Below are 56707 nucleotides of genomic sequence, written 5' to 3'. Positions count from 1 at the left end.
GCGAGAATGAGGCCGCTTTTTGGCGAGGCGGGAATTCTTCGAACGTCGCAAGAAACTGAGCTACATAAGCCTGTGCAGGTACCAGCAGATAAACGCGATCAATCACCCAATCCCAATATGTATTGGATGTGCGATAGGCGCGCTCATATGGGTCGCGACGCAGGTTAAAGATCAGCGGAACACGCAATTCGGTCCAGGGTTCAACCCAGGCACGCAAGGTGGTGTAGGCTTTTTGCTCCAGGAAAATCATTTTCCAATCTTCGTAGCGCAGTGCTGTCAGGTCTCCGTCATCCGAGAAGTAGAAAATCTCTTTGCGCGGTCCTTCTTCTTGCTCTCCGGTCAAAACTGGCAAGAAATTGTAGCCGTCCAAATGAACGTTGTACTCACGACCAATGGCCTGAACCCCGCCTTCTTTCAGCTGAGCCTTGATGTCTGGGTTGCCCGCAGCTGCCATAAAGGTCGGCAACCAGTCCATGTGGTGCATGATTTCATTGCTAACCGAACCAGCTTCGATTTTGCCAGGCCAGCGCACCATCGACGGCACCCGCCAGCCACCTTCCCAGTTGGTGTTTTTCTCACCAAAGAACGGGGTCATGCCCGCATCGGGCCAGGTGTTCATATGCACGCCATTGTCGGTCGAGTAATGTACGATGGTATTGTCGGCGATACCCAGTTCGTCAACCTTATCCAGCAATTGGCCGACGTGCCTGTCGTGCTCGACCATACCATCAGAATATTCATCCTGACCGGAAATACCCCGCAGTTCGTCTTTGACATGGGTGCGGAAGTGCATCCGGGTGCCGTTCCACCAGACATAGAACGGTTTTTCCTGATCCACCGCCCGCTGCATGAAATCCAGTGCAGCGGCGATAGTTTCATCATCAACCGTTTCCATACGTTTCTTAGTCAGCGGACCGGTGTCTTCGACCGTTCCATCCGCCGAGGACCGTATAACGCCACGTGGCCCAAACGCCTCGCGGAACGTGCGTCCGTCCGCCAGAACCACGTCAGTTGGATAGTCCTCGTTTTCGGGCTCTTCTTCAGCATTCAAGTGGTACAGATTGCCAAAAAACTCATCGAAGCCGTGATTGGTTGGCAGCATTTCATCCAGATCGCCAAGGTGGTTCTTACCAAACTGACCCGTCACATACCCTTCGGCCTTTAGCAGGCCCGCAATGGTCGGGTCTTCAACCCGCATGCCCTCTTTCGCGCCAGGAAGGCCGACTTTGGACAGGCCTGTGCGAAACACGCTTTGGCCCATGATATACGACGAACGGCCAGCGGTGCAGGACTGCTCACCATAATAGTCGGTAAAGATCATGCCTTCGGCAGCAATGCTGTCGATATTGGGCGTGCGGTAGCCCATCAGCCCCATAGTATAGGCTGAGATGTTGGACTGGCCGATATCATCGCCCCAGATTACCAGAATGTTTGGCTTATCTTGCGCCATTGCCGGGGCTGCTGCCAAAGCTGCCACAGCCGTCAACGCGCCTATGCCCAGTAAAAGGCCGGTCCCTTTGTCACGAATGTCTTTGATCATTTTCAACTCCCTAAAATTGGGTTTTTGCGCATTTGCCAACACGCCGCGTGCGGACAGCGATTAATCGTAAGAATTAGGTCAGCTATGTTTAATCAAACCGGATACACTTCATCCAAAATCACCAACACACTGCAATTGCTGGATGAATATTAAAGCTCACCTTCTACCAAACCCAACATAAGCATTCCATGGTACTCGGGTCTAGGAGTTTGTTTGGTGACGTAGATGCCAGCAGGTTATCCGCCGATATCGGCCCGCATCAGGTTGAGTTGCACATCGTCTGGGTTCTTTTCCAAAGCGTTTTGAACCGTTTCAAGCGCGGCCTGCCGATCACCCAACGCATCATGAATGCGGATCATCATCACCCAGGCCTGGGTCAATTGCGGATCCATTTCCACAGCCTCGCCAAAGGCATTCAACGCAACATCCATCCGCCGTGTGGTCAGCCCAATGCCAGCCAGAACCAATTGCGCCTCGGGGAAATCCGCCTTGGCTGCCAAGGACGCCTGCCACTCACCCATTGCAATATTCAAATCTTGGTTCATCTTGTCGGGCATATAGGCAATCCGCATCCCCAAAAAACCACGCGCTGCAGCAATACGCACGGCCTTTACTGGATCCCCCAACAGGCCAACAAGGCGGGCTGATCGTTCCGTCTCGGGGGCGCCACGCTGAATGGAAATAGCCGCAACACGGATCAGCGGCTCAGGGCTGGACAATAGCGGCTCTAGCCGGGCCGCCAACGCAGGAGTGGTCAGCGGCACAAGCATATCCAACGCAGTGGCACGCACGATGGCGGGTAATGCGTCATATTCTGCCAAACCAACCAATGCCTCGCCCTGACCTCGCAGATCATTGCGACCCTTAGCCAGAATTTGCGAAAAATGTGGCCCGCGTTTGGTGCTATTTGGATACCAACTAGCAACCGCATCCGCTACCCAACCGTAGGTCTTATCGTCGTGGCAGTCATTACAGGCATTGGGAGCCTGTGTTTGCAGGCTCAGATCCGGGCGCGGTATGCGGAATGAATGATCGCGGCGGCCATCAACCCCCATATAGGTACGCTCGATCATGTGACAGCTTTTGCACTCCGCCCCCTTGCTGCCCTCAACATGAAAGGTGTGTGAAGGATCGTCATAATCCTTGAGCGCAAGCGTAGGGAAATCCGGGTTTCCGGCCGGTGAATGACACTGCCCACATAGTGCATTCCCTTCCAGCTTCACCTCAGCGGTATGGGGGTTGTGGCAATTGCTACAGGTGACGCCATTGGCATACATCTTGGATTGTAGGAACGACCCATAAACATAGACCTCATCTTCAATCTGCCCGTCCGGTTGATACAGGCCTTCCCGGAGGTTGCTTAGTCGATAGGCATCGTGAAACGGCGTGCCGGGGAGCGGGTTACCACCTTCAAACGGTTCACGGCGCGAGTGGCACCCGGCACATTGCTGGATCTGTGTTTCTGTGTGGCTTAACCGGCTAAGCCGTTGCTGCGTCCCGGCCAAATATCCACGTAATTCAGCCTCAGCAGAGTCATCCGAAGGCAAATTGATCAGCAACCCAATATCATTGGCTCCTGCCCATTTGGTCACATCCACAGGCACCCCTGTTTCCGCCCACTCAACATGCGCCTGGGCTGGGCCATGGCAAGCTTCACACCCAACGCCGATCTCCACTTGTCGACTTTGATACATCTCGGTTTTGGGGTCGTAATTCTTTTCAAACCCGGTGGCGTGGCATTCTGCACAGCGGGCATTCCAATTCTTATATGGACCACTCCAATGCAGCCCATCATCAGCTGTAAGTTCCTGATCAGGATAGAGATGAAACCAGCGGTTCTGCTCCACATCCCAAACCACATCAAAGGATTGCAGGCGACCAGGTTCAGTTTCAACGATGTACTGCTGAAGCGGTTCGATCCCAGCCACACCAACAACTTCGTATTGCCGTTGCCCGCCTTTGACATCGCTTGTGTCGATTAAAAACCGCCCATCTTCTTTGGAAAACCAAGAGGTGGTGCCCTGATGAGAAAAAGACCTGCCATCGAAGAGACCAACAACTGTTTCGTCACTAGGGGTGGTCCAAGCAAGGGCATGATGCGAGCCCTTCCAATCTTCAGCCGCCTCTGCATGACAGGACGTACAGGTTTCAGAGCCTACGTACTCTGGGGGCTTGGGAAGGATGTCTTTAGCTTGCGCAAATGGGCTGAGCCAAAGGAAAACAATAATAAAGAGAAATAGGTGATGGGGCTTCAATGCTGCACGGTTCAAAACGGTCCTCGTCTGCTTGGCCATTGAACAATGAATATGCAGACTAACTCGTTGCAGCAACAGTATTGTCGTCTGTTGTGCACTGGAAACTGTCTTATTGATAGGGGTTTACTGTAAAACCATCGACAACGCGTAGCGGATTGCCAGACAAAATTCAGGACCGGGAGCCCAAAGTGGTCTCCCGGTCCTGAGTTGTATTTAGATATCAAACACGATTCCTTGAGCTAAAGGCAGCTCGCGGGAATAGTTCACGGTGCTGGTCTGGCGACGCATGTAGGATTTCCACGCGTCGGAGCCGCTTTCACGACCGCCGCCGGTTTCCTTTTCACCACCGAAGGCACCACCGATTTCAGCACCCGAAGGGCCGATGTTGACGTTGGCGATGCCACAATCAGACCCGACCGCCGACAGGAATTCTTCTGTTTCGCGCACGTCAGTAGAGAAGATGCACGACGACAGACCCTGGGGTACGGCGTTTTGCAGTGCAATGGCCTCGTCCAGATCGGAATATTTCACCGCGTACAGGATTGGCGCAAAGGTTTCGGTATGCATGATTGCCGATTGCTCGGGCATCTCAACGATCGCAGGTGAAACATAGGCCGCATCTGGATAGTCTGCTGCCAAAGTCTGGCCGCCACCGTGAACTTTGCCGCCTTCAACCTTGGCCTGCTCAAGCGCTTTGTTCATCTGGTTCATGGAACCTTGGTCGATCAACGGGCCAACCAGTGTTGTTGGGGCCAATGGGCTGCCAACCTTCAGACCGGCATAGACCTTAATCAGACGAGGCATCAGGGTGTCATAAATGTCTTCGTGCACGATCAGGCGGCGCAGCGAAGTACAGCGCTGACCGGCGGTTCCCACAGCCGAGAACACGATGGCGCGCAGGGCCATGTCGAGATCGGCAGACGGGGCAACGATCATTGCGTTGTTGCCGCCCAGTTCCAGAATGGTTTTGCCTAGGCGTTTGGACATGTCAGCGGCAACTGCCTTGCCCATTGGCACCGAACCTGTGGCCGAGATGATGGCGACATCTTTAGAGGCGGTTAGGGCCTGGCCAACTTCACGCTCACCGATCAGAGACTGGATCAAGCCTTCGGGCGCATCTGAGCCGAACTTAGCCATTGCACGGTCGCAGATTTTCTGGACGGCCAATTGGGTCAAAGGTGTTTTCTCGGATGGCTTGGCGATAACTGGATCACCGCAAACCAGCGCTAGGGCTGCGTTCCAGCACCATGGCGCGACCGGGAAGTTGAAGGCAGTGATGATGCCGCAGATGCCGTTGGGGTGCCATGTTTCACGCATTGTGTGGCCGGGGCGCTCGGACGCGATGGTCAGACCATAGAGTTGACGTGACAGGCCCACGGCGAAGTCACAGATGTCGATCATTTCCTGAACTTCGCCCAGACCTTCTTGGTAGATCTTGCCGCATTCCAGGGTCACCAGACGACCAAGATTTTCTTTCTCGGCGCGTAGCTCTTCGCCCAACAGGCGGACCAGCTCGCCGCGACGCGGGGCAGGGACCTTGCGCCAGGCTTTAAACGCTTCAACGCCTTTGGCGATCATTGCGTCTGCATCTTCAACAGAATGGACGTGAACGTTTGCGATGACGCTGCCGTCAACAGGTGTGGTTACGGCAAGCGCGCCGCCAGTTGTTTCATCGGTGCTGAGCTGGCAGGCCGAGATGATGTCCTGATGGTTTGAGGTGATTGTGTCTTGTACGGTCATTTTTCTACCCTTTTTGTTACTTTGAGGTGGCGTGCCGCATGGTTAGGCCGCGGTTGCCAAAAGAAGCGGTTTGATTTTGCGAAGACCGTTTAGGACGGTATCCGCCAATTGGTCGATTTCAGCTTGGGTCATTGCGGTCGACAAAAGACCCGAGCAGGTCTCGATCATGATCAGCCCATTGTCGAACATGTGATCCAGCAACGCGCTGATGCAGGCCTGTTCTTGCGGCCCAACAAAGGCGTTGCGATAGGATGTCGGGGCCTGTTTTTTCATGTGGATGCGGAACATTGAGCCGCGCCCAGTGACACAGGCAGGGACATCTGCGATGCGAATGGCCTCTGCCAAGGCGGACCGTGCCTTGTCGGCCAAAGCATTCAGCTCTGCCACGGCTGGCTGATCAAACATCTGCATTGCCATCGACCCGGCGGTCATAGTGATCGGGTTGGCGTTAAAGGTGCCGTAGTGAGGAAAGGCTGCCGGGCCTTGAGTGGGATCCATTACATCCATGACTTCAGCGCGGCCAGCGATGGCACCGACCGGGAAGCCGCCACCGATCATCTTACCCATGGCGGTAAGATCGGATTTGATGTTGTAGCCTTCCTGCGCACCGCCAAAATTGGTGCGAAAGGTGATCACTTCGTCGATGATCATCAGCGCGCCGTTGGCCGTTGCCCAATTGCGCAGGGCCTCGACAAAGTCGGGCAGGGCAGGGATGACGCCAATCCGGTGGGGCAGCAGATCAATCAGGATGCCAGCGATGTCTGCCTTATGGGCGTCCAGAATGGCAATCGCACGTTCCGGATCGTTGAACGGAATGACAACCACATCATTCAGCGCGGATTGCGGCGTGCCTTTGGCAACCGGCACACTGTTGGGCGCGTCTGCGTCGCCCCAGCTGGCGGGCTTGGCCGTCTGGCTGACCTCAGCATAATCATACAGCCCGTGATAGGAGCCTTCGACCTTGGCTATTTTGGCGCGCCCAGTTTGGGCGCGGGCCGCCTTGATGCAGCTCATTACAGCCTCAGTGCCGGAATTCACAAAGCGAATTTTTTCAAAATTGGGGCTGCGGGCCACCATCTGTTCAGCATAGGCAACTTCGATCTCGGTCCCCAATGTAAAGGCAGAACCATTCGCCAGTTGCGCGTTGACCGCCTGCACGATGGCAGGGTGGGCATGGCCGTGGATCAGTGAGGCGACGTTGTTGGCGAAATCGATGCGCTTGACGCCCTCGATATCGGTGACAAAGCAGCCTTCGCCTTTCGCAGCGTAGATCGGGTGCGGCTTGCGCAGGATCGTGTTGCGGCTACAGCCGCCGGGCATGACCTGCTTGGCGCGGTCATACAAAGCGGCACTTTTTGTGTGTTCAGACATGACTAAGCCTCAGGCACCGATTTATCCAAGTGTTCCAACTTGCCCTCAACGCCGTCCCATTTGTCGGCATCGGGCAGGGGATCTTTCTGGTCGCAGATTTGAGGCCAGATCTGCGCCAGCTCTTCGTTCAAGGCGAGGAAGTGTGTCTTGTCCTCTGGCAGGTCGTCTTCATTAAAGATCGCATTTGCCGGGCAGGCCTCGACGCATTCATCGCAGTCGATGCACTCATCCGGGTGGATCACCAGGAAGTTGGGCCCCTCATAGAAGCACTCTACGGGGCAGACTTCGACACAGTCGGTGTATTTGCATTTGATGCAATTGTCGGTGACAACATAAGTCATTGGGCAAACCTTGAATGGGTTTGCGCCTACCCGAGGGCAGGCGCGACAGGGTTACTCGGCAGCCAGCGCCGAGATGGGCTGGATGTCGTACATGGAGTAGAGCTCTGCTTCATCCATGATCACACGATCATCATAGCCGCTGAACCAAATGGCTTCGTCGTTGCGACCCACTATGGTGACTTTGCAGCGATCAGGCGCATCCGCGGCCGAGCGCAGGAGTTTGAAAATCACCACACCGTTTTCACCACCTTTGACACCAGGGAACGGAGTGTTGGTAACAGCAGCAACTTCGGTCTTGCCCTTGTAGTGAGTGATCGACAGGCGTGCGTGGGCCTCGACCCCGGACAGGCCTTTTTGCGACTCGTTCAGGATGTGCCAAGCCTTTTCGATCGGCACGTTAAATGCCTTGTGGCCAACAATATCGCGACCGCAGAAGAAATAGTGGTTCTCAACACCGTTGCGCTTCAGCTCACGCTGCATGATGCGCAAGGCGTCGCTGTCGTCGTTGATGCCTGCAATGATCGGCGACTGGTTGTCGATGTTAATCCAAGAGCGGCGAGCAAATTGCTGGACAGATGCCCGGGTTGCCGGGATCCACTCGAGGCCACCCTGTGGGTTTTCGACGTAGTTGCCATTGGGGTCTTTTGCCAGGAACTCATCCGGGTGGTTAAAGTGCACCATCATCCGCAGGTTGGTCTGTGGATAGGCCTCGTGGAAGGCGTCCAGCATGGCAAAGAATGTTTCGTCAAAGCGCTCTGGATAGAAAGCCAGTTCCTTGGTGCCGATGCGGATGCTTTCAATGCCGGCTTCGGACAGGGCGCCGAGCCATTGGGCAATGTTCTTGTTGCCCAGAACCATCGGATCCCCACCAGACATCAGTATCTCGCGTAGGCGTTCGCGGTTGGTTTCCGGGTGGCGACCACCGTTTTCATCGACCAGTCGGTTATGCTCTACCACATAGTCAACAATGTCTTTGATCTTGGCCAGACCTTTGGCGGCCACTGTGCCGTCTTCGCGCGTGATCTCTTTCTTTGCGATCAGCTCTTCACGGTAGCAGAACCGGCAGTGCGCAGAACAGGTTGAAGCCACATAGATCAGACCCAGTTCATACTTGTGGATCAGACCTTCAACCGGACTGTAGGACATTTGCTTGCCGGGGTCTTCGGCGCCATCAAGGTCATAGGTCTCTTTTGGACTGGCCTTGACCAGAGTTTGAATCGGCTTTGATTTCAGCGCCTGTTCGAAATAATGGCGTGTGATCTTAACCGGCATGCGGGCCTGAAGGTCACGCTCGGTACCGTCTAGCTCCATAATCGCGTCGAGTTCTTCCTTGGAATAGAAACCCTGCATATCCTGAGCGACGGTTCCTTCGACGAATTTCTTCAGGCCGGTAATGATATCACGGTCATATTTGCCGTTTGTGACCTTCGCCAAGAAAGCCTTTTCGGTTTCGGAGGGAAGATATTTTTCCTTAGGTGCCATTTTCGGTTCCTCGTGGAGCAGCAAGACTGGTGTTCAGGTTTGCGATATTGATCGTTGATGTTGACCGTGGCGACAAACCATGGTTAGTCATCAACGCATTCCAAAAACTCATGTAGAAGCTGTGTTTGTCGGCAATTTTCTCACGTAAATCACATCTACAAACTTGAAGAGGCTCCGTTGCACAGTACTCCCCGCCGCATCCTTCCGTCACATTCAGTGCTACGCAGTTTCGAAGCGGCAGCTCGCCACTGTAGCTTCACTTTAGCCGCAGAGGAGCTTCACCTGACGCAAAGCGCGATCAGTCGACAGGTTAAGGAGTTGGAGCAGACAATCGGCACACCGCTTTTTCGTCGGGTAGGGCGTCGCGTTGTGTTGACACAAGCCGGAGAAAGCCTGGCCAAGGAACTGACAATTGATTTGGAGAACATTAGGCGCACAATGATGCGCGCCATTGCCGGCGGGGCAAAAGGAACCGCATTGCGGGTTGCCTGCCTGCCAGCCTTTGCGAGCCGATGGTTGATCCCACGCTTGCCGTTGTTCAGCGAACAACACCCGGACATCGAAATTAACCTGTCAACGCGATTGAAGCCTTTCGATCTGGATGTTGAACATTTCGACCTCGCAATTCACTTTGGCCGAGATGACTGGCCAAATACCGACATGGCGCCGTTTTGCTCGGAAACAATGGTTGCAGTTTCTTCCCCTGATCTCATGAAGCGACATCAAATGGATACCGTTGAGAAACTTGCAGCGGCCCCTTTGTTGCACATGACCACCCGCCCCACAGCCTGGGAAGCCTATTTTGATCTTGCGGGCTTGCCGCAAACATCGGTGCTGGTCGGAAAGTACTTTGATCAGTTCTCGATGATCATTGCTGGGGCAGTGGCCTCGCTTGGTGTTGGGCTGTTGCCAACATATTTAATCGAAGAGGAGCTTGCCAACGGCAAGTTGGTGCTGCTGAACGCACAAACGCTGGTGACGAAAAACCAATACTTTCTGGTCAGGCCAAGTAACCAAGTGAATCCAAATGTGTCGGTTTTTTGTGACTGGATGCATCAGTGTATTGCTTCAAGATAAAACGTTCACCTTGTCTTGCTTGCTGAATTTCTTTCTTTTTCCATATACCTAAGGTGATCGCAGAAAAAATGGTCTCGGCGATCACCTGTAGAGACTAAAGGTCAAGTACCAAAGTGCTGCTTCCTTGGGCCGGAACTGCGCAACAGATAAGGACATCATCAGTTCCGATGTTGGCGGTTGGCGATGTTCGATAGGCGACTTCACCTGACAGTTTTTTGACAGCGCAACTTCCACAAGATCCTGCCCGACACGAAAAATCTGGGGTCAAACCATGGGCCTCAGCTGTTTCAAGCAGGGTTCCATCGCCCGTTTCCCATTGTTGCTCAAAGCCAGATTTTTCAAATTTAACAACCGCCATCTCAGCTTCTGGTGTTTGTGTTGGCAGTTGCTCCTGAGCGTCTATCCTTCGGTTCAGCACTGCTGGGCCAAATGACTCTGCGAAAATTCGAGCATCGGCAACACCAAGGTCGTGCAAAAGGTCGTACATCGCCTGCATGAAAGACGAAGGACCACAAAGGAAAAAATCATAGTCATCAAGCACCAGATATGCGCGTAATGTATCTGCATCAATGCGCCCTGACGCAGCAAAATCCTCGCCCGCAACCTCAGCTTCGGTGGGGTGTCCGATCACCGAAACATAGCGGATTTTTCCATTGGCTTCAGCCTCAGCTGCGCGAAACTCTTGTGCGAATGCGCGCTGCTCTGTGGTCTGCGCAGCATGGAAGACAGTTAGTGGGCGTAGGTATCGTTTACGAACGCCCTCGTTTAGGACATGGCGGGTCATTGCCATCATAGGCGTGATCCCGACACCGCCAGCAAGCAACACAGCGGGGCGTTTCTCTAGTGGGTCGATGTAGAAGGCGCCTTTGGGGGCCTTGATTTCGATAGTGTCCCCTACGCTGAGATTGTCGTGCAAGTGCTTAGACACGATGCCGCCGGGTTCGCGCTTTACGGAAATTCTATAGGCCGGATCTGCCGGGGCTGAAGACAGGGTATATGTCCGGACTTGCGGTCCAGTCCCATCAGGGTGGACCCGAATGGTTAGAAATTGCCCAGCCTCATAAGAAAGCAACGGCTGGTCGTCGGTGGCTTCAAGATAGAACGAGCGGATGACGCTGCTTTCATCCTCAATTTTGGCCACGCGCAGAGTTCGCCATGTATTACGCTGCTCTTCGGCCTTAGCGCGCGCATCAGACGTGGCCCAGTCATCGGCCATTAGAGAATTGGGTGACCATTCCCCAAACTGTGCGCGAAACGGCAACGCATCAGAGAGACGCATCCCGTGGTCCAGCGTAAATCGCCAACCCCGCTCAGCTCCTTTGAATGCAATGACCTCTGGATGATCCTCCCACAGTAATTCGACCGTGCCAGTCAACATCAGCAGGTCACCGGTTTCGAAGTCCGGAAAGATGAGACCGGCCTTGGGGTTGACCAAGAAATTACCAATGGTGTTGAAAAAGTTATTGCCGGAGTAATCCGGGATGGTCAGCGTATTGCCGTCAACTTTGACAAATCCTGCTCTGCCACCACGGTGTGATACGTCAACGCCTTCGGCCGTCAGCCCATTGGCAGGGCTGATATAACTGGACACAAAAAAGGTGTCTGAGCCTTCAATGAAATCAATGGCAGCTTGGTCTAATTCGGTGAACCTGACGGGGGCAGCCTGTTCTGCGGGAGCAGACGGGTCGCGAATGAATTCAATGTCTCGGGTCTGGATGTATTGCGGGCAATTGCCAAAAGATTGCATCACGCCAAGCGAAAAGCCGCCGTCGGTTTTCTCCATTACCTGCGCGTTCATCCGGTTGCGACGGCGGGTGGGGATCTCGATCCCCAGCAGGCCAATGGGCGCACCGGTTTTTAGGGAGGTCTGCAATGGATCACCGGGTGCCGGCCTGGCAGCAAGGTCAAGTCGCTTGCTGTTGGGCGACCTAATAAACCCGTTGCCCCCGGTCAGAATGGAGGCCCAAGGCCACCCCTTTTCATCAACGCTGCCTAGAACAACAAACGGGAGATGTTCAAAAAATACCCGGTGCTGATCCGGCATAAAAGGGCGGATCGCTACTTTACCAAAGGCCTCCATAGAGGCGCGTTTGCCGACACGATCCTGTGCCTCTTGTTCACCAGCATGGAAGGGCGATTGCGGGAATGGAGCCTGATCGGTCATGGCTGGCCTCTTGGAAAAAACTGGAAGGGGTGCCCGGCCAAAATAAGATCGGCCGGGCAGGTGGGTCAGGCCGCAGAGGAGGCTCGCAATCCTACTGGTGTGGTCGGCATTGGGATAAACCCGTCAAGGGCCTCGATATTGGCCAGCAGACGACGAACATTTGGATAGGGCTCCAAAGTGATCCCACCTTCTGGGGCGTGAGCGGTGTAGCTATAGATTGCTACGTCAGCAATTGTTGGCGTGTCGCTAACCAAGAAGTCACGGCCCTGCAAATGGGTTTCGAGCTTTCCGAGAACTTTGGCTGCGGTCGCATGGGTGAAATCGACATCTAAGGGAGCCTTGAAGACGTTAATCAACCGTGCTGCAGCTGGACCGAAGGCGAGTTCACCCGCTGCTAGGGTCAGGAATTTTTGAACGGCAGCTTCTTCCGCTGGATCATTCGGAATGTAAGAGGGGGCATATCTACGAGCCAAGTAAACCAAGATGGCGTTGCTGTCGCTGATTATGGTTTCACCATCTTCAATAACGGGCACCTGACCTGCAGGGTTTTTGGCCAGAAAGTCGTCCTTCTTGTGGGCTCCATTGGCGAGGTCAACAGTCAGGACCTCGTGGTTGATCCCCGCAAGGCTGGCAAACAGCACAACACGGTGAGAGTGGCCGGAAAGAGGGAAGCCGTGAATACGTATAGCGTTAGACATGTGGTTCGTCCTTTGTCGGTGCCAGAGCCTGTCCCCGGCGATGACATAGGTCTAGCTTGAACTCTCAGTGGCGATAATATACTTACTTGTTCAATATTTGTGAACGTGGTGGCGACAATGGATACCGTGCAAGGCATGCGGACGTTTGCGGCGGTTGCGGCAAACCAGTCCTTTACTGAAGGGGCCAGACGGGTGGGGATCAGTACCAAGCTGGCCAGCAAATACGTGGGACAACTCGAAGAACGGCTTGGTGCGCAGCTATTCAATCGAACAACACGCAGTGTTACTCTGACTGAAACAGGGCGCGCATATTACGACCGATGTGTGCCGTTGCTGGAGCAGTTCGATGAACTAGAAGGGTTGGTGCAGGTAAAACAATCTGAACTGGCTGGGCGTATCAGGATTACAGCGCCAACCGGCTTTGGATCTTCGCAATTGGTGCGGATGTTGAAACCATTTCAGGCTGCGCATCCAAAAGTCTTTATAGAACTGCATTTGTCAGACCATCATGTTTCTATCATCGAAGAAGGATATGACCTCGCTGTACGCTTTGGCGATTTGAAAGATTCGAGCCTTGTTGCACGTCGACTGTTGGATATGCGGATTGTTTGCTGCGCATCCCCAGATTACTTAGACCAGCATGGTGAGCCCAAAAGCCCCGCCGCATTGGCAACACACAACTGCCTGCTACGGACATTCGCCAGCACCAGTGATAGTTGGGAGTTTAAGACTGGGAGTGGCATTCAAGCGATCCCGGTATCGGGCAGTTTTCGTGCAAACTCTCCGCTGGCAGTTGCCAATATGGCGGCAGATGGGCTCGGAATTGGGCGCATCCCATACTACACCGTCTTGCCGTTCTTGGAGACCGGTAAATTGAAGCTTCTATTTGAAAAGGAAGAGGCCAGAGTTGTGGGCTTATATGCCGTTTATCCGCCAAGCAGACATCTGACGGCTCGCATCCGGGCCTTGATTGATCATTTGGCAGCACATGTTTGAGCACGCAATTTGTGGCCTGGGAATGCCCCCGATGGACAAGGCAGGTCAGTCGTAGGACCAAATTTTCTGCCCCAGCGCCTCAATTGCTGCCGAAATACGTTCAAAGCTGTTTCTTGCCCGACCGACAGTGTGGCGGGCGCGCAAGAAGCCATGGATCAGTCCCGGCTCATTGATCCAATGGGCGCGGCCCCCGGCTGCCAGCAATTTTTCACAATACTGGCGTGAATCGTCACGCACCGGATCACAATCGGCACTGATCAACACAGTTGGTGGGAGGCCTGAAAAATCACTGTCCCGCAACGGTGCGCAGGTCGGGTCGTTTTCGGGGACAGGTCCGTCAAATCGTAACTGTTGGTAATACAGGTATTCGTCACGGGTCAGCATTGGGGCCTGCGCATGCTGGTGGTACGAACCAGACTCAAGATCACCGCCAAGCCCGGGGTAAATGAGCACCTGACCCAACACCTCGCTAAGACGCCCGCGTGCATGGTGGGCCACAGCTGCGGCTAGATTGCCGCCAGCGCTGTCGCCCACCAAGACCAAACCATCGTTAAACTGATTGGCTGCCCACTGCGTGCTCGTCCAGGCGTCGTCAAAACTGGCAGGGTGTTTGTGTTCCGGAAGCAACCGGTAATCAGTTGAAATCACCCGATAACCGGTCTGCGCACAGATCTCGGCGCAGATGTCGTCATGGCTCTCCAACCCGCCAACGACAAGGCCACCACCGTGAAAATACATGACGGTGCGGGTCGGGTCGCCAGCCCAGTAGTGCCGGACCGGTACGCCGTCTGCTGATAGATCCTCGGTCTGGACTATCGCCGGACGTGCGACGTGAAAGTCGCGGCACATTGCGTCATACACGTCTCGTTGCTCTGCGATGCTTAGCTCAACAGCGTCATCTGCATAGCTCTCACCTGTCTTTCGGATAAATGCCCAGGTCTCGGCATCTATCAATCGCTCATAATCCATCTCAGATCCCCTGCTGAGTTTGTTCGAGCCTAGAACAAGTTGTGCAAAAACGCGAAACAAAGAAAGCGCCCCAGAGCGCTTTTCATTTGTTAGTTGATACAGGACCTTATTCAGCAGGCACCATTTCCCATGGGCGGGTAAACCCCCCCAGAACCTGTGAAATTTTGGCTTGATCAATGCCGTTGGCCTCGACCTGAGCCACCAGACCACGCTTTTTGTCATCAACCACGTTTTCAACGCGCGCAGCCAGACCGGCCTTTAGCAGGGCATCGTTGTAAACGCGGATAATCGCATGACGTCGCAGATCTGGTTTGAAAATTTTGCCAACTGCCGTTTTGGGCAGCTCATCCAAAATCGTCATATGTTTGGGAATAGCGGCGCGCTCATGCACATGGAGCTTGCAGAACTCGAGCAATTCCTCGGGACTGACACTTGCACCATCTACCAGTTCAACAAAGGCACAGGGTAATTCACCGGAATGGGCATCAGGCTGCCCAATGGCGCCAGCAAAGGCCACAGATTCATGCCCCAACAGAGCCTCTTCGATCTCTGCCGGGTCAATGTTGTGACCGCCACGTATAATCAGATCTTTGGCGCGGCCAGTGATCCACAAGTACCCATCCGGGTCAATTCGCCCCAAATCGCCGGTGCGAAGGTATTTGTCGAAGTAATAAAGGTCCACATTTTTTGCGGCTTCGGTATAAGTATTGCCCGGATAGACGCCGGGGTTGGAGACACAAATCTCGCCGATCTCATCCACAGTTGCCTCAATCGGGCCATCAGCTGTTCCCTTGACAATCTTCACATCGGTGTAAGGAAAGGGGATGCCGATTGAACCAACTTTTTTCTCTCCTGCTGGTGGGTTGCAGGACACCAGACAGGTGGCCTCGGTCAGTCCATAGCCTTCAACGATGGAGATGCCCGTCGCGTCTTCAAAGCGGCGGAATAGCTCTAGCGGTAACGGGGCAGAGCCAGAAAATGCGGTTTTAACTGTCGAGACGTCTGCATCAATTGGGCGCTGCATTTTGGCGGAGATTGCAGTGGGGACTGTGATGATAAAGGTGATTTTCCAGCGTTCCACCAGCTTCCACAGATTGTCGAACACACCTTCACCGCGATAGCCTTGCGGTGTTGGAAACACCACATGCGCACCCGAAGCAATGGCCGGCATTAAAATCACCTGGCAGGCAAAAACGTGGAACAGTGGTAGCGGACACATGATGTTGTCTTCGTCGGTGAACAACAAAGTATGGCCCAGCCAGCCATTGTAGATCATGCCTGAATATTTGTGTTGCGCCACTTTGGGCATGCCAGTGGTGCCACCGGTATGGAAATAGGACGCGACCCTGTCTTCGGTACTGTCTGCAAAGGTCAGCGAAGTGGGCTGTTTGTTCAGTTCTTTGTTAAATGACTTGTATTCAGCATGTGCAATCTTGTCCTTGCCCTCTAGTTTGGGGCGGATCAGTGGCACGATCCAGGATTTCGGTGGTGTTAAGTAACGGTTGAGATCAATTTCAAGGACGGTGTTAACGCCTGGTGCATGGCGTACGGCCTCGGCCACCTTTTGGGCGACGTTGGTTTTGGGAAAAGGTTTGAGCGTCACCACAACTTTGGCTTTGGTTTCGCGCAGGATCGAGGCAATCTGTTCCGGCTCCAACAGTGGATTGATCGGATTGACAATCCCAGCCACAGCCCCGCCCAGAAGCGTTAGGATTGTCTCGGTACAGTTGGGGAGAATATAGGCCACCACGTCTTTTTCGCCGACCCCAAGAGCACGGAACAAGTTGGCCGCTTGCGTGGTTTTGTCCTTTACCTGTTTCCAGGTGAGAGTTTCAGCTTTGTCTGTGGGGCCAGAAAGTATCTGATAGCTGACAGCACTGTTATTGGGGAACTTTGAAGCGGTGCGTGATAACAGGCCGTACAGTGTTGCCGGTAGATCCCGCTCGCCAAATGGCATTTCTGCTTCCAACGCATCGCGATCCGCGAACCCGGCAAATGTCATGTTGTGTCTCCCCTGATGCCCATTTGTTGCGGGCTTGCTATGTGCTTTGTTCCAAGATGCGGTCAAAATCGCAAAGGTGCAAGCAAGGGCAAGGATCACCTTAAGTTAGCTAGGGTTGTGACGCTGCGCAATTTTGGTATCAGTAAGCTCGTTTACTGGGCCAACGTGAGGGGGCGTGTCAAAATGGATCGCCGTTTCTTATAGCCAGCGTGTTCGTCGATGTTTGGTGGCTGCTGTGGGCGCAGCCAGACATTCACGTTTCTCTTCGGTCAAAATGCAAAAGCCCCGGCGAACGGGCCAGGGCTTCCATTTCGTAATTTGCAGTGTTGATTTACTCCGCTGCCAGCCCTTCGGTGAACTGCAAACGTGCCAGCCGGGCGTACAACCCGCCCTCAGCCACCAGCTGATCATGGGTGCCAGTCGCAACAATCCGGCCTTCTTCCATCACTACAATTCGGTCGGCCTTTTTTACTGTTGCCAAACGGTGTGCCACAATCAGTGTGGTGCGGCCCTGGCTCAGCTCATCGACAGCAGCCTGCACCAGGCGTTCACTTTCAGCATCCAGTGCCGAAGTTGCCTCGTCCAACAGTAGCACCGGAGCGTCACGCAGGATGGCACGGGCAATTGCGATGCGCTGTTTTTGACCACCAGACAACATAACACCACGCTCACCGACATAACTTTCATAGCCATCGGGAAGGGCTGAAATAAAATCATGGGCCGCTGCGGCTTTCGCCGCCGCTTCGACCTCAGCGTCGGTGGCATCAGGTCGACCAAAGCGGATATTTTCGCTGGCTGAGGCCGCGAAGATCACCGGATCTTGTGGCACCAAAGAAATCGCCCTGCGGAACTCGTCCCGCTGAAGGTCGGTCAGGGCAATCCCGTCAAGTGTCACAGCGCCTTTGCTGGGATCGTAAAACCGTTGGATCATTTGGATGATCGTGGTTTTTCCAGCCCCCGACGGGCCAACAAAAGCCACGGTTTCACCCGGCGCCACCGTCAGCGAAACATCTTGCAAAGCTGGGGTTTCGGGGCGCGCCGGATAGCGGAAAGACACATCGTCAAAAGTGATCTCGCCGCGCACCGGGCTGGCCAGCACCTTTGGAGACGCAGGGTCGGTAACATTGTCCGTGGCGTTCAACAACTCGATCAACCGTTCAGTCGCACCGGCTGCTCGTTGCAATTCGCTGAATATCTCTGACAGTGCTGCCACCGAACCGGCGACGAGAACCGAGTAGATCACAAACTGAATCAGAGTGCCTTCGCTCATCAAGCCTGCGCGGACGTCAATGGCGCCCATCCACAGCACCCCAACGATACCCGAAAACACCAGAAAAATGACAATCACAGTCAAATAGGCGCGGGTTTTGATTCGACGTTGAGACACATCATAAGATGTCTCGGTCATCTCGGCGAACTGGGCTTTGCTGGCTCGTTCATGGGTAAAGGCTTGGACGGTCTGAACTGCAGTTAGGGCTTCACCTGCATTACCAGAGGAGGCGGCAATCCAGTCCTGATTTTCCCGGCTGATAACTCGTAAACGACGACCAAGAACAAGAATGGGTACGATCACGGCCGGTACGATCAGCAAGACCAATCCGGCCAGCTTTGCCGAGGTCAAAAGCATCAGTATGAGACCACCGCTGAACAAAAGCAGATTGCGCAATGCAATAGAGACGGATGACCCCAATACGGATTGGATTAGGGTTGTATCGGTCGTGATCCGGCTCAGCACTTCACCGGTCATGATTTTTTCAAAAAACTCTGGGCTCATGCCGATAACACGATCAAATACAGCCATGCGGATGTCGGCGACCACACGCTCTCCCAACCGGGTCACCAATGCATAGCGCAACCCAGTACCCAAGGCTAACAGTGCCGCAATCCCCAGTGCAGCCAAAAAGTATTGATTTAGTCGTTCCGTATCCGAGACCCGGAAGTTATCAACCACCCGCCGTACAGCCAATGGCAGTGTCAGCGATAGGCTGGCGGTCAGTACCAGCGCACATGTCGCCGCCAGCATCAACAACCGGTAAGGCTTCATAAATGGCCAAAGCGCCCCCAGAACGCTGATTTTTTTAGAGCTTTCACGCTCTTCTTTCGCATTGGGTGCTACTTGTGATCGCGCCATTTCGGATCCTCTGGTCAGTCAAAACGGGCAGGCATTCAAAGCTCTGCATGTGGCCTAGGTTCATGGCCTTGCAATGACAGTTCGTCAAGCCGCCAGTTGTCGCGCAGCTGCACGAGGTAACACTCTACTGCGATGTGAATGAAGCTGATTGAGGAGTTGGAGCGGGCGACGGGAATCGAACCCGTGTCATCAGCTTGGAAGGCTGAGGTCTTACCATTACACAACGCCCGCTCAACTAAACACCACCTATTTCATAGGAAAATGGAGGTCAAGTCACCCTGTGGTTTCTTTTGGAAATACGGGTGAACTTTTTTTGAAAACAGTATTCCATTCGGATGGCGCTATACTTCGGACAGCCAGTCACGCATAAAGCTGGCAAGCGTTGGGCTAATGTCTTGTGTTTCGCTTTCACACTCAACACATCGAGACCCCACAACTTTTCGCAGGTTATAATGCCGGTTCTTGCACATCCGGCCTGAGAAAAAGTAATCAGTTCCGGCTTTCAAAGCTCTGGGTCGCGTGCGTGGATACTCCATCCATTCGGGATGCCCTGCAAGATTGGCTCTTCTTTTACGCTGACCTTCTTTATGATGCTCTGCCATCTTTTTAGTATCGGAAGTCAGGTTGCCAATTTCAATAAGAAGATTGGCTTCTCGCTACCCAAAAAGGGCAAGAGGCCGACCTCAAGAAAAAAGGTCGGCCTCCTGCTGTTAATCCTTGGGCAGAATGGGGGCGGACTTCTCTGTTGCGAGTTCCGCGTCTGAGAAAACCCAAGGGCCTCGCACCCCGGGAACACCTTCAGGTGTGATCACCATTCCGCGTGACTGGATTTGTGGGTCATCAAATGTTTGGGCAATCGTGTTGATTGGCCCTGCGGGCACTGTTGCGGCTTCAAATGCTGCCAGTAGTTCTGCGCTGGTCCAAGCTTGAAGTTGTGTTTCTAGGATGGCGGTCAGAGCATCGCGATGTTCAACCCGCAAGGAATTACTGGAATAGCGCGGGTCACTGGCCAGATCGGGTCGGTCAAGCACTCCGCACATCCGTTGAAACTGCCCATCATTGCCGACGGCGATGATGATGTGTCCATCTGAGGTCGGTAGCACCTGATACGGTGCAATATTGGGGTGAGCATTACCTTTGCGCTCTGGGCTGGTCCCCGTGGCCAGAAAGTTCATCGCTTGATTGGACAGCATGGCGGTAGCGCAGTCCAGCAGAGACATGTCAATATGTTGACCCTTGCCCGTGGTGTGCCGTTGTTCGATTGCCGCAAGAATACCGATCGTACCGTATAGTCCGGTCACGATATCTGTCACAGCAACACCAACTTTTTGCGGGTGCCCTTCAGGCTCCCCTGTGATCGACATCAGGCCCGACATGCCCTGTAATAGGAAGTCGTAGCCAGCTCGTTTTGCATAGGGTCCATCCTGACCAAACCCGGTGATCGAGCAGTAGACCAAACGCGGGTTGAGCTCTGACAGGCTGTCATAGTCCAACCCGTATTTCTTCAGCCCACCAACCTTGAAATTCTCGACCAAGATATCAGCATCTGTAATCAGGTCGCGTACGTTCTGCTGGCCCTCGGGTGTGCGAAAATCAGCAACCACTGATGTTTTGCCCCGGTTTGCTGAATAGAAATAGGCCGCTGTCTTGTCTCCGTCGCGTTCGATGAACGGAGGCCCCCAGGTGCGGGTGTCGTCGCCTTGCGGAGCTTCGACTTTGATTACCTCGGCACCAAGATCAGCCAGGGATTGGCCTATCCAGGGGCCAGCGAGAATTCGGGCAAGTTCGACGACCTTCAGACCTTCAAGCGGTTTCATACTGGGTTCCTTGCGTATCTAAAGATAGGGGGGCGTACAGGCCGAAATCACTTCGGCTGCATGGTCAGAAATGTTTCGGAACCGGTGTGGTTCGCGGCTGTTGAACAGATAGGCGTCCCCGGCCTTTAGGATACTGATTGTGTCGCCAACCGTTATCTCGATTTCCCCGGACACAACAATCCCACCTTCGTTGGCATCATGTTCAATCATGGTCTCGCCGGTATCGGCACCAGCTTCGTAGCGTTCCTGAAGAATTTGCAACCCATGCGCTTTGGCGTCGCCAACCTGTTTGATGGCAATTTTCTGCGGAATATCTTTGCCATCCTGATACAGCAGTGACGTCAGATCACGCAGTTCACCCGGTGTGAAAAAGATCTGCGATGTAGCCACGGAATCTGGCTCAAAAAACTCTGACATTGTAATGCCGAATCCGCCCAATATTTTGCGCAAGGATGCCACTGAGGGGCTGCTTCTGTTGGTTTCGATCATGGAAATCTGCCCGTGAGGCACGCCTGCACTGTCAGCCAGTTGTCGTTGAGAAAAGCCAAATTGTTGCCGGATGGCTTTCAACCGTCCACCTACATCAAATTCATCTGCCATTATTGGGATCTCCAGATCGAGTCCCGTCTACACTAGCAGTGTTAAGGGGTCTTGCGCAATATATTGAGCGGTTGGCGGGGCTAGAGTGCCGTGATCAAGACAATACCTAAGTGCCTCGTTCTCCGTAAGTGGATCACATACAGCACTTGATATAGACACTGGTCAGAGCGGCTAGACCGCTGCTTCACAGCACGAAAAAGCTCCTACTGTTGCTCAATCCTGCCAGTCCACAAAATCGTCCAAATCAGCACGTTCGGTTCTGAATGAATTTGCAGCGTGGTTGGGGTTGCCATATCCAAATGAGATCGCACACAGTATGATCCGGTCTTTTCCAATGCCAAGGTGCTGATGCAGCATTGGCGCAAATGAAGCGACAGCAGCTTGTGGAATACTGGCAACTCCAGCAGCCTGTGCGGCCAGAGTGAATGCAGCAACAAAGCCCCCGCAATCCATAGCACCATAGGCGCCTAGCTCCGCCGGGCTGGAAATGATCGCGCAATGGGGCGCATCAAACAGGCTGAAGTTTTGCCGCATTTGCCGGGCTGACCCCTCGCGGTCGCCTTTTATTACGCCAACAGCTTCGTAGAGGGCCCAACCGCAGGTGCGACGGCGGTCTTGGTATTCATTCGAGTAACCAGTCGGAAAAGCCAAATCGGGAGCATGACCGCCTGCATCGGCGGCCCGCAGCAACTCTTCTCGCAATGTTTCTGTCTGCGCGCCACTGGTAACGGTCAGTTTCCACGGTTGCGCATTACACCAGGACGGCACTTTTTGCGCGGTTTCAATAATCTGTTCAATCACCGCCCGCGGCACCGGGTCGGATAGAAAGGCACGACAGGAGTGACGCGATGCAAACAGCGAATTTAGTTCGGCCAGGGTGGGTGGCATAAGTCTCTCCTTGGGCAAACGCCGTTGGTAAGGTGTCAGAGCTTACTGCTGGGCAGCCAGATATCCGATGCCTGCAGCGATAATTAGACCAACAACCACGGCCCCCGCAATTTTCCAGGCTGAATAAGGGCGTTCCCCTTGCACGCGGCCGGATTGCCCGTTGACGACAAACCGATAGGTTTTGCCACGGTATTTGTAGGCCGCTAACCATACCGGAAGAAGGACGTGTTTGAATGTAACCTCTGAAACACTGGTATTGATGTCATGGATCCGCTGACGATCTCCGCCAATGTCGAACCGCACATCACGTTCGATTACCCGGTCCATTTTGTCCCGCGCCTCGGTATAGCCGTCCTGCAGCTCGACGGCGTAGGCCTCGGCCCGGAACCCGGCCAGATACTGCGGTTGATAGGGTTCCATCGCCGATAGATCCCAGGGCTCCAGTGCTTCTGTATATCGTTTGGGCAGGCTTTTTGAGGCCAGTACCAATACATCGTCAAACCACCTCTGAACGCGGCCCGAGGCGGGGCTCCAGCGCACTTTGGCCACCTGGTGGCTTTCGCTCTTGCCATCCACCATCCGGGTTTCGGTAACGTAATAGACGGTCCCGCGTTGGCCTGAATAGCTGGATTTGGTGTCCGCATCAAAAGTCCAGTAGGGAACATAGATGCCCTGCATCTTGCGGCCTTTGCGCGCGTATTCCTTAAGGCCGTTGGGGGCAAACCACAACTTGCCAAGCCAAGCGCTCATGTCCTTATGAGCGCTACGCTCATCGACCCCAAATGGCAGCACACCTTTCGGCTTAATGTGACGGTTTTCGCCGGTGTCCACCACTACTGGAGACGCACAGAACGGGCATTCCTTGGCGTGAGTGTTGGGATCAAACTCAACCTGAGCCGCACAGTTAGGACAGGCCGAAATCCGGGTTACTTCGATCTCAGCCTCGGGCAACTGCTGTGCGATTGCTGTGTCAAAGTCCAGCTCACGCAGGCCAGTTGCCCGCCACGGCCCATCATTGATTTGATCCGTATGACCACAGTGATCGCAGGTCAGCGTTTGGTTCTTGGGATCATAGCGATAATCACTGCCGCATTGTTCGCAGGGAAAGCGATGTGATTCATCCGGGGTGGCAGGGCTGCCTTGTGAGGCGGGAGGTAGCGGAGGTGTGGTCACAGGGGTATCCCTTGTCTCAAAGGTATTTGTGCAAAACGCGTGGCACCATGATACGCAGAGCATTGTCTTTCAGCCAATAGTGCCGCCAGATATGAAATGCAGCATGGGCCAGGATCACGATGATCAACCCGTCAAAGACAATCTCGTGCAGCTCTTCGGCCAGTTCGTGCAGCCATTTGCTACCAAAAGCCGGATTAATAGGCACAGTTCCAAAAGCGCGGATGGCAAATGGGGCGACAAGCCCGGCCAATGCGCCTGAGGCCACAACCACTGCGACGCCATATTGCAGGGTTTTGTGGCTTAGGTGGTGAAACCCTTTGGCCCAGCTCGGCAGCTTCGGGCCGGGGCGCCCCATCAGGCCTTTGGTCAAATAGAAGGCGAGCCAGAGGGCTACGATTACCGAAAGAATCAGACCAACACCAGCATGAGTGGACAGACCTAATCCGGGATCGGCCTTATTTTCATCGGGTTCCACAAGATAGAAATATGCAATCAGCCCAAGGCAAAGCCAGTGCATCCATTTAACGGCGGAGCGTCGGTTCATAGTAGAGTAATTCCTGTAGTGACTGCGGAAGGTTGGCTAGGAACCTATCTCGCATTTCTTTTTCCATTTGGCGCGGTTGCCAAAAACACCCGTGCAATAAAGTTGGCCTGCGGCATTCTTATACACCTTAACGCACATCCCGCTCCAGTTCCCGGTACTTGCAATACACAGAAGGTCGGGCGCTGGAAGATACGAGCGCGAGGTTTCGGTAAGGTCGGTTAGGGCGCGCATGGGGCGATATACAACGTTCCCATCTGGTAAGAAAGTAAAACGGAATTCATTGCCAGCCTGAAGCGAAAACTCTTGGTTACTTGATCCGGCGTCGTGAACCTGTTTTTGCAGGGCGTCAAAGGTTATGACCTCATAGCCTTTGGGGGCTTTCTTATGACGTAACTCGGCTGGATCAGCAGCAAGGGCCGCGCTAGCTGTCAGGCCAAGCGCGGCAATTATTGTGGCAGTCAGAGACTTCATATCAAGCACCTGGAGGAGGCGGCGGAGGCGGTGGCATGATGGTGAACAGCTGCGCCAGTTCAGCGACATCACCCGCGCGTTTCCAGCCGTCCTGACCTGGGGTCCAAACATGGGTTTCGCGGGTTAATCCACCCTCAACTGCCATGCGCCCAAGGCGAGCCTTGGAAAACGGCCCGGTGGTCTGGCCGTTTTCAGCCAAGTGCCAGACATGCTCTACAGGTGGCGGTGGGGGGGCAATTGGCGCGGCTACCGGTGCCGATTGCGCGGCCGGTGCTGCTGCAGCGGGGGCAGGGCGGGCGCCCCAGGGGCCAGCGGCCTGACCCGCTGCCATCTGTTGCGCCATGCCCATACCCATCCCCATCCCAAGACCTGCGCCCATGCCACCGTTTGGATTTTGTGCTGCTGCCGTCATCGCTTCGGCGGCCGAGAATTGCGTGTACCGGCCCAGATCGCCAACAATGCCCATCTGGGTGCGCTTATCCATCGCCGCCTCTACCGCAGGGGGCAGCGAGATGTTTTCGATGTACAGCTCGGGAATCGACAGCCCGTATTCGCTGATGGTGCTGGAAATCTCCGCGGCGACCAGCTTGCCCAGATCAGCGGTGTTGGCCGCCATGTCCAGCACTGGAAGACCGGACCCGGCCACCACGCGTGAAAATTCCTGTACGATGATATTGCGCACCTGGAACGAGATTTCATCCATGGTGAATTCACCGTCCGTGCCGACAATCTCGGTCAGGAACCGGGCGGCATCCGCCACCTTGACCGAATAAGTGCCAAAGGCGCGCAGACGGATCGGGCCAAACTCGGGGTCGCGGCAGATGATCGGGTTCTTGGTGCCCCATTTCAGGTCATTAAACCGGGTGGTGTTGACGTAATAGATCTCGGATTTGAACGGCGACTGGAACCCGTGATCCCAATGTTGCAGCGTGGTCATCACCGGCATGTTGTTGGTTTCAAGCATATAGAGGCCGGGGGTGAAGACATCGGCCAATTGGCCCTCATGTACAAAAACGGCTGCCTGACCTTCGCGTACGGTCAGCTTAGCGCCGTATTTGATTTCGTGATCTTCGCGTTCAAAGCGCCAGACCATGGTGTCGCGAGTGTCGTCTGTCCAATGAATGACATCAATAAATTCACCGGTCAGAAAATCAAAAATTCCCATTGTACAGGTCCTCTTGTTAATAGGCGCGGGGTGTGGCCTCTGGCGGCACACCCATCAATTCGTTTGATATGATGCGGGCGATGGGGCGGGCCTGTTCGGCACTCATCCCGGGTTGCAGACGCGCATCATACAACATGGTCAGCAGTTTCTCATCGTGGCTGGTGAGCAGGGCAAATTCATCGTCATCATTAAAGATCGATGGTCGCGCCCTTGGACTGTCGTTACGCAATCCCAGCCCCTGCGCGACTTCTTCATGCACACAGCTTTTGCGCACCAAATTTGGGTGTTCGTCACGGATCAATGCGACACCGCGGGTGTAGGACAGAGGGTCATTTTGTGGCCCGCCAGCAAGAACCAGGCAATAAAAGCTACGCGGCGGGTTGGCAAAGATTTCCAGGTTTTCGGCGCTGATGCCGGGCAATATCTGCTGCACCCGAGCACGCACAAAATCGCTATCGTCTTTGCCGGCGTAGATCACGTGAAAATTGCCGCGCGAGGTTGAGGTGCTGACCGGATGTCCGGTGATCCTTGCCAAGCGATTGGCGTAGTCGGCAAGGAAACGACTATCTTCAAGCTGCTGTGTTCTTGAGACCGACGGACCAAACTCTGCTTTCAGGCGCACAGGCCCCCGCCACCGGCTGAGCCCGCCAGCGCTGCCACTGCCGCTGCCTGCGTATTCGTCAAAAAAGGCAATGGCCTCGAAGTTTCTGACCAATTTATCCGCGTCATAAGGTGTGTCCGGTCCCCCTCCATCCCGACGTAGTAAACCACGGGTCAACAGGTCCTGCTGCAAAACCGCGTAATAGTGGACCAGTTGCTCACTTTCGGAGGATCGTGGGGGCGGGGCGAGGTCCTCTGGGCGCGATTGTGGCACCAGCGAATCCCGCGGTGGCGGTGGCGTGCAGGCCAGCAGTGCAGTCAGGCCAATTAGACCTGCTCCAAACCGTGGCACCTGTAGCCATCTATTTCGCCGCCGAGCACTCATTGGCTTAGCTGGGAACCGAAGTTGCGGCTGTGTCCCCAACCCCGTCTTTGCGCGCCTTGGCAGCGGCCAGCGTATCGCGCAACTCACCTTCCATCTTTTTCAGCTCTTCTTCAGCTGCGGCGCGCTGGGCTTTGCCCTGATCCGCAATTGCCAGACTGTCCTGAATAGTGCCAATCAGATCTGCGTTGGCTTGCTTCACTGCTTCGATATCAAATACGCCGCGTTCCATTTCTTCGCGCACCATCTTGTTGCTGGTGCGCAGGTTGGCGGCGTTGGCGGTCAGAAGCTCGTTGGTTAGGTCATTGGCTTCGCGCACTGCAGCGGCAGCCTCGGCACTCCGCTGGATGGTCACAGCCTGCGCCAACTGTGTCTCCCACAACGGCACGGTGTTCACCAAGGTTGAGTTGATCTTGGTGACCAATGACTTGTCGTTTTCCTGAACCAACCGGATTGACGGCAGTGACTGCATGGTGACCTGGCGGGTTAGTTTTAAATCATGCACCCGACGTTCCAGATCATCCCGCGCGGCGCGGATGTCGCGTAGTTCTTGCGCCTGCATCACCTGCTCGCCTTCTGCAGCGGCGTTCACCTCTGCCTCCTTGGCGGGGATGGTGGTGGTGTCCAGCTCAGTCAGCTTTTCCTGTCCGGCAGCGATGTAAAGGCCCAATTCATCGTAAAATTCAAGCGTCTTGGTATACAGGACGTCGAGCGATTTGATGTCTTTCAGCAGCGTGTGCTCATGCCCCAACAGGTTGTCGGTGATCTTGTCGATTTGACCCTGAACACTCTCGTAGCGGGCAGTAAACTGGGCAAAAGGCGCTGCCTTGCCAATGATGCGTTCCCACAGGCTGGGCTTTCGGCGCACATCCAGTTCCGAAACTGAAAACCCGCGAATAGCGGTGACCATGTCGCGCAAGCTATCGCCTGCCGGGCCAACATCTTTGTTGCGGACATCTGCCAACATGGCCTGCGAAATCACTTGTAATTCCGCTTGTGCCGCCGATCCAAATCCAATGATCGAATTGCTGTCCGTCATGTCCAGTTGATCCATACGGGTGCGGATCGCTTCGCTTTTGGGGGCGTCAGCTTGTTCCAGTGTTTGGATCTCGGCCACAGGTTCGGGCAGGACAATGGCCGTGGCTTCAATGACCAACGTCTCGGCCTCAGTCGCTTTTTGTTTCACAATCTCGGACATAAAGGCATTCCTTATTTAATTAGGTCAGGTCCAGATGGACCCCTTCGCGCTGCAAACGGTCACGCAGCACATCAATTTCAATGGTCAGATCGCTGCGGTCTTCTAACAGCATCTTGCGGTTGCGGGCAGCAAAGTTTTTTTCCAGGTCATCCAACAGCGATAGATAGTCGACACGGGCTTGGGTATCACCACTGCGGCCATAGATATCGGCAAACTTGATTGTCGCGTCGCGCGCGCCCTGTAGATAGACCGTCAGATACTTACGCGCGGCTGTTAGATCGCGCGGATCTTCCTCGACGGTACGAAACAGGTCGCGAGCGACGGATTGGAACTGTTCGATGCGGGCTTCGACCTGCCGGTCCTGTGCGCGCAATGCAGCATCGCGCATTTCGGTCAGGTAATCCTCTGCATCATCCACAACCCGGGCGACACGGGACTGCTGAAAGTCATCAATGCCCTCAACGCCTTTGTCTTTCATCGGGTCCAGACCAAAGGCGGCAAGGTGAAGGCCCAGGGCTGCCGAGCCATAGACAGCAGCAATTAACACACCTGGTTCCGCCTTCCAGGCAGCAATGGCAGCGCCAATTCCGGTCAACAGAGAGGCAGCCAATTTGCGAGGTAAAACTGGGCGGCGGGCAACGCGACGGGCGTTAAAGGCGCTTTCGGCGCGCAGCCCTTCACGTAGCATCAAAGCTGCGGCACTCCAGGCTCCAGCCCCAACCAACCCCAGCGCGAGCCCCGATGCCCCATCCGTCAGCGACATCAACAGCAGGACTGCTGGTGGCACAAACATTAGATTTGAGCGCACTCCAATTGGATCCAACTGGGCATTTTTATATGAGTTTTTGTGAGGTGAGGGCGCTTCCGGTGCAGAATCGGGACTAAATTTCCCACCATATTTTTTGGCCATTGGTTCAGATCCCCACTATCCAGCCGGTGCCTAGGCCAAGCATCAAGATCAATAGGGCCACAAAAGCAATTTTCTGCACGCGGGTTCTCCCGAAGACGCTGTTTCCCCTAGAAATCTAGGGGATAGCAGCGCTTCTTTCTAGGGGGAACTGGTGCGCAACGCGATCAGCGGCGGGGATTTTTGCCGATAGGCTTGCCACCAGAGCGTCCATCCGGGCGCCGGGATGGCTTGCCGACGGGTTTCCCGCTTGTACGACCAGAGGGTTTACCCCCTCCGGATCTGTCAGCGCCTTTGTTGGAAAAACTGCGACCAGTGGGACGTCCGTCCTCTTCTGGTGGCTTAGGCCGACCAGGTCTGCCTGCCATCGTGCTAGGCTTTTTGCGCACCACACGTCTTGTGTTCTTGGGCTTTTCTGGCTCCGGCTCAGCCGCGAGCCCCAGTTGGTCGCGCATCACTTTGCGGCGGATTTCTTCAACCGCGCCCAGTTTCAGCTGACCCAGCTGGAAAGGCCCATACGAGACCCGTAGCAGGCGGTTCACGGTGAAGCCGATATCTTCGATTGCCCGGCGAATTTCACGGTTTTTACCTTCGCGGATGCCAATGGTCAGCCAGGCGTTGGCACCCTGCTGACGATCCAGCGCCACTTCCATTGGTTGAAAGCGCTCCCCGTCAATCACCATGCCCTTACGCAGTGGCTCGAAATCTTTCTCTTGCGGGCGTCCGTTGATCCGCACCCGGTATTTGCGCAGCCATCCGGTTGAGGGCAGCTCCAACTGGCGTTTGATGCCACCGTCGTTGGTCAGCAGCAGCAGGCCTTCGGAATTCAGATCCAGTCGGCCCACCGTCATCACCCGTGGTAAATCTTCGGGCAGTGCATCAAAAATAGTTTTACGACCCTTTTCATCACTGTTGGTCGTCACCAGGCCAGAGGGCTTGTGATACAACCACAACCGCGCGGGTTCCGGATCTCCGACGGGGTTGCCGTTGACAGTGATTTTGTCCTGCGGTGTGACATTCAACGCTGGGCTGTCAATCAACTTGCCATTGACGGTGACAAGACCAGCTTGGATCATGCGCTCGGCCTCACGGCGTGAGGCAACACCGGCACGGGCCAGAACTTTGGCGATACGGTCGCCGGATGGGGTGGCGCCGGGAGGAGGGGTCTGAGATTGGGTCATTAGTGGCCCTTAGACCATTCTGAGCGGTTGCGAAAGGACGCATTCCAAGGCAATTTGCTGCATGGTTTTCAAATCTCATATGGAACAGGCGCTTAGCGAAGCGCGCGCTGCTGCAGATCGGGGCGAGGTTCCGGTCGGCGCAGTGCTGATAGATCCACAGGGGCAGGTGGTAGCAATTGCAGGCAACCGCACCCGAGAGCACTGCGATCCCACTGCCCACGCCGAGATTTTGGCCATCCGCGCGGCCTGTGCTGCGAGTGGGTCTGAACGGCTGATGGGGTATGATCTCTATGTCACGCTGGAGCCCTGCGCCATGTGTGCCGCGGCTATTGCTGCAGCGCGGATCAGCCGGGTGTACTATGGTGCGTCTGATCCCAAATCCGGTGGCGTTGCGCACGGCGCAAAGGTGTTCTCGCACACGCAGGCGCATCATACGCCCGAGGTTTACGACGGTATTTCTGAGGATGAGGCTGAGCGGATGCTGAAGGAATTCTTTGCTGCTCGGCGGTAGAATGTTGCTTTGACGTCTGGATACGCTTAGGAGCCAAATTCCTCATCTAGGACGCGCGACCTATTTTTGCTTTTCAAACTAGGTCGCTTGTCCTAACTTGTGATGGAATCACCCGTGAAAGGACATGAGGTGCCTAGACCAAATACGCGCGACAGGATTGTTGAGGCGGCAGATTTTCTGTTTTACCAGACCGGTTTTGAGCACACATCTTTTGCGGAAATCGCGGCCATTGTTGGGGTCTCTCGTGGCAATTTCTATCATCACTTCAAAACCAAGGATGAGATACTGACGGCAGTGATTGATTTGCGTCTGAACAAAACCCGCGCAATGTTGCGGGACTGGCAGGCAGAGGGGCAGGGACCGGCAGAGCGTATCGGCTGTTTCATACAGATCCTGATTACCAACCAATCTAAGATCGTGTTGCACGGTTGCCCGGTGGGGACCTTGGTGTCCGAACTGGCCAAGCTAGACCATGCGGCGCATGACCACGCCAATGCCCTTTTCACACTGTTTCGGGATTGGCTGCATGAGCAGTTTGTGCAGCTGGGACGAAAAGAAGATGCGGATGTATTGGCCATGCGGCTCCTCGCGCAAAGCCAGGGGGTTGCCTCCTTGGCCAGTGCATTTCGCGATGCTGAATTTATCAAAGCCGAAGTTCAACAAATGCGCGCTTGGCTGCAGAGTGTGACACCGGCCGCATGAGGCCTTCCCAAAAAAGACTGCTATGGAGATTACTAAATGTTCATCGTATTACTTAGGTTTTCCAAAAACAAAGATCAGGTTGGGGCATTCCTCGAGGGACACAAGGCCTGGATTCAGCGCGGTTTCGATGACGGCGTATTTCTACTGGCCGGAACGTTAAAGCCTATGGTCGGGGGCGGATTGCTGGCCCATAACATCACTGCGGAGGCGTTGCAGGCACGGGTGAACGAAGATCCCTTTGTTGCAGAGGATGTGGTTACAGCCGAGATCATCGAGATGTCGCCTTCGCGGGCAGACAAGCGTTTGGATTTTTTGGTCGATTGAGTAAGGAAAGCGCAGGAAATGAGTAATATTACCACCGGCCCGGATGGGTTGAACCGTTGTAGCTGGAGCGGGTCAGTGCCGGAATTCCTGCCCTATCACGACAACGAATGGGGTTATCCGGTTGGCGATAACACCCGGCTGTTTGAAAAGGTCTGTCTGGAGAGCTTCCAGTCAGGCCTCAGTTGGCGGACAATTCTGAACAAACGTGAGAATTTTCGCGCGGCCTTTGATGGATTTGATTACGCCAAGGTGGCCAAATACACCGAGGACGATGTGGAGCGGTTGCTGCAGGATGCGGGCATAATCCGCCATCGTGGCAAGATCAACGCGGTGATCAACAACGCCAAACGCGCGCTGGAGTTGGAGGCTGAGGCTGGATCACTGGCGGCGTTTTTCTGGAGCTTTGAGCCGGACGCTGAGAGTTTGCCTGAACCACAGACCCAAACCACCAGCCCCGAATCCGTGGCACTGTCCAGGGCGTTGAAGAAACGTGGGTGGAAGTTTGTTGGCCCCACCACCGCCTTTGCTTTTATGCAGGCGATGGGATTGGTGAATGATCATGCGCGCGGGTGCGTGTGTCGGGAGAGGGCCGAGAAAGCGCGGCAGGAGTTTGTGCGGCCTACTTAATTCTAGGTCCGGGCATCAAGCCCGGACAGCGCCCGACCCTCCCCACGGGAAGGCGCTTTGCAACTCCCCAAGGTCAGGCGCGGTCCTGCTCTTCAGATCTCAATCGCCTGCATCACTTCCGGCTCGATCACATCGACATTTGGCAGGGATTTGATAAGGGTCTCGGCACTTTGCTCTAGGATCGGAAAGCTTTTGTAATGGCAGGGGATCACGGTTTTGAAATCAAAATACTTCTTCGCCGCAAAGGCCGCGCCGCGCATGTCCATGGTGAAATGACCGCCCGCACATAGAATGCCAATATCGGGCTGATAGTATTCGCCCATCCAATCCATGTCGGCCATGATGTCGGTGTCGCCGGATACATAGATCATGTGTCCCTCCGCGGCGATCATATAGCCACATTCGCTGCCACCAGCACGGGGGCCATCTTCGGTAGCAAAGGTCGAGGAATGCGTGGCGTTGACCATCGAAACCTTAACCCCGCCCAGATCAACCGTGCCGCCTTTGTTGAAGCCAATTGTTTTGATCTCTTCGGTTTCAGACCAATAGCCAATCAGATCGTATTGGCCGACCACTGTAAGGTCGAGTTTCTTGGCCAGGGGCAGCACATCCACCACATGATCGAAATGCACATGGGTCAAGAGAATATGGGTGGCACCGGCAATGGCTGCGTCATGGGCGACCTCGGGCAGCACCGGATTACCGGTCAGCCAAGGATCGATCAGCAGCACCTTGTCGCCGGTTTCAATTCGGAAAGAGCCATGGCCTAACCAGATGATCTTCATTGTGAGTTCTCCCAAGATTTTTTGTGCCTTAGTAATCTATGTATAGAAAATCTACGTTCCACAGCATTGTTGCGCAGCGCCAGATCTGCACGTGGAAAAGAGCGTTACCCTCCCCCATGCTATAGCATTGTCCTGGCGCTCAAAACTCCAATGGCTGCATCACTTCCGGTTCAACGACATCCACATCTGGAAGGCCATTGATTAAGACCTCTGCGCTTTGTTCCAGCATTGGGAACGTTTTGTAGTGACAGGGAATAACGGTTTTGAAGTCGAAGAATTTTTTGGACGCGTAAACCGCACGGCGCATATCCATTGTGAAATATCCGCCACATGCCAGAATGCCAATGTCGGGTTGGTGAAGATCGTTAAATATCGCCATATCCGCCATCACATCCGTGTCGCCTGAGACATAGATCGTGTGGCCTTCCCCTGAAATCATAAAGCCAGCTTCGCCACCGACATAACGTCGTGACCCGTCCACTAAAACTGATGAGGAATGTTGGGCGTTAAGCAGTGTGACTTCGACGTCGTTCAATCTGATTGTGCCCCCTTTACCAAATCCAATACCAGACACTCCGGGTGTTTGCTCCATCCATTCTACAAGTTCATAAACTCCAACAACTGGTGCTCCTGTTTCAGTAGCAATCTCAGGGACATCAGCGACATGGTCTGAATGGCCGTGAGTCATGAGAATTGCTGTAGCGCCCGTCAAGGCTTGTGCTCTGCTATTATTTGGGAATGTCGGGTTGTCGCGTAGCCAAGGGTCGATCAGCAGGACCTGATCTTCAATTTCAATGCGAAAGCTTGAATGACCAAGCCATATGATTTTCATTTTGAGGTCTCTCTTTTCGTTGCCGGAATGGTCGCAACCATATTGTTTTGCCCGGCATCGCCGGGTAGTACCTGACCTTCCCCGTGGTCAGGCGCTCTGCATCTCCCCAAGGTCGGGCGGAGTCGTTTGCCCTTAAGTAAACTAATCCTCGTTCACCTGATGCACTTCAATTACATTGCCATCGGGGTCATAGAAAAAGATCTGTCTCCAGCCTTCGACCGCTTGGTGGCCCCAGTTCGAATAGGGAATACCTTGTTCCTCTAGGTGGGCGATAAAGCTGTCGAGATCATCAGTGCGATAGGCGATATGCCCATGCGACACTGGGTTGACGAATTGGCCGCTATTGAAACCTGCGTTCACATCCTTTTGCGCCAGATGCATTTGAATGTCGCCATCGGTTACAAAGGAGACATCCCCACCATAGCCCTTGTTTTTTTGCAGCACTGGCAGGCCTTCGGTCTTTTTGTCCAGTCCCATCACGTTTCGGTAAAAATCATTCATCCGGCCCACGTTTTCGGTCGACAGATTGATATGGTGAAGCTTCAACTTCATTTGGCGGCTCCGGTCTGTAAATTGTTCTTTCAATTGCCTCACAGTGACCACTGCTAGGGCGAACAGGCAAGTGATTTTCGATATCCGCTCCGCCTAGGCTTGCAGCAGCGCCTTGAGGGCGGTAAATGCCAAGGCAACGTATATGAGGTTCCCATGTCGATTGACCAAAACACCGCCGCCAAAGTGGCCAAACTGGCCCGGATTAAGGTTGAAGATGACGCCCTGCCGGCGCTGGCAGACGAGTTCAACACCATCCTTGGCTTTATTGAACAGCTGAATGAGGTGGACGTCGAAGGCGTTGAGCCGATGACTTCGGTCACGCCGCAGCGCCTGAAACGTCGCGAAGATGTGGTTAACGATGGCAACCAGCAGCCCAAAGTATTGTCCAATGCACCCGACGCCCGCGAGGGTTTCTTTGCAGTGCCTAAGGTAATGGAATAAGAGCATGACTGATCTGAACAAACTGGGCCTGGCCGAGGCCCGCGACCTGCTGCGTAAAGGCGAAACCACGTCGGTTGAGCTGACCCAGTCTTGCCTGACAGCGATTGATGCCGCTGGCGCGTTGAACGCATTCGTGCACAAGACACCCGAGCTGGCAATGGAACGCGCCAAGGCCGCAGATGAGCGCCTGAAAGGCGACGATGCGCCTGCGATGTGCGGTTTGCCGATTGGCATCAAAGACCTGTTCTGCACCAAGGGCGTCGACAGCCAGGCCGGTAGCCGCATTCTTGAAGGCTTTAAGCCCGAGTATGAATCAACCGTCAGCCAGAACCTGATCGATAATGGCGCAGTGATGCTGGGCAAGCTGAACATGGACGAATTCGCCATGGGCTCGTCCAATGAAACCTCGGTTTATGGCAATGCTGTCAGCCCTTGGCGTCGCGACAATGATGATGCCGAGCTGACACCGGGTGGCTCCTCTGGTGGCTCGGCTTCGGCTGTGGCTGCTGATCTGTGTTTGGCCGCAACCGGTACTGACACTGGTGGTTCCATTCGCCAGCCCGCTGCTTTTACCGGCACCGTTGGTATCAAGCCAACCTATGGCCGCTGCTCGCGCTGGGGCGTTGTCGCTTTTGCCTCGTCGCTGGATCAGGCCGGCCCGATGACCAAATCGGTACGTGATGCAGCCATCATGCTCGAAGCCATGTGTGGACATGACGCCAAGGATTCGACCTCAGCTGATCTGGCGGTGCCGAATTTCGAAGCGATGCTGACTGGTGACATCAAGGGCAAGAAAATCGGTATCCCCAAGGAATACCGCATGGACGGTATGCCGGGTGAGATCGAAACGCTCTGGGCTGACGGTACCGCGATGCTGAAAGATGCGGGGGCCGAGATCGTTGATATCTCGCTGCCGCACACCAAATACGCGCTGCCGGCATACTATGTGATTGCACCGGCCGAAGCCTCATCCAATCTGGCCCGTTATGACGGGGTGCGCTATGGCCACCGCGCTACTCTCGAAGCTGGTGATGGCATCACAGAGATGTATGAAAAGACCCGCGCCGAAGGTTTCGGCCACGAAGTGCAGCGCCGGGTGATGATCGGGACATATGTTCTGTCGGCTGGCTTCTATGACGCCTATTACAACCGCGCCCGCCGCGTTCGCACCCTGATCAAGAAAGATTTTGAGGATGTGTTTGCAGCTGGTGTTGATGCGATCCTGACACCGGCAACACCTTCGGCGGCCTTTGGTCTGGGTGAGATGACCGATGCGGATCCGGTTCAGATGTATCTGAACGATGTCTTCACCGTGACAGTGAACTTGGCGGGCTTGCCAGGCATTTCAGTTCCCGCTGGTTTGGATGCACAGGGTCTGCCTCTGGGTCTACAGCTGATCGGCAAGCCTTGGGAAGAGGGTGATCTGCTGAACACCGCTTATGCGCTAGAGGCTGCAGCCGGGTTTGTGGCCAAGCCGCGCAAATGGTGGTAAGGTTTTTCGCAAACAAGAGCAGAAACTGCAGGTAACAATCATGCGTGTACTCGTTTCCCTCATCTCAGTGGGCAGTGTGCTGGCCTTGGCGGCCTGTACACCGCCTATTCCTGATAGCGGGGCCGAAGCCGGTTTTGACACCAGCCCCTTTGATGCTCCGCCTGCTGTTGGGAGCACCATTATCGGTGAACCCCTGGTGCCAGCAACTCAGGTTGTGGAAACCTCTACGGCACCTCTAGCCGCAGCCCCGCGCAGTGCTGGCAGCTCGAACAGTGCAGGTAGCCTGGTTGACAGCAATGCTGATTTTGCCAGCGAGACTGCAGCTGCGCTCTCTGCTACCCAAAGCAACTCTGGTCAGGCCCCTCTGCAAGCTAGCCCTTCAAATCCCGCCCCACCGGTGGTCAGCAATGCCGGGATTTCTGATGAGAATGATTTTGGCGCAGTGTCTTCACGTCAGAGCATCGAAAGTGATGCTGATCGTCTTGCACAACAGCGTTCGCAATATCAGGTGATTGAACCCACCGCAGTGCCTTCCCGCCCTGGGGATGCTGGACCAAACGTGGTCAGCTATGCGCTTAGTTCCAAGAATCCCCTGGGAAATCGAATCTACAGTCGGACTGGCATCAATCTGCGGACGAAGTCAGCCCGTAATTGTGCTGGCTACCGCTCGCCAGATCTGGCGCAACAGGCATTTTTGGAAAACGGCGGTCCACGCCGCGACCGTTTGGCGCTTGATCCAGATGGTGACGGCTATGCCTGCAAATGGGATCCAATCCTTTTCCAACACGCGGTGCAAAACTGAATAGCGCGGCAGATACCCCAGCCGCGATTTGGCATCCCAGCCCAAACTTCGGGATTCGTCGCGATGGGCTGACGCCCTCCCTGATCGTGATCCACTATACTGCGATGGACAGCGCAGCGGCCGCGTTACAGCGCCTCTGCGACCCATCCGTTGAAGTCTCTGCGCACTACCTCATCGGTGGTGATGGCGCTTGCTGGCAAATGGTCGCCGAAGACCAACGCGCCTGGCATGCGGGTGCGGGGCAGTGGCGTGGTCAGGATGATATCAATTCGCGCTCCATTGGCATAGAGCTGGACAATCGCGGAGGCCATCCTTTTGCAGAACCGCAAATGGCAGCTCTTGAGAGCCTGCTGGCAGGTATCATGCGTCGCTGGTCCATCCCGGCTGACGGCGTGATTGGCCACTCGGACATGGCACCGGGTCGCAAGATTGATCCGGGTCACAAGTTCGACTGGAAGCGACTTGCCCGCCTTGGTCTATGTGTCTGGCCCGCTGAAACCGCTGGGCAAGCCACGGAGCTGGGTTGGTGGCACGATTATGCAGATAGCTTTGGCTACCCCATCTTCGGTTTTGAACTTGACGGGGTAGACGACATGGAGGCGGCGTCTTTTCAAGCTTTCAGGGATAGGTTCAGGCCACAGGCTCGAAAGATCAAGCATATTGAAAACGAGGACCTTAGAATAATCGAAAACTTGGCCAACCAAGAGTTCTCCAAGTTTTAGGATTGGGTTTTGTCCTGCTGCTGTTTTAAGCGAGGCGCTGCCTCGCGCTCCGAGATATTTTAGCTAGATGAATTATGGATCCGCATTCATCTAGCTCGAAATATCCTGGGGTGAATTGGCCGTAGGCCAAGTGGGGCAACGCCCCAAACTCCTGATCATTACCTTGACGTGCTCTGAGTAAATGCGTAGTGCCCAGCTGCGCAGAGGGCTGGATGGCCGCGGGGGGCTTAAGCCCCGCGAGGAAAGTCCGGACTCCATAAGGCAGTGGTGCCGGGTAACGCCCGGGCAGGGCAACTTGACGGATAGCGCCACAGAAAACAGACCGCCGCGGCGAGTCAGAGGTTCGCCTCTGGCAAAACGCGGTAAGGGTGAAACGGTGGAGTAAGAGCCCACCGCGCTGCTGGCAACAGGAGCGGCACGGCAAGCCCCACCAGGAGCAATGCCAAATAGGACCCCCGCGCGGGCTGATCCTGGCAACAGGATATCGCCGCTAGGTATGCTTTAACCAAGAGGGGTCGGGTTGGCAGCTTGAGGTTCGCAGCAATGCGCGCCCTAGAGGAATGGTCATCGAAGGGGGCAACCCCGGAACAAAATCCGGCTTATAGGCCCTCTGCGCAATTATCCCCGGCGAATCCTATTGACTTGGGGGCTGGGGAGGGTACAAGCCGACCTCGAATAGATATTTACCGGAAGGCCCCTGCCTTTTCGGACGCAGGAGAAGCACCATGGCGAAGCCTACCACAATCAAAATCCGCCTGAACTCGACCGCGGGCACCGGCCACTTCTATGTGACAAAGAAGAACGCACGGACAATGACCGAAAAGATGGTCATCCGTAAGTATGACCCGGTTGTTCGCAAGCACGTCGAGTACAAAGAAGGCAAAATCAAGTAAGCCTTCTGTTCAGGACTGACTAACAACAGGGTCTCGCAAGTGCGGGGCCCTGTTTGTTTTGGGGGGGAAGGGTGAAGGCAATGCGGTATCAATTGAGAATACTAAAGATCTGGCAACCGATTGAAGTGGCCGAGCCAGCCAAGCCATTCTGGGGGCACTGCGAATTTGAAAATGAAACCGATGGATTTTCCTGTGGAGTAACGTTTCGAACCAAAAACTGGTTCGCTCAGGTTGGTGCAGAGGTAGAAGCGACGTTCTTCTGGGAAGCGTTGCCAATTAGAGAAATCCCGGCGAAAGTTGTTTTTTTCTCGGGTTCGGAAAGAGTTTTCGATGGTGAACTCGGATATACCACTGGCATACTCGACGATTGATCCAGCAAAGGAGGGGAGATGGCAGTCTTCGTTCGTGCAGGCGTGAAAGCGGATCTTCCAGCGGTCGATGCCTTGCTGGCACGCAGCTATCCCAAACTGCTCAAGGCGGATTATCCGCCGTCGGTGCTGGTCACCGCGTTGCCAATCATCAGTCGCGCCCGGCCAGAGCTAATTGGCTGTGGGACCTATTACGTGGCCGAAGAGGCAGGCCAGATTCTTGGGGCAGGCGGATGGACCCAGGACCGTATCCGGGCCGACAAGGGGCATATCCGTCATGTGGTTACAGATGACCGGGCGCTGCGCCGGGGGATTGGGCGCGCCATCCTTAGCCACACAATTGACACGGCGCGACAATCAGGGGTTATCGAACTTGAGTGTGCCTCGACCCTGACCGCAGTGCCCTTTTACGCCTCGGTCGGGTTTGAAAGCGAAGAGACAATTGTCATTGATCTCGCCCCGGGTATCCAGTTTCCGGCAGTGAGAATGCGGCAGTTTCTCGGCTGATCCATAGGTCGCAATGGCGCCGTATTTATCCGGTACGATGGTGGCACTGGATTGAAGCCTTATAGGATCTCCCACAATGCGTATTTTTGTTCTGACCTCACTGACTGCCATAGCTCTTACCGCCTGTGGGCCCGCGCCGCAGGGGGTGGGGTTCACTGGTGTGGGCAGTGAGCCCGTAGGCTTGGCAACCTCAACCTCTTCGGCAGACATGCGTTTAACAACGACACAGCCGCTCCCGTCCGGTAGCGTCCTGCCTTTGCACCATGTTAGCAGCGCCTCAACCAGCCAGCCTGTTTTGGCGGCTCAGGTTATGGGAGGCTCTCCTTCCGCAGCAGCCAAATCAATGGAACTGGCCGGAAGCAAGGTGCTGCTCAGCCTGGCCGAGGCCAATGGTGAAGTGTTCCTGGTTGGGCAGGTGCCAAAAAGCATGTGGTCCCAATCCCTGTCTCCTGGAGCTGACAAGGCCTTGCTGGCGGCAGTCCCGCAGCTCACCGGGTGTCGCCATCAGGGGAAGGTTTATCGCGGTGGCGTTTCCAAAACCCAACCCGTGGCATTGGCTGTACCACTGTCCTGCGGCTAGGTTTAGCTACGGCTGAAACCCTACAGCTCCTTTCAATTTCAATTGAATTCTTAACACTTGGCAACTTGGTGTTAAGAATTCGGCACGGTTCTGCCTTATTTGGCGCGCAACCTGTCATTGAACAGGAGGTGCTACATGCAATTTGTTCTCAAGGTGATGAATGTTTTGGGTTTGGCCGCATTGATGCTGCTGTTTGGGGCGATGCAATTTGGGCAGCCGACTTTGCCCGCTCAGGTTCTCGCTCCCCCGTCGATTGATACCCAGGTGTTAGACGGGCAGGGCTAAGGGGCGGCCTATTACATGCTGCCTGCGGTTTTGGCTCTTTGCGATTGAACGCTCAGGTAGGAATATGACGTTGCGCAGCCAAGGCGTCTGTCCCGCCGGGGCAATCAGGATTAGGCCCGCCACTCCGCCACGGTCAGTACGGGCTCCAACCCCATGCCTGCCATCAAGGCAGCTGAGGCGGCGTTAAAGGGCGCATAGCTGGTGGAAATGACTTTGACATCCTGTGCGCTCACGCGGGTCTTCATCTCACTCATCAGCGCTCTACCCATACCCATCCGCTGCCAAGTCTCCTGCACCGCAATGTGATGCAGCACAGCCCGTATTTCAGCGTCACGCACAGGCAGGGCCTCGCGGCGCTCGATCTGGTAGATCAGGTATCCCAGTAAACTGCCCTGAGGGCTTTCGGCACCCAATGCAACCATGCCTTCACCTGCCAACCATTCGCCGAGCCACGACTCGAGTTCGTTTGCACAGGGGTTGGTCGAATGGCGCTTGGGTTGATGGGTTACATGCAGTTCATGCAGGCCCTGCAACAATGGGACCAGGCGCGCAGCATCCGAGGCGGGGATATCAATGATCTTCATAACAAAACTCACTTTTTATAAACGCAAAGGGGCGGATCGCTGTGATCCGCCCCTTGCTGAATTTGGTATGTGGTGGTGCGGTTATTCGCGATTACCAAACAGCTGGAGCAGGAACATGAACATGTTGATAAAGTCCAGATAGAGGCTCAGGGCGCCCATGATGGCGGCCTTGCCCAGCATTTCCTGATCGCCGGAATGCGCCAGCTCAAGGTAAGTGGTTTTGACTTTCTGCGTGTCATAAGCAGTCAGGCCGGCAAAGATCAGCACGCCGATGGCCGAAATTGCAAACATCATCGCGGTCGACTGCATGAACATGTTGACGATCATCGCAACAAACAGACCAATCAGACCCATCATCAGGAAAGTGCCCATGGCGGACAGGTCTTTCTTGGTGGTGTAACCATACAAGGACAGACCAGCAAAGGCGATCGAGGTGATCAAGAAGACCTGAATGATCGACTGACCAGTGAACACAAGGAAGATCGAGCTGATCGACAGGCCCATCAGGGTTGCAAAAACATAGAACATTGTCTGCACGCCAGCGGCGGACATACGGTTCATGGCAGCGCCAAATCCAAAGAAGATGAAGGCCAGAGGAGCAAACATGATCACGTATTTCAACGGCGTCATGTAGAGCGCATTACCTAGCGGGGTCAGGAATTTACCTGCACCAATTTGTGCAGTTGCACCTGTCGGATCTGAGGTGACAGCCAAGCCTGCAATAGCCCAGGCGGCGATAAACGTGATGAACATGCCAACGGACATTGTGCCGTAGACTTTGTTCATATGGGCGCGAAGGCCCGCATCGATCTCGGCGGTGCGGGCACCGGCAGCGGATCGAATGGTGTCAAATTGTGCCATGTGTCATGGTCTCCGTCTAAAATCTCGTGCATCGCCACTTACGGCTGCGCTCTCGCTAAATATCGGGTGAACGGGGTTTGTTTTCAAGTATTTCGTTGCGGATATTGCATAAAAACGTCAATGGACGGGGCCTATTCGGCATCCCGTCCATTTCTTTACTTTCCAGACTGCGTTGAGCCGGGCTTAGCAGCGCCAAGTTTCAGGAGCGTCCCAAAATGTGCGCTTCGCTTCAAGATTGGCTTCTCTTCGGGTCAAACCAATGTCTTCCAGCGCAGTGTCGTTCAGCGCCTTCAGGGCGCGGCGTTGTTTCCAGACTGCCAGACGTGCAGTCAGACCTGCAATCAAAGTGGGGCGGCTCGGTGCGGTGGCGCAGCTGTTTGTGATATAGGTCATTGTTCTTGTCCTTTCCGGCGTTCTTGATGTTTTGCGATCTGCTGATCAATTCTATTGATGTATATGGCTGAGTATGATTGATATTGGAAACGAATGTTTTTGAAGTCACTCATCAAGGATTGTGATAATGCGAAATCTCGACATCACCACCCTGCGTTCATTCATGGCAGTGGCAGATAACGGCGGTGTGACACGCGCGGCCGGTTTCCTGCATTTGACCCAATCTGCCGTGTCGATGCAGTTGAAGCGTCTGGAAGAACTTTTGGGGCTCCAACTGCTGGACCGGTCCGGACGCACCATTGCCCTGACCGCCTCAGGGGAACAGTTGCTGGCCTATGCCCGTCGGATGGTCACACTGAATGACGAAGTGATCGGACGGCTGACAGACCAGGTTTATGAAGGCGAGATCATGCTGGGGGTGCCTTATGACATCGTATACCCAGCGATCCCACAGGTTCTGCAGCGGTTCAATGCCGCCTATCCACGGGTGCGCGTACAACTTGTGGCCAGCAATACCCGGCAGTTGAAAGAGCAGTTTAGTAAAGGCGATTGCGACCTGATCCTCACCACTGAGGGCACCAGCACCGATGACAGTGAAACGCTGGCCGAGCGTCCGCTACGCTGGATTGGTGCACCGGGTGGGTCAGCCTGGCGGCAGCGGCCATTGCCAATGGCGTTTTGTCGGTTCTGCACATTCCGCCCCAAGGCGGTCGAACGGCTGGAGCAATCGGGTATTGCCTGGGATATGGTCGTGGAGACTGAAAGCGACCGAACCATTGAGGTGACGGTTGCAGCCGACCTGGCTGTTCAAACGATGATTGATGGAACTGAGCCACAGCATTTGGTGCAGATCGATCATGGTGGCAGCTTGCCGGAGCTTCCTGTGCAAAAGATCAACCTCTATGGGGCAGAAGCAACCGGGTCACATATCGTGGCAGAGCTGTCGGTCTATCTGCGTCAAGCGTTCAGCAGTGTGACAACGCCTTTGGCGCCTGCCCAATGGCATGCGGCATAAGGTCTTGCCAACTGCCCAGCATTTTTGGCGCGGCAGTTGGCAGCGATGCCTTTTTGCATTGGTGTCCCAAATCAGGAACCGAGGGGGCGAAGGTCCTGCCCCTAAGGCCCTAGGCTTTTTAGGTGGAGTGAACCGGCATCGTGATCACCACCTTACCGGTGGATTTCCGGCTTCGTAGCAACTCCATACCATCGGCCACCTGCTCTAACGGCAGGATATGACTAATATGTGGCGTCAGCCGTCCCTGAACATACCATTCAAGCAAAGATGACATCGAGGCGTGGATGATCTCAGGGTGGGACTTCAGATACCCGCCGATGTAAACACCAATCACCGTCAGGTTCTTGACAAGCAGATGGTTGGCCGGGATCTGTGGCACGTCGCCACTGGCAAAGCCAATGGGCAACAGGCGTCCGCCCGGATTGGTGGCGCGAAAGGCGGCTGTCCACAGATCCCCGCCCACAACGTCATAGACAACATCCGCACCGCCAAGGGATTTGACCACTTCGCGCAGGTCTTCATCCGCATCGATCAGGTGGTCTGCACCCGCAGCCTGCGCAATCGCCAGTTTTTCCTTGCCGCGGGCCTGTGCAATCACGCGCGCGCCCATCTGTTTGCCGATCTCAACGGCGGTTAGCCCGGCACCTCCGGCTGCACCAGTAACCAGCAGGGTTTCATTGGGCTGCAATCTGGCACAGTGATGCAGTGCTACGTGACCAGTACCATATGAAATCTGAAACGCGGCTGCGTCTTCAAAACTCATTTTTTCAGGAATTTTGATCGCGTGCCGGGCGTCAAAAACACCGAACTCAGCCAAACCACCGTGACCGCAGAACACCGCGACCCGGTCACCCAGTGAAAATCCTCGAACTTGCGCTCCCAAAGCAGTAACCACCCCCGATATTTCCATTCCAAGAGTGAACGGCGGCTCCGGTGTGTCCTGATAGGTTGATTTTTGCATTAGTAGATCTGCAAAATTCAACCCACAGGCGAATATCTGGACCTGAATTTGACCTTCCTGTGGAGGAGGGCAGTCAATTTGCACCAAACTGGGTTGGGCATCAAAGGTAGGCATATGATAGGCGTGCATATTAAAAAACCCTGTATTTCCGCTACTAAGCGGATTTTGCCAAATACTGTCAAATGAGAATCAACAATAATCAAGCTCACTATTTCTGGGGAGGAGTGAGGGGGGCAAATTACCCTAGATGCGTGAAAAAAAAGACAGGCTAAATCAGTTATTTGGAATAAAGCCACCGGAGACCGGGTGGCGATGGGCTTGAATTCAACCAAGAAGGGCGTACAGTAATGGTGTGGTTGGTTCGGTATGTTAGATGGGGAAGGGCTAGAGGCGGCGTGACGTGAACATGCGCTTGGTTCTAGCTCGATTTTGGCAGTCCGGACATGAGACCTTTTTAACTATAAGAGGAGAGACATATGGCTCATCCCGTTGACGTGCATGTAGGAAAGCGTATCCGCCATCGCCGGTGGCTGACTGGAATGACACAGCAGCAACTGGCTGAACAGGTTGGTATTAAGTTTCAGCAGATCCAGAAGTATGAAACTGGGGCCAATCGGGTTAGTGCCTCACGCCTGTGGGATATTGCTGACTCACTGACTGTTCCGGTTAGCTTTTTCTTTGAAGGCCTGGATGGCGAAGATAAGGCCAGCGACGATAAAACGTCAGTGCCTGCAGACCTGATGGGGGACAAAGAGGCACTCGATCTTGTTCGGTCCTATTATGCCATTCCGGAAAACCAGCGCCGCCGTCTGTTTGAACTTGCGCGTGTGCTAAGTGACGTCGCCTAAATTGACTTACCTTTAGGCTTGCAAAAGATGCGGTTGAGTGGCAACCGATGGGGATGACCTCAACCGCGTTTTCTGATCTCGAGATTGCACATTTGCTGGCGGATGCCGCCCGTGAAGCAATTCTACCTCACTTCCGCAGTTCCGACCTAAGTGCCGAGAATAAGCTGAGTGAAGGTTTTGACCCCGTAACCATTGCCGACCGCGCCGCTGAAACTGCTATGCGCGCTGTGCTCTCCAACCATCGTCCTAATGATGCCATTTGGGGCGAAGAGTTTGGCCAGAAAACTGGAACCTCCGGGCGTGTTTGGGTTCTGGATCCAATCGATGGCACCCGCGGTTTTATCAGTGGCACACCAACTTGGGGGGTGCTGATAGCGCTGTCCGATGCGGATGGCCCATTCTTGGGCATTGTCGATCAACCCTACACAGGCGAGCGGTTTGTCGGATCGCCAGACGTGGCTGAAATGACCGGCCCCCTGGGCTGGAGCCCTCTGCAAACGCGAGCAACCACAGATCTGGCACAGGCGATCCTGTTCACCACGTTCCCCGAAGTCGGCACAGCTGAAGAACGTGCGTGCTTTGAACGTGTGTCAGCGCAAGTCAAGCTAACCCGCTATGGCATGGATTGTTATGCCTATGCCTTGCTTGCTGCCGGGCAGGTGGATCTGGTGATTGAGGCCGGGCTAAATGCTTATGATATCCAAGGTCCAATAGCGGTGATCCAGGCTGCGGGCGGCATTGTCACCAATTGGCAGGGCGGTCCCGCACATCAGGGCGGACAGGCCTTGGCAGCCGCAAATGCGCAAATACACGCCGCTGCATTGGAACTGTTGAAAGACGCTTGAGCACATCCGGACACTGCGCTAGTTTTGCCAAGCGCCGAGTCCTTTGCCCCTTCTGTCGGCCTATATCACACTTCGAACCGAAGCGGGCCTAAACGAAGTGTGAGGGGCCCATGCCTGAAATTCTGATTCAAAACGCCGATACTATCCTAACTATGGATGACGAGGCGCGTGTGTTGCAGGGCGCCGACCTGCTGATCCGCGATGGTGTTGTCGCTGCCGTTGGGCGGGGCTTGCAAACGACAGGCGACGTGGTCTCCGGACGTGGCTGCGTTGTAACGCCAGGTTTGGTCAATACCCACCATCATCTGTATCAAAACTTGACTCGCGCGGTGCCCGGAGCGCAGGACGCATTGCTGTTTGGCTGGCTGCAACGGCTTTACCCGATCTGGGGGCGTTTTGGCCCGGACGAGATGTTCGTTTCGGCGCAACTGGGACTGGTTGAGCTGGCGTTGTCTGGCTGCACGCTCAGTTCTGATCATCTGTATCTCTACCCAAATGGTTCGCGGCTGGAAGATACCATTCATGCCGCTGCTGAGGTCGGCTTGCGCTTTCAGCCCACCCGGGGCGCTATGAGCATTGGTGAAAGTGATGGTGGCTTGCCACCGGATGCACTGGTCGAGCGGGAAGAGGCCATTTTGAAAGATATGATCCGGGTGGTGGATGCATTCCATGATCCGGCAGAGGGTTCAATGTGCCGGGTAGGGCTGGCACCTTGTTCGCCGTTTTCGGTCAGCCGCGAGCTGATGCGCGATACGGCTCTATTGGCCCGTGACAAAGGGGTGATGTTGCACACTCACCTAGCTGAGAACGAGGAAGATATCGCCTATTCCGAGGCGCAGTTTGGTTGCCGTCCCGGTCAATACGCCGAAGATCTGGGCTGGACTGGTGATGATGTCTGGCACGCCCATTGTGTAAAACTCGACGTGACCGAAATTGATCTGTTCGCGCGCACCCGCACCGGTGTTTCACATTGCCCCTGTTCCAACTGCCGTCTTGGCAGCGGCATCGCCCCCGTACGGCAGATGCGTGATGCGGGTGTTCCAGTTGGGCTGGGTGTGGATGGGTCGGCCAGCAATGATTCAGCCAATCTGATCGGCGAGGCTCGCCAGACCATGTTGCTGCAGCGTGTTGCCAATGGGGCAGATGCGATGAGTGGTTATGAGGCGCTGGAAATCGCAACGCGGGGTGGCGCTGATATCTTGGGGCGTCCTGATTGTGGGCGCTTGGCTGCGGGAAAACGAGCTGACATTGCGATGTGGGATACCACAGGCGTGGCCTCAAGCGGTAGTTGGGATCCGGCCGCTTTGTTGCTTTCAGGGCCAACACAGGTGAAACATCTGTTTGTCGAAGGCCGCCAGATCGTGCGCAGCGGCGAGATCACTACTTTGGACCTGCCGAAGTTGCTGCAGCGCCACGGCACCCTTGCACAAAAACTGATGCAGGGCTGAAACTATGAAACAGGTGTTGGTGCTGACAATTGGCATTTTGCTTTGGGCATTGCCTGCATTTGCGGCAGATGTGGATCGCACCGCCGCGACACGCAGCATCAACGCGCTTCGTTCAGATCACAATGCAGCAGACCTGAAGTATTCCACACAGCTGGAGAAGGCCGCCCAAGCCCATGTAAAGGACATGGTACGCAACGGCTTTTTCTCTCATACAGGTAGCAATGGCTCAACCATCGGGACCCGGTTGACACGTGCCGGGTATGGCTGGTGCGCCGCTGCAGAAAATATCGCGTCGGGTCAGAGATCTTTGGCCCAGGTCATGGAGAGCTGGACCAAATCGCGTGGTCACCGAAAAAATATGCTAAACACCCAAGTCAGTGAATTTGCGCTTGCGCGCGGCACAGGCCATATTTGGGTGATGGTGCTGGCCCGACCGGGTTGCTGAACATCGGCTGCGCCTGAATTCTTCATGCGCAGCCGATCGAGCTGTCTTTTGATGAGGCCTAGCTGGCCTGCTTGCCAGCAATCCAGACCTCGGTGATCGCGCGGTCATCGCCCATCATGATCGTTGGGAAAATGGCTTCCCACAGATCGCTGGCACGTTCTGAACGTTGGGAGATAGCTGGGGTCGAGGCCAGATCCAGTACCACTAGGTCTGCCTCCATACCGACAGCGATGTTGCCAACCTTATCGTCCATCCGCAGCGATGCGGCGGACCCTTGGGTCGCCAACCACATCAATTGCGCTGCGTGCAATGGAGTGCCGCGCAGCTGGCCAACCTCATAGGCCGCCGCCATGGTGCGCAACATCGAAAATGATGATCCGCCGCCGGTGTCAGTGGCCAGTCCAATCCGGTGGCCTTCGGCCATCAGGCCTGCCATGTCAAACAGGCCGGACCCGATAAAGGTATTAGAGGTCGGGCAATGGATCAGAGAGGCGCCATGTTCGCGCAGACGGTCACGTTCACGGTCTTCAAGGTAGATCGCATGGCCGTACAGGCCACGCGCGCCCAGCAGGCCAAACTCCTCATAGGTATCTAGATAGTCGCGGGCTTGGGGAAACAGTGATCTGACCCATTCGATTTCGTCTGTTTGCTCACTCAGGTGGGTCTGCATCAGACAATCGGTGTGTTCGGCCCAAAGCGCCCCCATAGCCTGTAGCTGTTCTGGAGTAGAGGTCGGCGAGAACCGCGGGGTGATGGCATAAGACAGACGGTCAACCCCATGCCACTTTTGCAGCAGGGCTTTGCTGTCGTCATAGCCTGACTGTGCCGTGTCACGCAGCCCTTCGGGGGCGTTGCGATCCATGCAGGTCTTGCCCGCTACAATACGCTGACCACGCGCCTGTGCAGCGGTGAAAATTGCGTCAACGCTTTCGGGATGGATGGTGCAGAAACTGCAAACCGTGGTGGTGCCATTGGCAACTGTCAGGTCAAGATAACGATTGGCGATCTCGTCCGCATAGGCGCGGTCGCCAAACCGCATCTCTTCCGGAAAGGTATACGAATTCAGCCAATCGATCAGCCGCTTGCCCCAGCTGGCGATCATCGCTGTTTGCGGATAGTGGACATGGGCATCCACAAAGCCTGCCGCAATCAGTTTATAGCCGTGATCCACCACTTCCGATCGGGGCTGCAAGGCGCGCATGTCTTCCAATGTTCCAGTGCCCGTGATTTTGCCATCCCGGAGCGCCACAGCCTCAGTCACCTTTGCAGCGTCCTGTGGTGCGCCTTCGCCAAAGGGAGAGCGATCAAAGGCCAGAACTTGCCCTTTCAGGATAATTTCTGCGGTCATGATACCCGTCCTTTTGTTGCCAAACTGCGTTCTGCAGGATAGCCGCCGCCGCAGTTACAGTAAATTATGCCATTGTCATTGTTTTCTGGTAGCTGCTTCTTCTAGTTTGCAATGAATCAAGCGGAGGTCAGCCCATGAGCACAGGCAGCGATCAGGACAGCGGCGACCTGCACCGTGATGATGCCTATGAGTTGGACCGCAAGGCCGTTGCGGCAATTCTTTATGCAGTTGATGTGCAGGATAAGGACCAACTGACCCAGCTGATGGAGCCTCTGCACGCGGCTGACATCGCTGACCTGCTTGAACAGATCAACGCCCATGACCGCGCCCTGTTGATCCAGCTCTACGGCCGCGAGTTCGACGGCGAGATCCTGACCGAGTTGGAAGAATCTGTTCGCGAAGAAGTGCTGCCGATCCTCAACCCGCAGGTTTTGGCCGAAGCGGTGCGCGATCTGGAAACAGACGATGTGGTGGATCTGGTCGAAGATCTGGAAGAACCGCAACAAGAAGCTATCCTCGAGGTGCTGGAAGACGTTGATCGGGTTGCGGTTGAACAGTCGCTGTCCTACCCGGAAAACTCAGCCGGGCGTCTGATGCAGCGCGAGGTTGTGATGGCGCCTGAACACTGGAATGTCGGCAAGACAATCGACTTCTTGCGTGAAACCGATGATCTGCCAGAGCAGTTTTATCATGTGGTGTTGATTGATCCGCGCATGAAGCCGATCGGAAATGTGACGCTGGGCAAATTGATGGGCGCGCGCCGAGAAGTGCCGCTGGTCGACTTGCAGGAAGAAGTGTTTCAGATCATTCCTGCGGATCAGGACGAAGAAGACGTCGCCTATGCCTTCAATCAGTACCACTTGATTTCGGCACCGGTGGTAGACGCCGATGATCGGCTGGTGGGCGTTATCACTATTGACGACGCCATGGTGGTTTTGGACGAAGAACACGAAGAAGACATTCTGCGCCTCGCCGGGGTAGGGGAAAGCGCGCTGTCTGACAGTGTAGGTGAGACCTCGAAAAAAAGGCTGCCCTGGCTGGGCGTGAATCTGTTTACTGCTATCTGCGCTTCGCTGGTGATTTCGCAGTTTGAGGCCACGATTTCGGAATTGGTGTCACTGGCAATCCTAATGCCCATTGTGGCTTCGATGGGGGGCAATGCCGGAACCCAATCGCTGACTGTGGCGGTCCGGGCGCTGGCAACAAAGGATCTGACAGGATCAAACGTCTGGCGGGTGATCCGGCGCGAGTTGATGGTCGGGCTGTTGAACGGGCTGTGTTTTGCGACCGTTCTGGGTGTGGTTGGAATGCTTTGGTTTGAGTCTGCGATGTTGGGGGCAGTGATTGGTACAGCCCTGGTGTTTAATATGATTATTGCCGGTTTTGCGGGAACGGTGGTGCCAGTGACGCTGGACAAGATGGGTATTGACCCGGCACTGGCCTCTGGCACTTTTGTAACCACCACAACGGATGTTATGGGATTCTTTATTTTCCTGGGACTGGCTTCAAAGGTATTGCTATGACGAATGCAGATCTCGCCGCGATCAAAGATCAAGCGCGAAAGGCGGCCTTTGCACGCCGTAAAGTAGCCTCTGGGATGCATAAACCAGGGGTGGCAGGGCATCTGTCCGAGGTGCTGGCGGGATACCGTGGTGTATCCTTGTCTGGTTACATGCCAATCCGGACTGAAATTGACCCGCTCCCGGCGATGGCGGAAGCCAGTGCACACGGAGCTGTCGGGGTCCCTGTGATTCAAGGGGCAGGTCTGCCCTTGAAGTTTAGCCGCTGGATACCCGATGTGCCGCTGCGCGATGGTCCGTTTGGTGCCAAGGTTCCGGAAGTGGACGACTTTTTTGACCCCGAAATCCTGATTGTACCGCTGGTGGCCTTTGATGCTCAGGGTGGGCGCCTGGGTTATGGTGGAGGGTTTTATGACCGGACTCTGGAAGGTCTGCGGGCAAAACGGTCGACGCTTGCCATTGGCTTTGCCTTTGATGCGCAAGAGGCCGAAGCACTGCCGCTGGAACCAACAGATCAACCGCTGGATATGGTGATCACCGAAAGTCGGGTCTTGCAGTTTACACGCTGAACGAGGCTCTCCCGCCCGTCGTTGTCCTCCTTTCGGAGGACAGCCTTCCGTTGGGCCGGGCGCCGCGCAGATGCGCGGCGCAACAAGAGGACAGAGGTTCCCTTTGAAAACTAGGGAAACAAAGCAACAAAAACCAGTGATTTAAGGACGGGGATTGTAAGGGGTTGTCCTTGCCCCCCACGACAGCCTAAGGACTGGTTTATGAGAATTCTGTTTTTAGGCGATGTGATGGGCCGCGCTGGGCGCAAGGCTGTCACCGAAAACCTGCCTCGTCTGCGTGACGAATGGCGGCTCGATTTTGTTGTAGTCAATGGTGAAAACACCAGCAACGGCATGGGCCTCAGTAGCGATCACGCCAAACTGTTGCTGGACGCTGGCATTGATTGCCTGACACTGGGCGACCATGCCTTTGACCAAAAAGACATGCTGCAGTTCATCGAGAAAGAGCCGCGCATCATCCGGCCTTTGAACTATGCCAAAGGTGCACCGGGCAAAGGCTACCGGTTGTTTAATGCACCGGGGGGGCGCAAGGTTCTGGTACTGCAGGCCCTGGGGCAGGTATTTATGAAACGCGCCTTTGATGATCCGTTTTCAGCTGTCGAAAATGTGCTCAAGGCACATCCGCGCGGCGGGCTGGCACAGGCGGTGATCGTGGATATGCACTGCGAAGCCACATCCGAGAAAATGGCGATGGGTCATTTCTGCAATGGCAAGGCATCCTTGGTGGTGGGGACCCATACCCATGTTCCAACCGGTGATGCACAGATCCTGGACGGCGGTACAGGGTATTTGACCGACGCGGGTATGTGTGGTGACTACAACTCGGTTATTGGCATGGAGAAAGCTGAACCCATGCGCCGTTTTATTACTGGTATGCCGAAAAGTCGTTTTACCCCGGCAACCGGAGAAGCAACCCTTTCAGGTGTCTTCATCAATACTGATGATCGCACCGGCGCCGCCAAAGAGATCCGTATGATCCGGAGCGGTGGTTTATTGCAGCATTCGACACCTTGATTTGAGATTTCCTGCCCGTGGCGGAGCTTGCAGCTGATGCCAAAGGGAGGCAGGATATGACATATTTATGACAGCGGGCGGCGTAATGGAATTTCTGGCTTTTTCTGAAACCGGCAGTGCGGTTGTGACGCTTGTTGTTGTCGCAGTGATGTTCATTCTGTTTATGCGTGAATCCTACCCAGCCGAAGTGGTTGCGATTGGCGGTGCTGCTGCAATGCTTTCTCTTGGGGTGTTGCCCTATGACGAAGCCTTACATGTGCTGTCTAATCCGGCGCCCTGGACCATTGTGGCAATGTTTATCGTTATGGGGGCCCTGGTGCGTACCGGTGCGCTTGAATGGTTCACCCAACTGGCCGAAGCGCAGGCGGATGCGCGTCCGGCTGTGGCCATTGGCGCTCTGATGCTCTTTGTGGTGGTGGCCTCTGCCTTTGTGAACAACACCCCCGTGGTGGTAGTGATGATCCCGGTGTTTGTGCAGCTGTCCCGCAAACTTAATATTTCTGCCAGCAAAATGCTGATCCCGCTAAGTTATGCCGCTATTTTGGGCGGCACTTTGACACTGATCGGCACCTCGACCAACCTGTTGGTTGACGGCGTTGCACGGGCGCAGGGGCTCAGACCCTTTACGATCTTTGAGATCACACCTCTGGCTGTGATTCTGGTGATCTGGGGCGCGATCTACTTACGTTACGTAGCACCGCGCCTGCTGCCCGACCGGTCCAGCATGGCCACCATGTTGTCGGGCAAACATAAGATGAAATTCTTTACCGAGGCCGTGATCCCACCGGAGAGCAACCTGATTGGCCGCGAAGTCACCGGGGTACAATTGTTCAAACGCGCCGGTGTGCGGTTGATTGATGTGATCCGTGGCGATGCTTCGTTGCGACGCGAGCTGCAGGGGGTAGAGTTACAGGTTGGCGACCGGGTGGTGCTGCGTACCCAGATGACCGAATTGCTCAGCCTGCAGCGTAACAAAGAGCTAAAGCGGGTTGATCAGGTATCGGCTGTTGAAACCTCGACCGTTGAGGTGCTGATCACGCCGGGGTGCCGCATGGTCGGTCGCTCGCTGGGCGCTATGCGTCTGCGTCGTCGTTACGGGGTTTATGTGCTGGCTGTGCACCGACGCAATCAGAATATCGGCCAGCAGCTGGACGACCTGGTCGTGCGGGTTGGTGATACCCTGCTCCTTGAAGGCTCATCCGAGGACATTCAGCGACTGGCCGCTGATATGGACATGGTTGATGTGACCAAACCCTCGGCACGCGCCTATCGCCGCAGCCATGCCCCAATCGCCATAGCTGCCATTGCAGGCATTGTGATTTTGGCTGCCCTTGGTGTTGCACCTATCTTGTTGCTGGCAGTGCTGGCGATGGCAACTGTGTTCCTGACTCGTTGCATCGACAGTGACGAGGCCTTTTCGTTTATTGATGGCCGTTTGCTGGCTTTGATTTTTGCAATGTTGGCGGTGGCAACGGCGCTTGAAACATCGGGTGCGATTGATCTGATTGTGCACGCCATGGCGCCCCTGATAGGCGACCTGCCGCCCTTTTTCATTGTCTGGGCAATCTATTTGCTAACCTCTGTCCTGTCCGAACTGATCAACCATGCGGTGGCGGTGGTGTTGACACCAGTGGCGATTGGTTTGGCTCTCTCGCTCGGAGTTGATCCGCGGCCACTGGTGATTGCGGTGATGGTCGCCGCCAGCGCAACCTTTGCCACACCGATCAGCTATCAGACCAATATGATGGTCTATGGCCCCGGTGGCTATCGGTTCACCGATTTTATGCGGGTGGGTATTCCTTTGAACCTGACCGTTGGGTTGCTGGCCTCTGCTCTGATCCCAGTGTTCTGGCCACTAAGCTAGGACTAGCGCGGCGTATTTTTGCCGGTCTAGTTGAAGGGGCGGTGAAATCTCTGAAACAATCCTTAGATGTCTTAGGAACAAGTTTCCGATGAGGCGCAGAAAATGGATTTCAAAACAGGTTTTATGACTTTGGTTGTTGCGGCTTCAACCGCAATTGCAGGTGTTTCAATGGCCAAGGCAGGCACAGTCGAAGGTAGCGTTACCTATTTGCAGCGTATTGCGGTACCAGAAGGGGCCAAGCTGCTGGTTGAACTTCGCGACGTTTCGCTGGCGGATGCACCTTCGACATTACTGACCGCGCAGGAACATGATCTGACTGGCGTTCCAATGGATTACACGTTGAACTACTCAGACAGTGAGATCGATGAACGCAACACCTATTCAGTTTCTGCCCGGATCACATTGGATGGAGAACTGCTGTTTATCAGCGATACCTCTTATCCGGTCCTGACCCGCGGGGCCGGCGACACTGCGGATTTGATTGTCAGGCCCGTCGCTGCCAGCGCCGCGGTGCAGGGGGATTTACAAATGGACAATACCCAATGGACCTTGGTTGAGTTGAACGGTGCGCTTGTGGACAAGGGACGGGACCCTGGGTTGAGCTTTTCCGAGGGCGGACAGTTTTCTGCCTCAGGTGGGTGTAACCGGTTTATAGGGCAGGCGGATCTGCGCGGGACCGAGGTCAGCTTCCCTGACCATATGGCGGGAACCATGATGGCCTGTGTGCCAGGGGTGGATGAGCAGGAGCAAGAGTTTTTAGCGGCACTGGCTAACGTCACTCAACTCGAACGACAGGGGCCTTTGCTAAAATTGCTGGCCGATGATGGGACTGTGCTGATGGGTTTGAAGCTATCACACTAGAGCGTATCAACTTGATCTGTGTCTAGATCTGCCAATCTGGCCCGGCTGTCAGGCCGGGCCGCGCTTGACCTTCTCCAAGGAAGGCAACGCCCTGACTATTCCGCTTATCAACAAATCAGGACCATTTTTCTAAGGCAATGGCCCGAAAACTCGAAATCAACGGTGAGCATCGCAGCTACATAGGCCAAAACACCAGTATTGCCGGGATTGAAGTCGCTACAATCAGCACCTCAAGCGGCAGGCCGATGCGCCAATAGTCGCCAAACTGATACCCCCCGGGCCCCAGGATCAGCGTGTTGTTCTTGTGTCCGATCGGGGTGAGAAAGGCCGCCGAAGCCGCTACGGCCACGGCCATCAGAAACGGATCAGGTGAGACTTGCAAGCTGTTGGCCATCTGGATGCCAACCGGGGCAGCGACAATGGTGGTCGCTGTATTGTTCAACACGTCCGACAACGTCATGGTGACCACCATCAGCACGGTTAGAATGGCCCAGGCGGGAAGACCCTGAGTCAGCGAAAGCAGCGCATCGGCAATCAGCGAGGTCCCGCCCGAACTTTCCAAGGCAGAGCCCAGCGGGATCATCGAGCCCAGCAAGACCACAACTGGCCATTCAATATGGTCATAAATTTCTGCCACTGGCAGGATTTTGGCCAAGACATAGCCCACGACAACCAGTCCAAGCGCCACTGGCAGATACAGTAATCCAAAGGACGCTGCCATCACCGCAGCCGCAAACATGCCAATCGCCAACCAGGTTTTGTCATTTGCGGTGACAGCCAGCCCACGGGTGGCCAAAGGCAGGCATCCCAGCCAGTCGGTCACATCTGCGGCTCGGTCGCGTGGACAGAGCAATAACAATATGTCGGCAGCTTCAATTTCAGTTTGGCGGATATGTTTGGTCAGCTGGCGACCTTGACGCGACAACCCCATCAACACCGTGCTTTGCCGCCAGGCCAACCCCATCGACTGTGCCGAGCGGCCAGCGATGCGGGCGGTTTCGGGCACGACCACCTCAATAACTTCCAGGCCTTCGCCGTCTGCTGTTAGTTTTTCCTGACGGGCTTGGTCCGAAAAATCCAACGAGAGCGCAGTGCGAAATTCGTCCAGTGCTTCAGGTGTTGCTTCTAGCAGTATTGCATCGCCCGCTTGCAGCAAAGATCCAGCAGCCAGACCATAGCGGCGACGACCATCACGGATCAGGCCCAGTATGGCAACATCGGCCTTTTCGGCCTCATCGTTCAAATCCCGCAAGAGTTTGCCGATATGGGGTGAGCCTTCAGGCACGGTTAGCTCGGCGATATACTGCGCCAGCTGCGATTCAGATGATCCGGCGTCGTCGCGGGTGGGGATCAACCGCCATCCAACCAGCGCTACAAAGGCCAGTCCGGCAAGAGCTGCAATGCCACCAACCGGGGCAAAGTCAAACATGCCAAAAGGCTCCCCCTGTGTTTCGGCGCGGATTGACGCAATGATAATGTTTGGCGGCGTACCGATTAGGGTGACCATGCCACCTAAAATGGTGGCAAACGACAGGGGCATTAGGCTGAGGCCCGGCGCACGGCCTGCTTTGCGCGCCGTCTGAATATCAACCGGCATTAGCAGGGCCAATGCCGCCACGTTGTTCATAAAGGCTGACAACACGGCCCCAATGCCACCCATAAGGGTAATGTGACTGCCCAGTCCGCGCGAGGCGTCGACCAGTGTACGGGTGATCAAGAAAACCGCGCCAGATCGCACCAATCCAGCTGAGACGACCAACACCAATGCCACCACCAGCGTGGCCGGATGGCCAAAACCTGAAAACGCATCTTTGGTGGGTACCACATCCAAAACAACACCTGCCATCAGCGCGGCAAAGGCGACCAGGTCATATCGGTAGCGCCCCCAAACCAGCAGGGAAAAAACAGCAGCAAAAAGCGAAAACAGTATGATTTGATCTAATGTCATAAGCGCAACCTAGGCGTTTGGCATCACCTTTGCCAGCGCGATCAGGGATGCAGGGACAGCTGTCTTTG

General features: G+C 55.0%; 58 protein-coding genes, 1 tRNA gene and 1 other RNA gene (2 of these 60 only partly in view). 26 read left to right on the top strand and 34 right to left on the bottom strand.

Annotated features, from left to right (window positions below; translation table 11 throughout):
* From GO984_RS14640 to GO984_RS14615, 6 genes are all read right to left on the bottom strand, one after another.
* Positions 1-1450: the 5' portion of an arylsulfatase gene (locus GO984_RS14640; protein WP_245231125.1), read on the bottom strand. It extends 47 nt beyond the left edge of the window; 1450 of the gene's 1497 nt are visible here — the first part of the coding sequence; its start codon is at positions 1448-1450; its stop codon lies beyond the left edge, outside the window.
* Between the two features lie 326 nt (positions 1451-1776).
* Positions 1777-3834 (bottom strand): multiheme c-type cytochrome, encoded by a 2058-nt coding sequence (locus GO984_RS14635; protein ID WP_157023334.1) that lies wholly within the window; start codon positions 3832-3834, stop codon positions 1777-1779.
* A 174-nt stretch (positions 3835-4008) separates the two neighbouring features.
* On the bottom strand, positions 4009-5535 hold the full coding sequence (gene amaB, locus GO984_RS14630; protein ID WP_157023332.1) for an L-piperidine-6-carboxylate dehydrogenase: 1527 nt from the start codon (positions 5533-5535) through the stop codon (positions 4009-4011).
* 42 nt (positions 5536-5577) lie between these two features.
* The gene (locus GO984_RS14625; protein WP_157023330.1) at positions 5578-6906 is read right to left on the bottom strand and encodes an aspartate aminotransferase family protein; all 1329 of its coding nucleotides are present in this window, start codon (positions 6904-6906) and stop codon (positions 5578-5580) included.
* 2 nt (positions 6907-6908) lie between these two features.
* Entirely contained in the window at positions 6909-7247 is a 339-nt protein-coding gene (gene fdxA / locus GO984_RS14620) for a ferredoxin FdxA (RefSeq protein ID WP_157023328.1), read from the bottom strand.
* A gap of 51 nt (positions 7248-7298) precedes the next feature.
* The gene (locus GO984_RS14615; RefSeq protein ID WP_157023326.1) at positions 7299-8729 is read right to left on the bottom strand and encodes a KamA family radical SAM protein; all 1431 of its coding nucleotides are present in this window, start codon (positions 8727-8729) and stop codon (positions 7299-7301) included.
* A gap of 177 nt (positions 8730-8906) precedes the next feature.
* On the opposite strand from GO984_RS14615, the gene GO984_RS14610 reads away from it, so the two are divergent.
* Positions 8907-9806, top strand: coding sequence for a LysR substrate-binding domain-containing protein (locus GO984_RS14610; protein ID WP_157023324.1), 900 nt, complete (start codon positions 8907-8909; stop codon positions 9804-9806).
* Positions 9807-9900: 94 nt separating this feature from the next.
* Here the strand turns inward: GO984_RS14610 and GO984_RS14605 are convergent, their stop codons facing one another.
* Positions 9901-11970, bottom strand: a complete 2070-nt coding sequence (locus GO984_RS14605) for an FAD-binding oxidoreductase (protein WP_157023322.1) — start codon at positions 11968-11970, stop codon at positions 9901-9903.
* 65 nt (positions 11971-12035) lie between these two features.
* Positions 12036-12668, bottom strand: coding sequence for a glutathione S-transferase family protein (locus GO984_RS14600; RefSeq protein WP_157023320.1), 633 nt, complete (start codon positions 12666-12668; stop codon positions 12036-12038).
* Positions 12669-12785: 117 nt separating this feature from the next.
* On the opposite strand from GO984_RS14600, the gene GO984_RS14595 reads away from it, so the two are divergent.
* Positions 12786-13664 (top strand): LysR family transcriptional regulator, encoded by an 879-nt coding sequence (locus GO984_RS14595; RefSeq protein WP_157023319.1) that lies wholly within the window; start codon positions 12786-12788, stop codon positions 13662-13664.
* A 45-nt stretch (positions 13665-13709) separates the two neighbouring features.
* Here GO984_RS14595 and GO984_RS14590 read toward each other — a convergent pair whose 3' ends face one another.
* The 16 genes from GO984_RS14590 to GO984_RS14515 all read right to left on the bottom strand — a co-directional run bounded on the left by GO984_RS14590 (position 13710) and on the right by GO984_RS14515 (position 29692).
* Positions 13710-14633, bottom strand: a complete 924-nt coding sequence (locus GO984_RS14590) for an alpha/beta hydrolase (protein WP_157023317.1) — start codon at positions 14631-14633, stop codon at positions 13710-13712.
* Between the two features lie 106 nt (positions 14634-14739).
* Positions 14740-16635: an acyl-CoA synthetase gene (locus tag GO984_RS14585; RefSeq protein ID WP_157023315.1), complete on the bottom strand. Its 1896-nt coding sequence runs from the start codon at positions 16633-16635 to the stop codon at positions 14740-14742.
* A gap of 331 nt (positions 16636-16966) precedes the next feature.
* Positions 16967-18766, bottom strand: a complete 1800-nt coding sequence (locus tag GO984_RS14580; RefSeq protein WP_157023313.1) for an ABC transporter transmembrane domain-containing protein — start codon at positions 18764-18766, stop codon at positions 16967-16969.
* 157 nt (positions 18767-18923) lie between these two features.
* Positions 18924-18997, bottom strand: a tRNA-Gly gene (locus GO984_RS14575).
* Between the two features lie 110 nt (positions 18998-19107).
* Positions 19108-19368, bottom strand: a complete 261-nt coding sequence (locus GO984_RS14570; protein WP_157023312.1) for a hypothetical protein — start codon at positions 19366-19368, stop codon at positions 19108-19110.
* A gap of 108 nt (positions 19369-19476) precedes the next feature.
* A complete protein-coding gene (locus tag GO984_RS14565) occupies positions 19477-20583 on the bottom strand; it encodes a CaiB/BaiF CoA transferase family protein (RefSeq protein ID WP_157023310.1) in 1107 nt (368 codons plus the stop codon).
* A gap of 18 nt (positions 20584-20601) precedes the next feature.
* Positions 20602-21183 carry a cupin domain-containing protein gene (locus GO984_RS14560; RefSeq protein ID WP_157023308.1) on the bottom strand — a complete coding sequence of 194 codons (582 nt, stop codon included), beginning with the start codon at positions 21181-21183 and terminating at the stop codon, positions 20602-20604.
* A gap of 213 nt (positions 21184-21396) precedes the next feature.
* Positions 21397-22071: a nitroreductase gene (locus tag GO984_RS14555; RefSeq protein WP_157023306.1), complete on the bottom strand. Its 675-nt coding sequence runs from the start codon at positions 22069-22071 to the stop codon at positions 21397-21399.
* A 42-nt stretch (positions 22072-22113) separates the two neighbouring features.
* Positions 22114-23244, bottom strand: coding sequence for a TFIIB-type zinc finger domain-containing protein (locus GO984_RS14550; RefSeq protein WP_167740350.1), 1131 nt, complete (start codon positions 23242-23244; stop codon positions 22114-22116).
* A gap of 16 nt (positions 23245-23260) precedes the next feature.
* Complete coding sequence (locus GO984_RS14545; protein ID WP_138164863.1) at positions 23261-23788, bottom strand: cytochrome b; 528 nt, start codon at positions 23786-23788, stop codon at positions 23261-23263.
* A gap of 36 nt (positions 23789-23824) precedes the next feature.
* A complete protein-coding gene (locus GO984_RS14540) occupies positions 23825-24259 on the bottom strand; it encodes a hypothetical protein (RefSeq protein ID WP_157023304.1) in 435 nt (144 codons plus the stop codon).
* Position 24260: 1 nt separating this feature from the next.
* On the bottom strand, positions 24261-25424 hold the full coding sequence (locus tag GO984_RS14535) for an SPFH domain-containing protein (RefSeq protein WP_157023302.1): 1164 nt from the start codon (positions 25422-25424) through the stop codon (positions 24261-24263).
* 16 nt (positions 25425-25440) lie between these two features.
* Positions 25441-26376: a DUF2927 domain-containing protein gene (locus GO984_RS14530; RefSeq protein WP_342448094.1), complete on the bottom strand. Its 936-nt coding sequence runs from the start codon at positions 26374-26376 to the stop codon at positions 25441-25443.
* A 37-nt stretch (positions 26377-26413) separates the two neighbouring features.
* Positions 26414-27604 (bottom strand): toxic anion resistance protein, encoded by a 1191-nt coding sequence (locus GO984_RS14525; RefSeq protein WP_157023298.1) that lies wholly within the window; start codon positions 27602-27604, stop codon positions 26414-26416.
* Positions 27605-27623: 19 nt separating this feature from the next.
* On the bottom strand, positions 27624-28514 hold the full coding sequence (locus GO984_RS14520; protein ID WP_157023296.1) for a 5-bromo-4-chloroindolyl phosphate hydrolysis family protein: 891 nt from the start codon (positions 28512-28514) through the stop codon (positions 27624-27626).
* Positions 28515-28678: 164 nt separating this feature from the next.
* The gene (locus GO984_RS14515; protein ID WP_157023294.1) at positions 28679-29692 is read right to left on the bottom strand and encodes a pseudouridine synthase; all 1014 of its coding nucleotides are present in this window, start codon (positions 29690-29692) and stop codon (positions 28679-28681) included.
* Between the two features lie 61 nt (positions 29693-29753).
* On the opposite strand from GO984_RS14515, the gene GO984_RS14510 reads away from it, so the two are divergent.
* The 4 genes from GO984_RS14510 to GO984_RS14495 all read left to right on the top strand — a co-directional run bounded on the left by GO984_RS14510 (position 29754) and on the right by GO984_RS14495 (position 31856).
* Positions 29754-30203 (top strand): nucleoside deaminase, encoded by a 450-nt coding sequence (locus tag GO984_RS14510; RefSeq protein WP_157023292.1) that lies wholly within the window; start codon positions 29754-29756, stop codon positions 30201-30203.
* A gap of 129 nt (positions 30204-30332) precedes the next feature.
* Entirely contained in the window at positions 30333-30905 is a 573-nt protein-coding gene (locus GO984_RS14505; RefSeq protein ID WP_342448093.1) for a TetR/AcrR family transcriptional regulator, read from the top strand.
* A gap of 36 nt (positions 30906-30941) precedes the next feature.
* Complete coding sequence (locus tag GO984_RS14500; RefSeq protein ID WP_157023290.1) at positions 30942-31229, top strand: YciI family protein; 288 nt, start codon at positions 30942-30944, stop codon at positions 31227-31229.
* A gap of 18 nt (positions 31230-31247) precedes the next feature.
* A complete protein-coding gene (locus GO984_RS14495) occupies positions 31248-31856 on the top strand; it encodes a DNA-3-methyladenine glycosylase I (RefSeq protein WP_157023288.1) in 609 nt (202 codons plus the stop codon).
* A gap of 92 nt (positions 31857-31948) precedes the next feature.
* Here GO984_RS14495 and GO984_RS14490 read toward each other — a convergent pair whose 3' ends face one another.
* The 3 genes from GO984_RS14490 to GO984_RS14480 all read right to left on the bottom strand — a co-directional run bounded on the left by GO984_RS14490 (position 31949) and on the right by GO984_RS14480 (position 34025).
* Positions 31949-32641, bottom strand: coding sequence for a metal-dependent hydrolase (locus GO984_RS14490; RefSeq protein WP_138164852.1), 693 nt, complete (start codon positions 32639-32641; stop codon positions 31949-31951).
* 139 nt (positions 32642-32780) lie between these two features.
* Positions 32781-33473 (bottom strand): metal-dependent hydrolase, encoded by a 693-nt coding sequence (locus GO984_RS14485; RefSeq protein ID WP_157023286.1) that lies wholly within the window; start codon positions 33471-33473, stop codon positions 32781-32783.
* 141 nt (positions 33474-33614) lie between these two features.
* Positions 33615-34025, bottom strand: a complete 411-nt coding sequence (locus GO984_RS14480) for a VOC family protein (protein WP_138164850.1) — start codon at positions 34023-34025, stop codon at positions 33615-33617.
* A 153-nt stretch (positions 34026-34178) separates the two neighbouring features.
* Between GO984_RS14480 and gatC the strand changes: the two genes are divergently transcribed.
* The 10 genes from gatC to GO984_RS14430 all read left to right on the top strand — a co-directional run bounded on the left by gatC (position 34179) and on the right by GO984_RS14430 (position 40115).
* A complete protein-coding gene (gatC, locus tag GO984_RS14475) occupies positions 34179-34466 on the top strand; it encodes an Asp-tRNA(Asn)/Glu-tRNA(Gln) amidotransferase subunit GatC (RefSeq protein ID WP_138164849.1) in 288 nt (95 codons plus the stop codon).
* A 4-nt stretch (positions 34467-34470) separates the two neighbouring features.
* Complete coding sequence (gatA, locus tag GO984_RS14470) at positions 34471-35958, top strand: Asp-tRNA(Asn)/Glu-tRNA(Gln) amidotransferase subunit GatA (RefSeq protein ID WP_157023284.1); 1488 nt, start codon at positions 34471-34473, stop codon at positions 35956-35958.
* 40 nt (positions 35959-35998) lie between these two features.
* Positions 35999-36760 (top strand): hypothetical protein, encoded by a 762-nt coding sequence (locus tag GO984_RS14465; RefSeq protein WP_157023282.1) that lies wholly within the window; start codon positions 35999-36001, stop codon positions 36758-36760.
* Positions 36721-37482 (top strand): N-acetylmuramoyl-L-alanine amidase, encoded by a 762-nt coding sequence (locus GO984_RS14460; RefSeq protein WP_157023280.1) that lies wholly within the window; start codon positions 36721-36723, stop codon positions 37480-37482. Before GO984_RS14465 ends, GO984_RS14460 begins: the two co-directional genes overlap by 40 nt.
* A 200-nt stretch (positions 37483-37682) precedes the next feature.
* Positions 37683-38100: RNase P RNA component class A (gene rnpB, locus GO984_RS14455), an RNA gene on the top strand.
* A 107-nt stretch (positions 38101-38207) separates the two neighbouring features.
* On the top strand, positions 38208-38375 hold the full coding sequence (gene rpmG / locus GO984_RS14450) for a 50S ribosomal protein L33 (protein WP_008206879.1): 168 nt from the start codon (positions 38208-38210) through the stop codon (positions 38373-38375).
* 80 nt (positions 38376-38455) lie between these two features.
* Positions 38456-38746 carry a hypothetical protein gene (locus GO984_RS14445; protein ID WP_157023278.1) on the top strand — a complete coding sequence of 97 codons (291 nt, stop codon included), beginning with the start codon at positions 38456-38458 and terminating at the stop codon, positions 38744-38746.
* Between the two features lie 18 nt (positions 38747-38764).
* Positions 38765-39250 carry a GNAT family N-acetyltransferase gene (locus tag GO984_RS14440; RefSeq protein ID WP_157023276.1) on the top strand — a complete coding sequence of 162 codons (486 nt, stop codon included), beginning with the start codon at positions 38765-38767 and terminating at the stop codon, positions 39248-39250.
* 76 nt (positions 39251-39326) lie between these two features.
* Positions 39327-39830: a hypothetical protein gene (locus GO984_RS14435; protein ID WP_157023274.1), complete on the top strand. Its 504-nt coding sequence runs from the start codon at positions 39327-39329 to the stop codon at positions 39828-39830.
* A 135-nt stretch (positions 39831-39965) separates the two neighbouring features.
* Positions 39966-40115, top strand: a complete 150-nt coding sequence (locus GO984_RS14430) for a hypothetical protein (RefSeq protein WP_157023271.1) — start codon at positions 39966-39968, stop codon at positions 40113-40115.
* Between the two features lie 110 nt (positions 40116-40225).
* Here GO984_RS14430 and GO984_RS14425 read toward each other — a convergent pair whose 3' ends face one another.
* From GO984_RS14425 to GO984_RS14415, 3 genes are all read right to left on the bottom strand, one after another.
* A complete protein-coding gene (locus GO984_RS14425) occupies positions 40226-40699 on the bottom strand; it encodes a GNAT family N-acetyltransferase (protein WP_157023269.1) in 474 nt (157 codons plus the stop codon).
* A gap of 81 nt (positions 40700-40780) precedes the next feature.
* On the bottom strand, positions 40781-41560 hold the full coding sequence (locus tag GO984_RS14420; RefSeq protein WP_138164842.1) for a Bax inhibitor-1/YccA family protein: 780 nt from the start codon (positions 41558-41560) through the stop codon (positions 40781-40783).
* A gap of 183 nt (positions 41561-41743) precedes the next feature.
* Entirely contained in the window at positions 41744-41953 is a 210-nt protein-coding gene (locus GO984_RS14415; RefSeq protein WP_157023267.1) for a DUF1127 domain-containing protein, read from the bottom strand.
* Positions 41954-42080: 127 nt separating this feature from the next.
* Between GO984_RS14415 and GO984_RS14410 the strand changes: the two genes are divergently transcribed.
* Positions 42081-42968, top strand: coding sequence for a LysR family transcriptional regulator (locus tag GO984_RS14410; protein WP_157023265.1), 888 nt, complete (start codon positions 42081-42083; stop codon positions 42966-42968).
* Positions 42969-43086: 118 nt separating this feature from the next.
* Here GO984_RS14410 and GO984_RS14405 read toward each other — a convergent pair whose 3' ends face one another.
* Positions 43087-44058 carry an NADPH:quinone oxidoreductase family protein gene (locus GO984_RS14405; RefSeq protein ID WP_157023263.1) on the bottom strand — a complete coding sequence of 324 codons (972 nt, stop codon included), beginning with the start codon at positions 44056-44058 and terminating at the stop codon, positions 43087-43089.
* Between the two features lie 347 nt (positions 44059-44405).
* Between GO984_RS14405 and GO984_RS14400 the strand changes: the two genes are divergently transcribed.
* The 4 genes from GO984_RS14400 (at position 44406) to GO984_RS14385 (ending at position 47515) form a co-directional block, all read left to right on the top strand.
* Positions 44406-44777, top strand: a complete 372-nt coding sequence (locus GO984_RS14400) for a helix-turn-helix domain-containing protein (protein ID WP_138164838.1) — start codon at positions 44406-44408, stop codon at positions 44775-44777.
* Positions 44778-44830: 53 nt separating this feature from the next.
* A complete protein-coding gene (hisN, locus tag GO984_RS14395; protein ID WP_157023261.1) occupies positions 44831-45622 on the top strand; it encodes a histidinol-phosphatase in 792 nt (263 codons plus the stop codon).
* 110 nt (positions 45623-45732) lie between these two features.
* Positions 45733-47070, top strand: coding sequence for an 8-oxoguanine deaminase (locus tag GO984_RS14390; RefSeq protein ID WP_157023259.1), 1338 nt, complete (start codon positions 45733-45735; stop codon positions 47068-47070).
* Positions 47071-47074: 4 nt separating this feature from the next.
* Positions 47075-47515 (top strand): CAP domain-containing protein, encoded by a 441-nt coding sequence (locus tag GO984_RS14385; protein WP_157023257.1) that lies wholly within the window; start codon positions 47075-47077, stop codon positions 47513-47515.
* Between the two features lie 58 nt (positions 47516-47573).
* Here the strand turns inward: GO984_RS14385 and guaD are convergent, their stop codons facing one another.
* Positions 47574-48863, bottom strand: coding sequence for a guanine deaminase (guaD, locus tag GO984_RS14380; RefSeq protein ID WP_157023255.1), 1290 nt, complete (start codon positions 48861-48863; stop codon positions 47574-47576).
* A gap of 134 nt (positions 48864-48997) precedes the next feature.
* On the opposite strand from guaD, the gene mgtE reads away from it, so the two are divergent.
* The 5 genes from mgtE to GO984_RS14355 all read left to right on the top strand — a co-directional run bounded on the left by mgtE (position 48998) and on the right by GO984_RS14355 (position 54691).
* Positions 48998-50386: a magnesium transporter gene (gene mgtE, locus GO984_RS14375; RefSeq protein ID WP_157023253.1), complete on the top strand. Its 1389-nt coding sequence runs from the start codon at positions 48998-49000 to the stop codon at positions 50384-50386.
* On the top strand, positions 50383-50952 hold the full coding sequence (locus GO984_RS14370) for a 5-formyltetrahydrofolate cyclo-ligase (RefSeq protein WP_157023251.1): 570 nt from the start codon (positions 50383-50385) through the stop codon (positions 50950-50952). Before mgtE ends, GO984_RS14370 begins: the two co-directional genes overlap by 4 nt.
* A 201-nt stretch (positions 50953-51153) precedes the next feature.
* The gene (locus GO984_RS14365) at positions 51154-51966 is read left to right on the top strand and encodes a TIGR00282 family metallophosphoesterase (protein WP_157023249.1); all 813 of its coding nucleotides are present in this window, start codon (positions 51154-51156) and stop codon (positions 51964-51966) included.
* A gap of 85 nt (positions 51967-52051) precedes the next feature.
* Positions 52052-53830, top strand: a complete 1779-nt coding sequence (locus tag GO984_RS14360) for an SLC13 family permease (RefSeq protein WP_157023246.1) — start codon at positions 52052-52054, stop codon at positions 53828-53830.
* 102 nt (positions 53831-53932) lie between these two features.
* On the top strand, positions 53933-54691 hold the full coding sequence (locus GO984_RS14355; RefSeq protein WP_157023244.1) for a YbaY family lipoprotein: 759 nt from the start codon (positions 53933-53935) through the stop codon (positions 54689-54691).
* Positions 54692-54866: 175 nt separating this feature from the next.
* Here GO984_RS14355 and GO984_RS14350 read toward each other — a convergent pair whose 3' ends face one another.
* Together GO984_RS14350 and GO984_RS14345 are read right to left on the bottom strand one after the other, a co-directional pair.
* Positions 54867-56639: an SLC13 family permease gene (locus GO984_RS14350; protein ID WP_157023242.1), complete on the bottom strand. Its 1773-nt coding sequence runs from the start codon at positions 56637-56639 to the stop codon at positions 54867-54869.
* A 41-nt stretch (positions 56640-56680) separates the two neighbouring features.
* Positions 56681-56707, bottom strand: the end of a protein-coding gene (locus GO984_RS14345; RefSeq protein ID WP_157023240.1) for a glutathione S-transferase family protein. It continues 924 nt past the right edge of the window; 27 of the gene's 951 nt are visible here — the last part of the coding sequence; its start codon lies beyond the right edge, outside the window; it ends in the stop codon at positions 56681-56683.

The organism is Parasedimentitalea huanghaiensis, from assembly GCF_009753675.1.
In the GTDB taxonomy this organism is placed as follows: Bacteria; Pseudomonadota; Alphaproteobacteria; order Rhodobacterales; family Rhodobacteraceae; genus Parasedimentitalea; species Parasedimentitalea huanghaiensis.
Note: the sequence above shows the minus strand (reverse complement) of the source record. Positions and strands in the feature narration are given on the sequence as shown.

Coding starts and splice junctions, on each gene's coding strand:
- GO984_RS14635 (WP_157023334.1), bottom strand. CDS start 3,834: ATGGCCAAGCAGACGAGGACCGTTTTGAACCGTGCAGCATTGAAGCCC.
- amaB (WP_157023332.1), bottom strand. CDS start 5,535: ATGACCGTACAAGACACAATCACCTCAAACCATCAGGACATCATCTCG.
- GO984_RS14625 (WP_157023330.1), bottom strand. CDS start 6,906: ATGTCTGAACACACAAAAAGTGCCGCTTTGTATGACCGCGCCAAGCAG.
- fdxA (WP_157023328.1), bottom strand. CDS start 7,247: ATGACTTATGTTGTCACCGACAATTGCATCAAATGCAAATACACCGAC.
- GO984_RS14615 (WP_157023326.1), bottom strand. CDS start 8,729: ATGGCACCTAAGGAAAAATATCTTCCCTCCGAAACCGAAAAGGCTTTC.
- GO984_RS14605 (WP_157023322.1), bottom strand. CDS start 11,970: ATGACCGATCAGGCTCCATTCCCGCAATCGCCCTTCCATGCTGGTGAA.
- GO984_RS14600 (WP_157023320.1), bottom strand. CDS start 12,668: ATGTCTAACGCTATACGTATTCACGGCTTCCCTCTTTCCGGCCACTCT.
- GO984_RS14595 (WP_157023319.1), top strand. CDS start 12,786: ATGGATACCGTGCAAGGCATGCGGACGTTTGCGGCGGTTGCGGCAAAC.
- GO984_RS14590 (WP_157023317.1), bottom strand. CDS start 14,633: ATGGATTATGAGCGATTGATAGATGCCGAGACCTGGGCATTTATCCGA.
- GO984_RS14585 (WP_157023315.1), bottom strand. CDS start 16,635: ATGACATTTGCCGGGTTCGCGGATCGCGATGCGTTGGAAGCAGAAATG.
- GO984_RS14580 (WP_157023313.1), bottom strand. CDS start 18,766: ATGGCGCGATCACAAGTAGCACCCAATGCGAAAGAAGAGCGTGAAAGC.
- GO984_RS14570 (WP_157023312.1), bottom strand. CDS start 19,368: ATGGCAGAGCATCATAAAGAAGGTCAGCGTAAAAGAAGAGCCAATCTT.
- GO984_RS14565 (WP_157023310.1), bottom strand. CDS start 20,583: ATGAAACCGCTTGAAGGTCTGAAGGTCGTCGAACTTGCCCGAATTCTC.
- GO984_RS14560 (WP_157023308.1), bottom strand. CDS start 21,183: ATGGCAGATGAATTTGATGTAGGTGGACGGTTGAAAGCCATCCGGCAA.
- GO984_RS14555 (WP_157023306.1), bottom strand. CDS start 22,071: ATGCCACCCACCCTGGCCGAACTAAATTCGCTGTTTGCATCGCGTCAC.
- GO984_RS14545 (WP_138164863.1), bottom strand. CDS start 23,788: ATGAACCGACGCTCCGCCGTTAAATGGATGCACTGGCTTTGCCTTGGG.
- GO984_RS14540 (WP_157023304.1), bottom strand. CDS start 24,259: ATGAAGTCTCTGACTGCCACAATAATTGCCGCGCTTGGCCTGACAGCT.
- GO984_RS14535 (WP_157023302.1), bottom strand. CDS start 25,424: ATGGGAATTTTTGATTTTCTGACCGGTGAATTTATTGATGTCATTCAT.
- GO984_RS14525 (WP_157023298.1), bottom strand. CDS start 27,604: ATGTCCGAGATTGTGAAACAAAAAGCGACTGAGGCCGAGACGTTGGTC.
- GO984_RS14520 (WP_157023296.1), bottom strand. CDS start 28,514: ATGGCCAAAAAATATGGTGGGAAATTTAGTCCCGATTCTGCACCGGAA.
- GO984_RS14515 (WP_157023294.1), bottom strand. CDS start 29,692: ATGACCCAATCTCAGACCCCTCCTCCCGGCGCCACCCCATCCGGCGAC.
- GO984_RS14510 (WP_157023292.1), top strand. CDS start 29,754: ATGGTTTTCAAATCTCATATGGAACAGGCGCTTAGCGAAGCGCGCGCT.
- GO984_RS14500 (WP_157023290.1), top strand. CDS start 30,942: ATGTTCATCGTATTACTTAGGTTTTCCAAAAACAAAGATCAGGTTGGG.
- GO984_RS14495 (WP_157023288.1), top strand. CDS start 31,248: ATGAGTAATATTACCACCGGCCCGGATGGGTTGAACCGTTGTAGCTGG.
- GO984_RS14490 (WP_138164852.1), bottom strand. CDS start 32,641: ATGAAGATCATCTGGTTAGGCCATGGCTCTTTCCGAATTGAAACCGGC.
- GO984_RS14485 (WP_157023286.1), bottom strand. CDS start 33,473: ATGAAAATCATATGGCTTGGTCATTCAAGCTTTCGCATTGAAATTGAA.
- GO984_RS14480 (WP_138164850.1), bottom strand. CDS start 34,025: ATGAAGTTGAAGCTTCACCATATCAATCTGTCGACCGAAAACGTGGGC.
- gatC (WP_138164849.1), top strand. CDS start 34,179: ATGTCGATTGACCAAAACACCGCCGCCAAAGTGGCCAAACTGGCCCGG.
- gatA (WP_157023284.1), top strand. CDS start 34,471: ATGACTGATCTGAACAAACTGGGCCTGGCCGAGGCCCGCGACCTGCTG.
- GO984_RS14465 (WP_157023282.1), top strand. CDS start 35,999: ATGCGTGTACTCGTTTCCCTCATCTCAGTGGGCAGTGTGCTGGCCTTG.
- GO984_RS14460 (WP_157023280.1), top strand. CDS start 36,721: ATGGGATCCAATCCTTTTCCAACACGCGGTGCAAAACTGAATAGCGCG.
- rpmG (WP_008206879.1), top strand. CDS start 38,208: ATGGCGAAGCCTACCACAATCAAAATCCGCCTGAACTCGACCGCGGGC.
- GO984_RS14445 (WP_157023278.1), top strand. CDS start 38,456: ATGCGGTATCAATTGAGAATACTAAAGATCTGGCAACCGATTGAAGTG.
- GO984_RS14440 (WP_157023276.1), top strand. CDS start 38,765: ATGGCAGTCTTCGTTCGTGCAGGCGTGAAAGCGGATCTTCCAGCGGTC.
- GO984_RS14435 (WP_157023274.1), top strand. CDS start 39,327: ATGCGTATTTTTGTTCTGACCTCACTGACTGCCATAGCTCTTACCGCC.
- GO984_RS14430 (WP_157023271.1), top strand. CDS start 39,966: ATGCAATTTGTTCTCAAGGTGATGAATGTTTTGGGTTTGGCCGCATTG.
- GO984_RS14425 (WP_157023269.1), bottom strand. CDS start 40,699: ATGAAGATCATTGATATCCCCGCCTCGGATGCTGCGCGCCTGGTCCCA.
- GO984_RS14420 (WP_138164842.1), bottom strand. CDS start 41,560: ATGGCACAATTTGACACCATTCGATCCGCTGCCGGTGCCCGCACCGCC.
- GO984_RS14415 (WP_157023267.1), bottom strand. CDS start 41,953: ATGACCTATATCACAAACAGCTGCGCCACCGCACCGAGCCGCCCCACT.
- GO984_RS14410 (WP_157023265.1), top strand. CDS start 42,081: ATGCGAAATCTCGACATCACCACCCTGCGTTCATTCATGGCAGTGGCA.
- GO984_RS14405 (WP_157023263.1), bottom strand. CDS start 44,058: ATGCACGCCTATCATATGCCTACCTTTGATGCCCAACCCAGTTTGGTG.
- GO984_RS14400 (WP_138164838.1), top strand. CDS start 44,406: ATGGCTCATCCCGTTGACGTGCATGTAGGAAAGCGTATCCGCCATCGC.
- hisN (WP_157023261.1), top strand. CDS start 44,831: ATGACCTCAACCGCGTTTTCTGATCTCGAGATTGCACATTTGCTGGCG.
- GO984_RS14390 (WP_157023259.1), top strand. CDS start 45,733: ATGCCTGAAATTCTGATTCAAAACGCCGATACTATCCTAACTATGGAT.
- GO984_RS14385 (WP_157023257.1), top strand. CDS start 47,075: ATGAAACAGGTGTTGGTGCTGACAATTGGCATTTTGCTTTGGGCATTG.
- guaD (WP_157023255.1), bottom strand. CDS start 48,863: ATGACCGCAGAAATTATCCTGAAAGGGCAAGTTCTGGCCTTTGATCGC.
- mgtE (WP_157023253.1), top strand. CDS start 48,998: ATGAGCACAGGCAGCGATCAGGACAGCGGCGACCTGCACCGTGATGAT.
- GO984_RS14370 (WP_157023251.1), top strand. CDS start 50,383: ATGACGAATGCAGATCTCGCCGCGATCAAAGATCAAGCGCGAAAGGCG.
- GO984_RS14365 (WP_157023249.1), top strand. CDS start 51,154: ATGAGAATTCTGTTTTTAGGCGATGTGATGGGCCGCGCTGGGCGCAAG.
- GO984_RS14360 (WP_157023246.1), top strand. CDS start 52,052: ATGGAATTTCTGGCTTTTTCTGAAACCGGCAGTGCGGTTGTGACGCTT.
- GO984_RS14355 (WP_157023244.1), top strand. CDS start 53,933: ATGGATTTCAAAACAGGTTTTATGACTTTGGTTGTTGCGGCTTCAACC.
- GO984_RS14350 (WP_157023242.1), bottom strand. CDS start 56,639: ATGACATTAGATCAAATCATACTGTTTTCGCTTTTTGCTGCTGTTTTT.